We start from the raw sequence: 57,500 nt of genomic DNA, 5'->3' as shown, positions 1-57,500 counted from the left end.
GGAAGGTTTCTACAACGCGCAGGTCAGTTGCTGCCAGCAGTTCCTGCAGGGCGTCGGTGCCTTCGCTGCATGATGCGCGCATACCAACGAGCAGTACGGGGAAGCGGGCAGCCTTAATAGCAGCAGCAGCTTCTTCAATGGAGGCCTGAGGTGCCTGGCCCAGCTGGGGGTCGGTCAGCTTGGTGGTGATGGAACGAGTGGTCTCTTCGGTCAGCACATCGCTGGGGAAAACAACGGCAGTTGCACCGCGGGGCATCATTTCAGCGCGGCGGAAAGCGTTAACCATGGTGGAGGCAACGTTGTCAGCAGCGTTAACTTCACCGGCGAACTTGGTGACGGTGGAAAGGAAGGACGCTGCATCCAGGGACTGGTGGGTGAGCTTCAGGCGGTCTGCACGCTGCACAGCACCACAGATGGCGACCATGGGGTCACCCTCAGCAGTTGCGGTCAGCAGACCGGTGGCCAGGTTGGTGACGCCGGGGCCGGAAGTTACGATGGCAACACCGGGGGTGCCGGTCAGACGGCCAACAGCAGCAGCCATGAAAGCTGCGTTCTGCTCGTGGCGGCAGACAACCATGTCCATATCGCTATCTACAAGCGCGTCAAAAACGGGGTCAATCTTAGCGCCGGGAACACCGAAGATGGTCTTGACACCCTGGGCTTCGAGAACTTCTACAACGCGCTCGGCGCTACGACGAGAATCTGACTGAGTTGACAAGGTAAACATATCCTTCTGTTAGGGGAAAGGGCTCTGGAAACGAAAAGACTATACGAGACGATGAGTCATTTTCTTTACCAGAAATAACTGGACATGCAACGAAATGCTTTGAAGCTATGGCAGTCCGTGGTGGATAGTGCTCTTGCCGTGATGCCACTGTGAGTATGTAACCGAAAAAGGTTTACTCGCAATGACCCAGCTTGCTGCACTATCGGCCTCTCTGTCATGGGCGGTGCAGTTCTGCAATGTTCATGTTTCTAACTCTATTCGGTCAATCCTCAAGCGCATACACCATCCCCTGTGATTACACTAACCAAGGCATGTGACGCGGGACGGAAGAGGGTAGGGGCAGAGTCACAAAACCCTAGAAAAAGCACTGCACAAGAAGGACAAAGACAAAAAGAAGAGGAGACAAAGGCTTCCCTTGCCTTCCGCATTTATTCTGTTTTAGCCGCAACTAGTTGCGGGACTTTCAGAATAAATGCGGCGAGGACGGCGATGCGGGTGTGGCTTAGAATTTCTTTACTACGGACGTCCGCGGCCTCCACTAAGGCATTTCCTGACGCCGGGCACACAAAAAAGAAGGTAGGCCAGCGCTTTACGCATGCTGGCCTACCTTCTTTGTGTGTGCCCTCGAAAGGATTCGAACCTTCGACACCCAGCTCCGGAAACTGGTGCTCTATCCACTGAGCTACGAGGGCAACTCTGAAACGCTCACTTCACGGAGCGAAACTCAGACCTGATTACTCTACCAGAAACTCAGCCCCAGACCACAAACCCGTTACAGTAGAACAAACACCAGCGCACCGAAGGGCTGAATCAATGACCACACTCACCGGCAACTATGCGGGAAGCAGTCACCCCTCCCACACCTTTGACTTCTACCCGCCCAACGCCCCTACCGGTGAGAACCACCCCGCACCCCTTCTCATCTACGTCCACGGCGGAGCCTGGCGCTACGGCGACAAATCCTCCTTCCTGCTGGCCAATAACGGCCTACACCGTGTGCGCGAGCGATTCTCCCGCGCAGGTTTCGCCACAGCTTCCATCAACTACCGGCTCAGCCACGAAGCTCTCTTTCCTGCCCAAATCAACGACCTCAAAACAGCGATCCGCTACTTCAAAACCAAGGCCCAAGAATTTGGTATCGACCCGCAGCGCATCGTCCTTGCTGGCGGGTCAGCAGGCGGGCACCTGGTTCAACTCGCTGCGGCAACCGGTCATTTGAACGAGCCCTACCTTGAAGGGCTGACTGCCACCACGCTCGCTACCCGCGCTATGGCAGGGCAAGCAGACTCCTCCGTTTGCTGCGCTGTTTCTATCTACGGAGTGAGCGACCTGCGAACTATTTTTGAAGATCGCCTCACCTGGGGGTTCCCCTATGACCACCCCGAAGACGACGGGGCAGAATGGCGGTTGCTCGGCTCCACCTACCCGCCAGAGGCTGGTACCCCCGCAGAAATCAACTGGGCCAAGGCTCACCCCGTCGACTATGCCCGTGCCGCCCAGCGCACCGGGGAAAGAACCCACGCCCCGGTCTACTACCTTCACGGCACCGGTGATACCTGTGTGCCACCTAGCCAATCAATTGAGGTTCACCGCAGACTTTCAGCAGCCGGTGTAGCCACCGAACTGGCCCTCATCGGGGGAGCGGAGCACTCTGACCCAGCTATCTACGCCAGCGAGAGCACCTGGGAACACATCATCCGCTGGGTAGGTCTACAGCTGACCCTGTAGACTTGACCCTATGACTCCCGAAGAACTCTCAAGTGCAATTGACGGCGCGCTGACTGAAGCGTTTGAAGCCGGTGAACTGACCCTCAACGACGGCGAAACCGCCCCCGCTGTGCGCGTAGAGCGCCCCAAGAATCGCGACCACGGCGACTGGGCCACCAACATCGCCCTGCAGATTTCTAAAAAGGTGGGCAAGAACCCCCGCGAGGTAGCCCAAATCCTAGCTACCCGAATCAGCGACATTGCCGGTGTGGCAAGCATTGATATTGCAGGCCCCGGCTTCCTTAACATCACTCTAGATGCCGCAGCGGCAGGCGAACTTGCTAAGACCATCGTGGAGCAGGGTGCAGCTTTCGGTACCAGCCAGACCCTGGCTGGTCAGACCATCAATCTTGAGTTCGTCTCAGCTAACCCCACCGGCCCTATTCACCTGGGTGGCACCCGCTGGGCAGCTGTCGGTGACTCTCTGGCCCGTATCTTTATCTCCCAGGGCGCTCAGGTTGTGCGCGAGTACTACTTCAATGACCACGGCAACCAGATTGACCGTTTTGCCCGCTCCTTGCTGGCCCGTGCCAAGGGTGAAGAAGCCCCTGAGGATGGCTACGGTGGCGAGTACATCACCGATATTGCCAACCGTGTGCTAGAGGTTCGCCCTGATGCCCTGGAATCCGAAGACCCCCAGGAAGTCTTCCGCGCCACCGGTGTTGAGTTCATGTTCGAAGACATCAAGGCCTCCTTGCATGACTTCAAGGTAGATTTTGATGTCTACTTCCATGAGAATTCTCTCTTTGAAAACGGCAAGGTAGATGAACTTCTTGAGAAGCTCAAGGAGTCTGAGAACCTCTACTTTAAGGACGGCGCCTGGTGGCTTAAATCCACCGATTTTGGTGATGATAAGGACCGCGTTGTTATCAAGTCTGATGGCAATGCAGCCTACATCGCTGGGGACATCGCCTACTTCCAGGACAAGACCAAGCGTGCTGAGAACCCCGCTGACCTAGCTATCTACATGCTGGGTGCTGACCACCACGGCTATGTTGCCCGCCTCAAGGCTGCTGCTGCTGCCCTGGGTGATGACCCTGAGATGGTTGAGGTCATGATCGGCCAGATGGTCAACCTGGTTAAGGACGGCAAGCCTGTGCGTATGTCAAAGCGTGCCGGTACCGTCGTCACCCTTGAGGACCTGGTCGAGATTGTGGGTGTGGACGCAGCCCGCTACTCCCTGACCCGCTACTCGGTAGACTCCAACATCGATATTGACCTGGATCTGCTCACCAAGCAGTCCAACGAGAACCCGGTTTTCTACGTGCAGTACGCCCACGCCCGCACCTGCGCTATTGCCCGCAATGCTGAGGCTGCTGGCGTCACCACTGACTCTGTTGATACCTCCTTGCTGAACTCTGAGGCAGACTCAGCCCTACTAGCTTCCCTGGGCCAGTTCGTGGGAGCTGTCAAGGAGGCCGCTGACTTCCGTGAACCTCACCGCGTGGCCCGCTACCTCGAAACCCTAGCCGGTGCCTACCACCGCTGGTACGGTGTCTCCCATGTTGCCCCCAAGGGTGATGAGGAGGTTACCGATTTGCACCGCACCCGCCTGCTGTTGAACCAGGCAACCCGTCAGGTGTTGGCCAATGGCCTGGGCCTGCTGGGTGTTACCGCACCGGAGAAGATGTAAATGGGAGCAGAAGCCGCACTCTTTAAGCCTGACTGGCTGACCTACCCCTCCGCCCCGGCTGACCTTGACCCCACCATCTGGGCCCCTTCTTTCACCCGGGCACAATCTGGGGAACTAGAGGTCGATGGTATTCCCGTCAGCCGTTTGGTGGCTGATTTTGGTACTCCTGAGTACGTCTTTTCTGAGACGACTTTCCGCGCTCGTGCTGCTGAGTTCCGCTCAGCTTTTGAGACTGCTTTTGAGAAGCATGGGGCGCAGGTTTCGGTTTACTATGCAGGTAAGTCCTTTTTGGCGACTGCTGTAGCCAAGTGGGCTGAGGAAGAGGGCCTGTGCCTGGATACCGCTAGTGGCGGTGAGCTGGCGATTGCTATGCGCGCTGGTGTGCCCGGGGCCAAAATTGCCCTGCATGGAAATAACAAGTCGGCAGAGGAGATCGCCCGGGCTCTTTCTTACGGGGTAGGACGCCTGGTGGCTGACTCCGTGCCTGAGGTGCAGCTTATCGGGCAGGTAGCAGCTAAGCTGGGCGTGACTGCCCCGGTGATGCTACGTGTGACCCCCGGTGTGCACGCCTCTACCCACGACTATATTGCTACGGCCCATGAGGATCAGAAGTTTGGTCAGTCTCTGGCACCGGGGACCGCACCGCTAGCTGGCCTGCCTTTAGATGAGTTGGCTGAGCTGGGGATTACCGCTGATGATGCTTACGCTACTGTGGCAGCAGCCCTGGCTCTGGCTAGTGAGCACATTGATTTACGCGGTTTGCACTGCCATATTGGTTCTCAGATTTTTGAGGCTGATGGGTTTGGTAAGGCTGCGGAGAAGGTGCTGACCTACATGCAGCAGCTTAACGAGCGTTTTGGCGTGGTACTGCCCGAGATTGATTTGGGTGGCGGTTACGGTATTGGCTATACCGAGCAGGATGCCCCGCGTAGCTCAGCTGATATCGCAACTGAACTCGCTGATATGGTCTCTAAGACCTGCGCTAATGTTGGTATGGCTATTCCTCATCTTTCCTTTGAGCCGGGCCGTTCTATTTCTGGGCCCTCAGGTATCACCCTCTACACGGTGGGTACCATTAAGGATGTCGCTATTGAAGATGAACATGGTGATACCCGTGTACGCCGTTATGTCTCGGTAGATGGGGGTATGAGCGATAACCCCCGCCCGGTGCTCTATGAGTCAGACTATGCGGTCACCTTAGCTAACCGTGCCCCGGAAGGGGAGCAGGTACTTTCTCGTGTGGTGGGTAAGCACTGCGAATCTGGTGATATTGTGATTCGCTACTGCTACCTGCCTGCTGACCTAACAGCGGGGGATATTCTTGCTGTTCCGGCTACCGGTGCCTATAACCATGTGATGGCTTCCAACTATAATTACCTGACCCGCCCGCCGGTGATTGCTACGGCTCAGGGGCAGGTTGCGCGCGCTATTATTCGCCGCGAAACTGAAGAAGATATGCTGGCCCGCGACCTGGGTCTGGTGTAGGTTTCTTCGCGAGGACGCCGCCGCTCACTTTTCTTGCCGTCGGGCAGGGAGCGTGGTGGGTGGCGTCCTGTAATCAATCACTCCGTGAGAAAATAGAGTTCATACTCCGGGGTGTGCCGTTTTACCGGTTAGTATGGTGAGCGGAACGCTGAACAACATTCCTCATCTACGTCAGGAGACGCTCTTGGGCAAGACCACCATCAAAGTAGCACTATTGGGTGCCGGCAATGTCGGCTCACAGGTAGCTCGTATGCTCACCGAGGATGCCCAGTCCCTGCAGGATCGTATTGGCGCGCCGGTTGAGCTGATTGGTATTGCTGTTCGCAATACCTCAGCCAAGCGTCATTATGAGGCTGCACCCGAGCTGTACACCACCGATGCTCAGGCGCTGATTGAGCGCGCCGATGTGGTGATTGAGCTTACCGGTGGTATTGAGCCTGCCCGTACCCGTATCTTAGATGCCTTGAGCGCAGGTAAGTCGGTGGTGTCAGGTAATAAGGCTTTGTTGGCTAAGCATGGTGCTGAGTTGGCTGCTGCTGCTGCTAAGAGCGGTGCCCAGCTCTCTTATGAGGCCGCTGTGGCTGGTGCTATCCCTATTCTGCGCCCCTTGCGCGATTCCTTGGCTGGTGACCAGATTACCCGTGTGCTGGGTATTATGAACGGCACTACCAACTACATTCTGGATCAGATGGATACCACCGGTGCCCAGTTCGCTGATGCCCTGGCTGAGGCCCAGCGCCTGGGCTATGCTGAGGCTGACCCTACCGCTGATATTGAGGGCCATGATGCTGCCTCTAAGGCCGCTATTGTTGCTTCTTTGGCTTTCCATTCTGATTTCACTATTGATGATGTTCACTGTGAAGGTATTACTTCTGTCACCGCTGATGATGTAGCGGCAGCGGCTGCTGATGGTTACGTTATCAAGCTCTTGGCGGTCTGTGAGAAGGACGGGGCGGGTGTCAATATTCGTGTTAATCCCACTTTGGTTCCTCGTCAGCACCCGCTGGCTTCTGTGCACGGGGCTTTCAACGCTGTCTTTGTGCAGGCAGAAAATGCTGGTGAGCTCATGTTCTATGGCCCTGGTGCTGGTGGTGCCCCTACCGCTTCTGCTGTGCTCGGTGACTTTGTTTCTCTTGCCCGCCGCCTGGTGCTGGGTGGGCCCGGTGTGCCTGAGTCTTCTTTTGCCAAGCTGGCCGCTACCCCCATGAATGATGTGATTTCCCGGTATTCTGTGGGTCTTCTCGTGGAGGATAAGCTGGGTGTTCTGGCAAATATTGCCCGTATCTTTGCTGACCACGGTGTTTCTATCGACACCATGCGCCAGACTAAGGGCGCAGGCGATGGCACCAGCGCTTCGATCCGTATCGTCACCCACCGCACCACTGACGCTAACCTGCGTAAGACCATGGCCGTGGTGGGTGCCCTTGATACCCTCCGTGAGATCACCTCCGTTATCAGCGTAGAAGGCTAACACCGATTCTTATGTCACTTCCCATGATTGACGGCTCAAACGAGCCTCTTATCCAGCCCCATGACATTCCTGTAGGTGCGCGGGTGACCGTGAAGGTCCCCGCTTCCTCAGCCAACCTGGGCCCCGGTTATGATTCCTTGGGGCTGGCCCTGGCCTACTACGATGATTTGACGGTCACTCGTATACCCGGGGTGGGGGAGCTGACCTTTGATCTTACGGGGGAGGGTGCACACGAGGTCCCCCAGGATGCCAGCCACCTGGTGGTACGAGCGATGGTGGAGGCCTGGAAGGCTGCTGGTCTTCTAGAGCTACCTTCCTTGCATATTCAGGCCCACAACCGTATCCCGCATTCTCGCGGCATGGGCTCATCGGCCTCAGCTATTGTTGCGGGTGTCAGCGCAGCGAATGGCCTCTTGCCTGCTGCCCGCCAGCTCGATGCGAAGGCTGTGTTACAGGTGTGTTCAGGTTTGGAGGGGCACCCCGATAACGTGGCACCCTCTCTCTACGGGCAGGTAGTCATCTCTTATGGGGACGAATCTGGTTGGCATTCTCTGCCTGTACCTGCCCACCCGGAGGTCCTGCCGGTTATCGCTATTCCCGACTATGAGGTGCCCACTAAGGTGGCTCGTGAGCTTATCCCGCAGACTGTTTCTCACCGGGATGCTGCCGCTAACTCAGGGCGGGCTGCGCTGCTGACCCAAGCCCTGGCGTCCTACCCTGAATATTTGCTGCCTGCTACCAGCGACCTTTTGCACCAGCCCTACCGGGCAGTTGCTATGAAGCCCTCTGCCTCCCTGGTAGCTTATCTGCGCGACCAGGGTTTTGCCGCGGTCATTTCGGGGGCCGGGCCCACCGTCATGGCCCTAGCTAAGGGGGCGGACGAACGCGCCCGAGTTCGCCAGGCCATTGAGGCCTTCGCCACTGAAAGAGAACCTAATCAGCACGAGAACCGACCTGTCAGCTGGCGAGTGCTTGATATCGACATCGATACTAAAGGTGTTATGCTTACCTATGAGGAAACCGCCTAACCTTGCCTGGCATCTTGTGCCTGGGCTTGCTTGAGTCGGCCTCATCTCACGGTTTAACTGGTCTGTAGAAGCCTCAGGATGTTTAACCGTTCACTTTTCGCCTGGCCTAGGTGTGCTAAGGCGTCCCTAGCAAAGAGCACCACCTACCTATATGAAGGTGGGGCACTGGCACTGGCCACCCGCTTCTTTCGCCACACGGCGAACGGGGCACCTGGCCCCCTGAACCAATACTCGCCCGCTCTGGGCATGGCGCATCTGTTGCGCCAGAACAATCCGCGAAATCAACGATATTTCGAGAGAAGGAACCTTCGTGGCAGAAAAAACCGACCTGACCGCAGGTACGGAGGCCGCAGCAGCGGCTGAACAGAAGTCCCCTAGCCTGAGCAGCCTCAAACTTGCTCAGCTTCAATCCCTAGCCTCCCAGCTAGGTATCACCGGCGCCCGCCGTCTGCGCAAATCAGATTTGGTGGAAGCTATTTCAGCCCACCAACGCGGTTCTGCTGTAGCCGATCGTCCTGCTGAGACTGGTGAGCAGGCAGAGAAGCCCAAGCGCACCCGTACCCGTAAGACCGCAGCTGAGAAGGCTGCTGAATCAGAAGCCCCCACAGAGGCTCAGGCTGAGGCAGAGAAGCCTAAGCGCACTCGCACCCGTAAGACCGCAGCCGAGAAATCCGCTGAAGCTGAAGAAGCTAAGGGGCAGGAAGCTACTGAGGCTCAGTCTGAGACTGCACCTGAGAAGCCGGCGACCGAGCGCCGCGGTAACCGTCGCGCAAGCAGTGCAACTGTGGCTGCTGAACCCCAGGGTGAGAACAAGCCCGACACCTCAGCCCTTGAAGCAGTCGAAGCTGCCCTAGATGGTCTGGAGTCGCAGAAGGCTGCCCGCAGTGACCAGAATGAGGGCGAAGAGGGTAACAAGCGCACCCGTACTCGCACCCGCACCGACCGCCGCCGCAAGAACGAGGGCGAGAACACCGAGTCTGCTGAGCAGGGCGAGAACTCATCTGAAAACGGTGAGAAGAACGACCGCTTTGAGCGTAAGAACCGCCGTGACCGCAACGACCGCGATAACCGTCAGGACCGCGATAACCGTCAGGACCGCGGCGATAAGCAAGAACGCGATACCCGCGACCGCGGTGGCAAGAACGAGCGCGATAACCGTAGCGAGCGCAACGACCGCCAGCACAACAACGGCCCCGACGAGGACCGCCGCAATAACCGCAAGAACCGCCGCGACCGTCAGGCTGAGCGCCGCGAACGCCGTAACAACCGCCGTGACGACTACGAGCCTGAGATCAGCGAAGATGATGTGCTGATCCCTGTAGCTGGTGTGCTCGATGTGCTAGATAACTACGCTTTTGTGCGTACCTCTGGCTACCTGCCCGGCACCAACGATGTGTATGTTTCTCTGGCTCAGGTCAAGCGTTATGGTCTGCGGAAGGGCGATGCCATTGTTGGTACTATCCGCGCACCCCGCGAAGGCGATAACAACAACCGCCAGAAGTTCAACGCCCTGGTACAGCTCACTTCTATCAACGGTCTGACCTCTGAAGAGTCTAAGGGCCGCCGTGAGTTTAATAAGCTCACCCCGCTCTACCCCAAGGAGCGTCTGCGCCTGGAGACTGAGCCCAAGAAGCTGGGCACCCGCGTTATTGACTTGATTGCTCCTATCGGTAAGGGCCAGCGTGGCCTGATTGTGGCGCCTCCCAAGGCCGGTAAGACCCTGATGTTGCAGTCCATCGCTAACGCCATTACCACCAATAACCCTGAGGTTCACCTCATGATGGTCCTGGTTGATGAGCGCCCCGAAGAAGTGACCGATATGCAGCGCACCGTCAATGGTGAGGTAATTGCCTCTACCTTTGACCGTCCGGCAGATGATCACACCACTGTCGCTGAGCTTGCCATTGAGCGTGCTAAGCGTCTGGTGGAGCAGGGCCGTGACGTCGTTGTGCTGCTGGACTCCATGACCCGCCTGGGCCGTGCCTACAACCTGGCAGCACCTGCTTCAGGCCGTATTCTCTCCGGTGGTGTAGATGCAGCAGCCCTCTACCCGCCCAAGAAGTTCTTTGGTGCCGCCCGTAACATTGAAGAGGGTGGCTCACTGACCATTCTGGCTACTGCCCTGGTTGAGACTGGCTCCAAGATGGATGAGGTGATCTTTGAAGAGTTCAAGGGCACCGGCAACATGGAGCTGCGCCTTTCACGCCAGTTAGCTGATAAGCGCATCTTCCCCGCGATTGATCTCAACGCATCTTCTACCCGCCGTGAAGAGGCCCTGCTCTCACCTGATGAGGTCAAGATTATGTGGCGTCTGCGCCGCGTCCTAGCTGGTATGGATCAGGAGCAGTCCCTGTCTGTTCTGCTCTCTAAGCTGCGCGAGACCCAGTCCAACGTCGAATTCCTGCTCACCGTTGCTAAGAGCGGCTTGGGCCACGGCGAATAAGGAAAGGACATCACCATGATTGAATCTATCCAGGGTCTGCTCGATGAGCACGCAGACCTGCAAAAGCAGCTAGCTGACCCGGCCGTCCACGCTGACCAGGGCAAGGCCCGTAAGCTGGGCCGCCGCTACTCAGAGCTCAACGGTATCGTTGAGGCCTACAATCGTGTCAATACTCTGCGTGATGATATTGAAGCTGCTCGTGAGATGGCAGCTGAAGACCCTGACTTTGCTGAAGAGGTCAAGGAACTTGAGGCTCAGCTGCCTGCGGCTGAAGAGAAGCTACGTCGTCTGTTGATTCCTCGTGACCCGGACGATGGCCGCAACGTCATTCTTGAAGTCAAGGGTGGTGAAGGTGGCGATGAGGCTTCCCTCTTTGCTGCAGACCTGCTGCGTATGTACACCCGTTACGCTGAGTCTAAGGGCTGGAAGACTGAGATGATTTCCTCTCAGACGACCGATGTGGGCGGTTACAAGGACGCCCAGGTGGCTATCAAGGGCAACTCGAACGATCCCGCTGAGGGTGTTTGGGCCCACCTCAAGTACGAGGGTGGTGTGCACCGCGTCCAGCGTGTCCCGGCGACCGAGTCCCAGGGCCGTATCCACACTTCAGCAGCTGGTGTGCTGGTTTTCCCTGAGGTTGATGAGCCTGAGGAAATCGAGATTAACCAGAACGATTTGAAGATTGACGTCTACCGTTCGTCTGGTCCTGGCGGTCAGTCCGTGAACACCACTGACTCTGCTGTGCGTATTACCCACCTGCCCACCGGCATCGTGGTTGCTATGCAGAATGAGAAGTCTCAGATTCAGAACCGTGAAGCTGCGATGCGCGTGCTGCGTGCCCGTCTGTTGGCTTGGCAGCAGGAGCAGATTGATGCTGAGAACGCTGAGAAGCGTCACTCCCAGGTGCGCACCATGGACCGTTCTGAGCGTATCCGCACCTATAACTTCCCTGAAAACCGTATTGCCGATCACCGTACTGGCTATAAGGCCTACAACTTGGAGGCTGTGCTCAACGGTGACCTTGAGGCTGTGGTGCAGTCTGCTATTGAGATGGACGAGGCCGCCCGCCTTGAGAAGCTCGGTCAGGAAGACAAATAAGCGTGGCTGATTTTAGCCTGCAGCCCGGTGAAGAGCTCGATTCGGCCCTTCGCCGGGCTGCGCTCTATCTTGGTGCAGCCGGTATTGAGTCGGCTGCCGCTGACGCCCAGCTACTTGCCGCCTACTTGTTAGAGAAGGACGCCGGTGAGCCGGTCTCGCGGGGGCGGGTGCAGTCTTTGGCCTTGCTGGGTTACCCGGTACCGGAGGGCTTTGAGCAGCTGGTTAACCTGCGTGCTGAACGCCTTCCTCTACAGCATTTGACCGGTCAGGCCTTTTTCCGGGGCTTGACCTTGTCGGTGGGCCCTGGGGTTTTTGTACCCCGCCCAGAGACGGAGTTGTTGGTGGAGCATGCCCTGGCTGCTTACCGCAGGATGGGGCAGGTGCTGCCCGGCCGGCCGGTGGTGGTTGATTTGTGTACTGGCTCAGGTGCTATTGCAGCATCTTTGGCTACTGAACTTGCTGCTGATGGGCAGGTGCCAACCCCGCGCGTCCTTGCTGTTGAGCTTTCTACTGAGGCTGCTGCCTGGGCTGAGCGTAACCTGGGCCCGGCCGGGGTGGAGCTAGTAACCGGGGATGCCCGTACTGCCTTACCCGGCTATGAGGGTACTGTGAGTATGGTTGTTTCTAACCCGCCTTATATTCCTGCTGGTGCGATCCCTAAAGACCCCGAGGTGCGAGATCACGACCCTGACCTGGCCCTGTATGGTGGGGGAGAGGACGGCATGGAACTGCCCAGGGCAATTGCAGACCGGGCCTATGCCCTTTTGGCCCCCGGTGGTTATTTGATCATGGAACATGCTGAGACTCAGCGGGAGCTGATGCGCCAAGTGCTGGGGGCTGCTGGGTTTGAGCGTATTGACTCTATTGATGATTTTGCAGGTAAACCCCGTCACACCTCTGGCTTTAAACCGCTACCAGGTATCTAAGAATGTGAAAGAATGATGAGTGTGAAAGCAACCATTGTTAGTGCAACCGACTCCGCGACCCTTGGCGATGCGATTGAAACCGCCAACGCGGCAATCGGCGAGGCCAAAACTATCGTGATTCCTACCGATACTGTCTACGGTATCGCTACTGATGCCTTTTCGGTGGAGGGTGTGGGTAACCTGCTGGCAGCTAAGGGCCGCACCCGGCAGATGCCCCCGCCGGTGCTGATTTATGACCAGTCTGTTCTTCCGGGGCTGGCTGATGAGATTTCTGAGGATGCCCGCGCCCTGGCAACCGAATTCTGGCCGGGTGCTCTGACCCTGATTTTTTACTCTCAGCCCTCCTTGAACTGGGATTTGGGTCAGACCCAGGGCACTGTTGCTTTGCGCGTACCCAATGATCCGGTGGCTATCGAACTCTTGAAGAACCTGGGGCCTTTGGCTGTTTCTTCGGCTAATAAGACGGGTCGGCCGGCAGCTACGACCGCCCAGGAAGCCATGGCCCAGTTGGGTGATGAGGTGGCTCTTATTTTTGATGGTGGCCCGCGCCCTGAGAACCGCCCTGAGGGTTTTGAAGCTAAGGACGCCCTGCCCTCAACTATCGTGGACTGTACCTCTAACCGCCTGGTGGTGGTGCGTGAGGGGGCTATTTCTGTTGAGCGCCTGCGCGAGGTGGTGCCCGGTGTGCTGACCCGTGCTGAGTTTGAAGCCCAGGAACAGGCCCGCCGTGAGGCTGAAACCGCCCTGGCCGCTACTTCAGAGGCCATGGAAGATACCGAGGTTTCGCCCCGATCTGTAGCGGATTCTGAGCTAGATGAAACTGAGACTGGGCGTCAGGCTGCTGCTCCTGCTGCTGGCTCACTGGCAGCAGACCTCATCGCTGATGCTCGCCAAACGGTGGTAGCCGTTGACCAGCGCCGCACCGCAAACGCCCATACTCCGGCAATCCGCCTAGTGAAAGATAATACTAAGCCCTACTCGGTAGCTCATGCCCGTTCGCTGGTCTTCGGCACCCAGAGCAGTGCCCCCGCCGAACCGTTACTTGATACGGACGACGAGGGCACCAAGAACTAGGCAGTTTAGTTCTTAAAGCGACGATCTTTGGCCAATCCCAGTGCACTATGGGCGGTCCGTAGCACCTCACTGACCCGAGCCTGGGGCACGAGGCCATTCTCTCGTGCCCAGGAATCGTCAATATCCTGCCCAAACCACATCACCTCTACCCGGCGCACCGGCCCGGTGAGCCGGTCACCCAGTAGCTCAGAAACCTTATAACCGGTAGCAACCAGAGCGCGGCAAAGAGGGGCCGGTAAGTGCAGGGGGTAGCGGCGTCCTGCATCGATAAGAACAGACTCAGTCGTTGCCCCCTCCCAGGGCTGCATGACAATAGCCGGTAGAGAGCCTGTGAAGCTAGCAACCTGATAAACAAATTCTGCTAGGGCAAAGTTAGAGGAGACCGGGGTCCGGCGCGGGGTACGCCCTGCAACAGAGGCCAAGGCAGATGAAGCAATCTTTGCAAAAGCCTCAGTGGTGCGCCGTCCGCGGCCCTGCACACTGGTGGCTCGAATAATGCAGATTTCAACGGCATGATCCTGGGCAACCTCAACGGGGTTATGGGAGGGCGCTGCCGGGAACTCTGAATCTTCAGACCCCGGCGCCTGGCCCCGTGCCGCTGTTTCTTCAATGAAGGAGCGCAGCTTCAGGAGCACTTCTTCGCCCAGAGCTTTGGAGAAAGAATAGGCCGAGAAAGGCTGGGTCTCTTCGCTCGGCGTGAGCGTAGCAACCTGCCCTAGCACGGCAGCGGAGCTGAGGTGGATAACCCTACTGACGCCGGTACGCTGAGCTGCAATGGCGATAACAGCAGGAAGTAAGGCGTTGCCCCCCAGCAGGGGCACTAAATCTTCTTGGTCAGGTGCTGCCAAACCTGAAGCATTAATGACGACATCACACCCGGCAAAAGACTCAGCTAGGGAATCGATAATGCCTTCTAACTGCCGGGCTTCCTCAATGAGCTGGTTTGCCTCAGCGGTGCGTGTGAGTAAGCGGGGAGCTTCCACAGCATCGACCCGAATACCTTCAGCAGCTAGCCGGGCTACAATTGATGAGCCTACAAAACCGCTTGCCCCAATTACTTTCCACGTGGTCTTTACCATGCCTCTACTCCCTCTATGCGGTGGTGACTGGTGGGCCGTCTATGACCCTACCCCTAGGGTGTCATAGGCTGGGCAGAATTACACGTAGGCCATGCCACGATGAGCTAAGGTTTGGTGGTTGGGTAGCAGGTGATGGGCTAATCTCCAGGTGAGTTCGGTAAACTTGAGTAGAATTGTGTGCACTGCGCCCTGATAGCGGGGTAAATGCATGTATGCAGGTGGCCTCACCCACGAAAGGACCTGTCTGCCCATGGTATCTGTCCCAACGCCCCAGCCGCGCCCTCAGGAGCGCATTGTTGCTGTAGTGGTGACCTATAACCGCCGTGAACTTTTGGCGCAGACCCTGGCAGGAATAGAGGACGGGGCGCTAACACCCGATACGGTCATCATTGTCAATAATGCTTCTACTGACGGCACTGAAGAGTTTCTAAGAAACTATCAGAGCTCTCTGGCGACCGATATTGTGAACCTTCCCCAGAACGTCGGCGGGGCAGGGGGCTTTACTGTAGGTATCGACCGGGCCCTGAGCCGACACGCAGCAGACTTAGTCTGGGTCATGGACGATGACACCGAACCCACCGAAACAACCCTCTCAGAGGCCTACCGGGCCTGGGCCGATTACTCCCAGGTACGGGCAGAACGCCCCGCGGTGGTGGCCTCAAAAGTAGTGTGGACCAACGGCCAAGACCACCCCATGAACACTATGCGCACCATGTTCGCCGCCGGGCCTGAACGTACCGCCCGAGCCGCCGCAGTAGGTGCCCGGCCCATCCGCTCAGCCTCCTTTGTCTCCATCATGATGGACGCTGCGGCCATGCGAGCCACCGATTTGCCACTGGCAGATTTCTTCATCTGGAACGACGACTTCGAATACACCACCCGCCTGATTCACCACAGCAACGGTATCGCCACCGACCGCTCAGTCGCTTACCACCACACCAAGACCTTCGGCACCACCGATACCAAACCCGGCCCTCGTTTCTACAACGATGTGCGCAACAAACTCTGGGTTTTTTGCGCTCGCCGCACCCTCACTCCGCTTGAAAAGCTACTGTACGGTGGATCAACGGCGCGGCTGTGGCTGAACACCCTAGTGCATACTGATGAGAAGAAGACCTATGCCGGTTATTTCTTCCAGGGTGTTAAGGACGCGGCGGCTGGCTACCGCCCCAATAGTGAGGTACTCGATGGGGTGTACCAGCTTGAGACACCCCAGGTAGCGCACAAGGTACGGGCTAAGTACAGTACAGATACCGCCTTTTCCTTGCTGATGAGCGTCTATGCAAACGACCAGCCAGAGCATGTGCGCCTGGCACTAGCCTCTAATACCCAGGAACAGACCCTCAGCCCTCATCAGGTGGTCTTGGTAGAAGATGGGCCTTTGAGCCCTGCCCTTTCTCAGGTGATTGCTGACTTTAAAGAGCAGAGCAAGCTGCCGGTGACGGTGATATCCCTTGAACGGAATCATGGGTTAGCTGCTGCTTTGCGGGAGGGGCTACGCGCCTGCACCTACGATATTGTTGCCCGGGCCGATGCAGATGATATCTCCACCCCTGAGCGATTCGCCCAGCAGATACCTCTGGTTGCTAGCGGGCAGTATGACGTCTTGGGTAGCGCCATGTATGAGTTCACGGACGACCCCGCCCACCCCGAAACTGAACGGAAAGCAGTTACCGGTGAGCAGGCTATCTGCGATACCTTACCCAAACGCAACCCCATGTTGCACCCCACCGCGGTCTTCCGCAAGAGTGCTGTAGACGCTGTGGGTAGTTATGTGGAAGTTCCGGGGGCCGAAGACTACTGGCTCTGGGCGCGGATGAGCCGGGCCGGGTTCGTCCTGGGGAATCTGGCTCAGCCTCTGGTGAGCTACCGGGTAGCTAGCGCCTACACCCGCCGCGGTGGGGTAGCGGCCCTGCGCAAAGATTTACAGGTTCAGCGTAGGCTCTATACAGGGGAGGTTCTGAGCCCTCTCCGTTGCGTGCAGAACCTTGCCGTGCGTGCTCTTTACCGCCTGGCACCAGAAGCAGTGCGTACGAAGGCTTTTAGAGCTATGACCGGTCGCGCCCCGCAGGGGGAGAAAGAGAAGGGCAATAATGTCTAAAGAACCGTCCCTGCAGACCACCTCTATTCCTCTCTTGACCTCAAGCTCTGACCGGAAAGTCTGGTGGAAGTATGTGCAGATGGGTTTGGACTCATTTGCTTGGTTAGCGGCCCTCCCTGCGGCTTTCGTTCTGCGCTATGGCATGGATCTGAGCCAGATTGATACACGAGGGCTAGCTGCTGTTGTGCTAGTTATGGTGGCCCTTCACCTGGGCGGTGGCCTGATAATAGGCCTCTACCGTGGTGTTCATAGCTACGGCACCTTGCAAGAAGGCAGTAAGCTCTACCCTCTGCTGTTTACGAACCTCTGCATTATGCAGATACTGCTTCTGGCGTCCTCTCGAGCCTTTGGTGTTCCTCGTTCTGTGGTGCTGATTGCTTTCCCTATCGCTATTTTGCTGATGATGGGCTTTCGTTATAGCAAACGAATCTACGAGGAAAATACCAACCGGCCCAAGGGCGAGGACGTACAGAAGGTTATTGTCTATGGCGCCGGTTTCTTGGGGAGGAACGTGGTGTCTTCCCTGATGACAGACCCTAAGGCCAAGTATCTGCCGGTGGCGATTGTTGATGATGACCGCTCGGTACGCAATGCCCGCATTCACTCGGTCAAGGTTGAGGGCACTAGTGCTGACTTAGCTGCTTTGGTGAAGCATCACCAAGCCAGCAAGGTGCTGATTGCCATTGGCGAGGAAATCCCTGAACGGCGCCTGGTTCGCATAGCCCAGAGCATGAAAGAGCTGGACGTAGAAACCATACGTATCAACTCTGCGGTTCCTGATATGGGGCAGACCCGTAAGCGTAGCGATGAAAATAATGAACGTGAGCTTCTTGAGAAGATTCGCGGAAAGATAGATTACAAGATCGATCACGAGTTGATTCGTAGCTATGTGCAGGGCCGCCGTGTGCTGGTCACCGGTGCTGGCGGGTCGATTGGGTCAGAGCTGTGCCGCCAGATTTCAGCCTATAGCCCTGCTGAACTGATGATGCTAGATCACGATGAGTCCTTGCTCATGGATACCCGCTATTCGTTGACGGGTTTGTCGAGCCTGGATGATCCCAGTGTGATTCTGGCAGATGTGCGAGATGCGGAGGCTCTCGAGGCAGTTTTTGTTGAACGTAAACCTGAAGTTGTATTTCACGCGGCTGCTCTCAAGCATGTCTCTGCCCTAGAGGCCTACCCCAAGGAAGCCTACAAAACCAATACCCTGGGGACCGCTAACGTCCTCAAGGCTTCAGCTGAGGTTGATGTTCAAGTTTTTGTGAATATCTCTACCGATAAGGCAGCTGACCCCACCACCGCACTAGGCCAATCCAAGCGGAGCGCCGAAATGCTGACCAGCTGGTACGGCCAGCAGACCGGGCGTAGCTATGTTTCGGTACGATTTGGCAACGTCTTTGGTTCACGAGGGTCCATCAAACCCCTCTTTACCAAGCAGATTCTAGACGGCGGCCCCCTGACCGTCACCGACCGCAACGCAACCCGCTACTTCATGCTCATTCCCGACGCCTGCCTGCTAGTCATGCTAGCTGGAGCTATCGGCCACAGTGGTGAGGTGATGGTCCTTGATATGGGTGAACCCGTGAAGATTCTCAAGGTCGCTGAACACATGAGAAGTCTCTATGAGCGCTTTGACGTAGCGATTGAAGTGATTGGTTTACGCGCCGGTGAAAAGCGTGATGAAGTACTCTTTGGCCAGGACGAGGTGCACCAACGCTGCCACGAAAACGAAAATATTATGAGGGCTCAAGCCCCCACCTTTGACCCTGCTGAACTGAACTACGCTGGGTGGCTGGAGAACTACCGGAGCCACCGTGGCTATGACCGCACCGAACACCCTGGGCAGGAGGCCTAATGACTACCTCAGAACTGCTCACCCTCCTTGTGGTTCCTGCCACCCTTGCTTTTCTTGCAGGTCTGCTCTTACCCCTTGCTGTGCGTCCGCTGCTTCACCGCTGGAACTTAGTTGATATCCCCACGGCACGCTCTTCCCATAGTTCCCCGGTCTTCCGAGGCATGGGGCTGGCAACCGCACTGGCCGCCACGCTGGGGTATCTGGTGGCCCTGATCGACGGGCAGATTTTTACTGATCGTTCTATCGCCCTCTTCGTGCTCTTTGGCATGGTTACATCAGGTGCTTTGGGGTGGGCAGAGGACTACCGCGGGGTTTCCATTAAGGTTCGTTTTGCAACTCAGCTACTCATTGGTCTTATCGTCACCTTGGGCATGACTGCCATGCTAGGAACCTCCATCTTCTGGGTTCCCTTGGGTATCTTCGCGATTGTCGCCTATATCAACGTGGTGAACTTTATGGACGGCATCAACGGTATTTCTGGGTTGCACGGCCTTGCGGTGGGGGCCACCTACGCCTATGCAGGCTGGGTTAACCAGATGCCTTGGCTACTTGCTGGGGGAGCGGCTGTGGCAGCAGCCTACCTGGCCTTCTTACCTTGGAATGTGCGTACCGGCAAAAATGTTTTCCTGGGGGACGCCGGTTCCTACTTCCTGGGAGGTGCTATTGCTTCCATGGCGGTAGGGGCCTTCCTCTCCGGGGTCTATGTGGAGTACATTCTGGCCCCTCTGCTGGTTTATCTGGCAGATACTGGAACTACCCTCTTACGTCGTATCGTGCGCGGAGAGAAGTGGTATACCCCCCACCGGACCCATGTTTATCAGCGCCTGACAGACCAGGGTCTAAGCCACCTGGGCAGTGCAGTTCTGGTGACAGTGACGACAGGTACGGTAACGGTAGTGACCGTACTAACCCTACCCTTTGAAACCCAGAACGCTATCTGGTCCGCTGTGCTTGTTGCCTTGATGGTGGCTCTTTATCTTCTTTTGCCGACTCTGCTAGGGAAGGTGCGGCAGCGTGATGGGAAGTAAACCCATGGGCATCAATGAGATGCCTTGGCTCAAAATTTTCCAGCGCGTCTGCTGTGCTTTGGCTATTGTGGCCCTGGTCGGTACGATGGTGGGTGTACTTACCGTAGGTAAATCCGCTGCGGGTGGATTCCTGACCGGGCTTGCTCTGGTTTATCTCAGTTTCCTAGTCGGAATCATGGTTGTGATACTGGCTGAGAAGAGGTCGATGAAAAGCGCGGCAGTAGCTCTTTTGGCCATGTACCCCATCAAGATGATGATGTTTACCGGCCTTTTAGTGTTAGCTCCAATACCGCAAGATTTTCGTAACGGCTGGTTTCTGGCGGGAGCTTCTCTGGCGCTACTGGTTCAGCTCACTATCGAAACAAGAGTTATTTCCCAACAGAGGATTCTCTATTTCGATTCGGTAGGATGACATCAGGTGAAGGAGCATATGCCCTTGGGCAAGACAGACGATAAATGGTACAAGCAAGATAAGCAGTTACGTTCTGCTGGCGACCTAGTAGCTGGTGGCGGAACGGCTGGGGCCTTTATGACGCTTATCTATGTCATGATAGGCATTGGTATCTGGAGTTTGGTAGGCTATGGTCTAGACCACTTACTAGGTACAACCTGGATTGCTTGGGTAGGCGGATTCGTTGGCGCCTTTGGGGGTATCTACTTGGTATTTATCCATATGCAGCAGCGTAAATAAGACCAACTAGAACCGGTTGGCGCACATATAATTTTGATTCTTTAAACCTCTGAGGTTGCTGGAGCCAGCGGCCAATACGAAGCAATGAAAGGACTTGCCTTGATATCAAACGGGCTAGTTGTCGCAGCGGGAGAGCAACAAGGCTACGTTCCGCCCACTATCGATGAGATGCACCTACCTGCAATCTTCACGATCGGTGATTTTGAGTTCAGCAAGCAGATGCTGCTGGTTCTCCTATCGGTAGTTATCGTTGCTGGCTTCTTCCTCTTCGCTGCCCGCAAGCGGGCCGTGGTTCCCTCACGCACCCAGTTTGTTGGCGAAATGGGCTACGGGCTGGTCCGCAACAGCCTAGGTAAAGAGCTGATTGGCGCCCACCACTACAAGCCTTTTGTGCCCCTGCTCTTTACCGCTTTCTTCTTTATCCTGGTCAATAACCTCTATGGCTCAATCCCCGTTGTGCAGCTACCGACTATGTCTCACGTAGGTTCTGCCTATGCGCTAGCTGCCATTGCTTACCTGACCTGGGTTGGCGTAGGTATCAAGCGTAAGGGTCTAGGTAAGTTCTTCAAAGATATGACCATGCCCTCCGGTGTTCCCCCGCTGGTCTACGTCATTCTCATTCCCATTGAGTTCATATCTAACATGCTCATCCGCCCCGCCACTCACGCCCTGCGTCTTTTTGCGACCATGTTCGGTGGCCACCTGGCCATTATGGTTGCTGCCTCACTGACCCAGTACCTGATTATTGAAGCCGGTGGTATCGCCGCTGTCGCATCGCTTGGTTCAGGTGCCTTGGGTATCTTCCTCTACTTCCTGGAACTGATGATTCAGGTAATTCAGGCCTACGTCTTTACCCTGCTCCTTGCGGTCTACCTGCAAGGTTCGGTTTCTGAAGGCCACTAACACTATAGATTTTCTCCGTTGATACCTCAGCGGACGAGAAAAGCAACCCGCTTTAGCGGGGAGTGCCCACATCAAAACTCTGCCCCTTACACAAGACACAAACCGCAAGGGGCACTGTGAAAGGAAACAAACATTATGGAACTCACCGGTTCACTTACCGCAGTTGGTTACGGTCTGTCAGCTATCGGCGGTGGCATCGGCGTAGGTCTGATTTTCGCAGCCTACATGACCTCCGTTGCCCGTCAGCCTGAGTCACAGCGCACCCTGCAGCCCATGCTCTTCCTGGGCTTCGCACTGGTTGAAGCACTGGCAGTTCTCGGCCTGGTTCTTGCGTTTATCAAGTAATTTTTGGCCCCGCCGAAAGATTGACCAAACTATAGAACAGGAAAACCCCCTATGTCTCATTTAATGGCAGCAGCAGAGGGCGCGAACCCTCTGATCCCCAATGTCTGGGAAATCGCCATTACCGCCATCGGGTTCCTGCTCCTGCTCTTCATCGTCACTAAGTACGTTGTCCCGGCATTCGAAAAGATTTACCAGGACCGTAAAGAGGCAATTGAAGGTGGTCTAGCCAAGGCTGAGAAGGCTCAGGCAGAGGCCGCAGCAGCACGCGAAGAGTACGGCCAGCAGCTCGAAAGCGCTCGTCTGGAAGCTCAGAAGATTCGCGAGGAAGCACGCGCTGAAGGCGACGCCATCGTGGCAGAAGCTAAGGAGCGCGCAAACGCTGAGGCAGCTCGTATCACCGAAAACGCCCAGAAGACTATTGCAGCAGAACGTGCATCTGCCGCAGCATCACTTCGTGCCGAAGTTGGCGCTCTGGCAACCTCACTGGCTGGCAAGATTGTGGGCGAATCCCTCAATGACGATGAGCGATCCGCACGTGTTGTCGATCGTTTCCTCGCTGACCTTGACGCACAGCAGCAGGCAGGTGTAGCCCGCTAATGTCAGCAGTATCGACTGAATCACTGAACAAGGTGGAACAGGTTCTGGTGGCCCAGCCTACCGACAACCCGACCCACCTCGCAGAAGAACTCTTCGCTGTTGTCGATGCTATTGACAACAACGGCGGGTTCCGGCGAGGTCTAACCGATCCTTCCCGCGAAGCAGCGCAGCGAGCAGGTATCGCCCGCTCCGTTTTGGGCGGCAAGATTTCCGACGCCGCTCTGGCTATCGTTTCTGCAGCAGCAGAAGCCCGCTGGAGCGAAGAACGCGATCTAGCTGATGCCCTTGAAAAAACCGCTGTTACCTCAGTAGCGCTTTCTGCTGAACAGCGCGGAGGTGTCGACGCACTAGAGCAGACCGTCAACGAACTGCTGACCTTCATCAACACCGTTGATGCCTCAGCAGAAGCACAGGACGCTCTTGCCGATACCAGGGCAAGCAAGGAAGCACTCAAGAAGCTAGCTATCAGTCTCGGTGGCCATGTAGCCACCGCTGAAGGCAAGCTTCTGCTCGAACGAGTTGCCACTGCGGCCCGCGGAACCACCGCAGCCCAACTGGCCAACGAATTCGTAGAAATCATCGTCAAGCGTCAAAACCGTTGGATCGCACGAGTAACCTCAGCAACTGCGCTCACTGCAGAGCAGATTGCAAAGTTGCAAGGGTCACTCAACAAGACCTACGGCAAGGAGCTGAAGCTCGACATCACCGTAGACCCCGCCCTACTGGGAGGTCTGCGTGTGCAGGTAGGGGACGAAGTCATCGATGGCTCACTATCCACCCGACTATCAGAACTTAGCCGCGCTTTCGCATAGGCGATTTCCACAGTCGAGACCTCGACGGTGATTGAGAAGATACACAGGCGATAATGGGCCAGCCTCAGGGCATAACCCAAGCACGTCACATAAGTTTCGGTAGGCCTGTCGCACTCCGGCAGGCACACCAACAAATTAGGAGAGCAGGGACATAAGATGGCCGATTTGACCATCAACGCCGATGATGTCCGTAAGGCGCTGAATGAATTTGCAGCGTCTTACGAACCCGGCAATGTAGAGCGCGTAGAGGTGGGTCGAGTTGCATCAGCATCCGACGGCATCGCACGCGTTGAGGGTCTTCCCTCAGTAATGGCTAACGAGCTACTTCGCTTTGAAGATGGCACCCTTGGCCTGGCACAGAACCTCGATACCCGCGACATCGGTGTCATCGTCCTCGGTGACTTCACCGGCATCGAAGAAGGCCAGGAAGTACACCGTACCGGCGAGGTTCTCTCAGTACCGGTCGGTGACGCCTACCTAGGGCGAGTCGTTGACCCCTTGGGTAACCCCATTGACGACCTAGGAGATATTGAAGCTGAAGGCCGCCGCGCCCTCGAACTTCAGGCCCCCGGCGTCACCCAGCGTAAGTCCGTTCACGAGCCCCTCCAGACCGGTCTCAAGGCCATCGACGCCATGATTCCCATTGGTCGCGGCCAGCGTCAGCTCATCATTGGTGACCGTCAGACCGGTAAGACCGCTATCGCAGTCGATACCATCTTGAACCAGAAGGACAACTGGGCAAGCGGCGACCCCAACAAGCAGGTCCGCTGTGTCTACGTTGCTATCGGTCAGAAGGCCTCAACCATCGCCGCAGTACGCGAAACCCTCAAGCAGAAGGGCGCCCTGGAGTACACCACCATCGTGGCTTCTCCCGCCTCAGACGCAGCAGGCTTCAAGTACCTGGCACCCTACACCGGTAGCGCCATCGGCCAGCACTGGATGTACGGCGGCAAGCACGTTCTCATCATCTTCGATGACCTCTCCAAGCAGGCAGAAGCCTACCGTGCAGTATCACTGCTGCTCCGCCGTCCCCCGGGCCGCGAAGCATACCCCGGCGATGTCTTCTACCTCCACTCCCGCCTCCTAGAGCGCTGTGCAAAGCTCTCTGACGAGCTGGGCGCAGGTTCAATGACCGGCTTCCCCATCATTGAAACCAAAGCAAACGACGTTTCCGCCTTCATCCCCACCAACGTCATCTCCATCACCGACGGCCAGATTTTCTTGCAGTCCGACCTCTTCAACGCTAACCAGCGCCCCGCGGTCGATGTAGGTATCTCTGTCTCCCGTGTCGGTGGTGCAGCGCAGACCAAGGCTATGAAGAAGGTCTCCGGTACTCTCAAGCTCGACCTTGCCCAGTACCGTGCAATGGAAGCCTTCGCCATGTTCGCCTCTGACCTCGATGATGCTTCAAAGGCTCAGCTGACCCGTGGTGCTCGCCTAACCGAGCTGCTGCGTCAGCCCCAGTACACTCCTTACGCAGTTGAGGACCAGGTTGTTGCAATCTGGGCAGGTACTAACGGCTACCTCGATGACGTTGAAGTTTCAGACGTTCTACGTTTTGAAGCAGAGTTCCTCGACCACCTACGCCGCACCACCTCAGTACTGCAGGACATCGCAGCATCAGGCAAGCTCGAAGACGAAAACGTAGCAGCACTCAAGACTGCCATCGCCGACTTCAAGCAGGGCTTCCGCTCAGAGGGCACTAGCCACCTCGTTGACGCTGGCCACGAAGAGCACAAGCCCCTGTCAGACACCGAAGTATCCCAGGAAACCATCGGTTAGCGATTTTCCTAGTAGGTGAGAAGCCCCTCCAACAGAACCTGGGGGAGGGGCCCCCGCCCTAGGAGTGAAAGGAATCTCTATGGGAGCCCAAATCAGGGTTTACCGCCAAAAGATTACTTCAACATCGTCTATGAAGAAAATCTTCAAGGCGATGGAGATGATCGCAACCTCACGCATTAACAAGGCACGTAAAAGCGCAGAGGCAGCTAGCCCCTACGCAAATGCGCTGACTAAGGCCGTCACTGCCATTGCGACCCAGCACCACATTGAGCACCCCCTGCTCAATGCACGCTCAAAGGCAAAAACCGGTCGCTCTGCAGTTCTCGTCCTCACCAGTGACCGTGGCCTTGCGGGCTCATACTCCTCATCCATCCTCAAAAAAACCGAGGGTCTTATTGAGAAGCTCCGCGGTGAGGGGCGCGATGCCAAGCTCTATCTCATCGGTCGTAAAGCCAAGTCTTACTTTGACTTCCGTGAACGTGACTATGAGCAGGCTTGGGAAGGCAACACCGACAACCCCAACGTCGAGATGGCCGTTGAAGCACGAGACGCCATCCTGGCAGCCTACGAAAACGGCGAAGTAGATGACCTTTACATCATCTACACCGAATTCATTTCCATGGTCACCCAGGAAACCTGCGTTCTGCGCCTGCTACCGATTGAGGTAGCAGAAGCACGTGAACTCGGCGCAGACATCCTGCCCGGCGAACGTCTTGAAGATGACCAGTTCCAGCAGAACTCAGTCTTCGAATTTGAACCTAGCCCCAAGGAAGTTCTCGATGAGTTACTGCCCCGCTACATCGCTTCGCGTATCTATGCGTGCCTGCTTGAAGCAGCGGCCTCCGAGCTGGCCTCCCGCCAGCGCGCGATGAAGTCCGCAGGTGATAACGCTGACGAGCTCATCAAGAAGTACACCCGCCTGATGAACAATGCTCGCCAGGCAGAAATTACTCAGGAGCTCAGCGAAATTGTTGGCGGCGCCGACGCACTCGCCTCCTAATCCACCAGACAACTTTCCACTCTCTACATAGGTAAGTGAGAACAATGACTGCCACTCTGAACGAATCGGCTACCGCGCCGGCTCAGGGCGCAACTGGTCGTATTGCTCGCGTTATCGGCCCTGTCGTTGACGTTGAGTTCCCTGCCGGCCAGGTACCTGACATCTACAACGCGCTGACCGCTGATCTGACCCTCAACGGCACTACCCGCACAATCACCTTCGAGACTGCCCAGCACCTGGGCGACTCGCTGGTACGCGCGATCTCCCTACAGCAGACCGACGGCCTTGTCCGCGGCCAGGCTGTAGTAGATAGCGGCGCCCCCATTTCCGTGCCCGTCGGCGACGGCGTCAAGGGCCACATCTTCAACGTCCTGGGCGATGCACTGGACGTTCCCAATGACCAGATTAAGGCTGACACCTACTGGCCTATCCACCGCGCAGCCCCCGGCTTCGCAGACCTTGAAGGTTCGACCGAGATGCTGGAAACCGGCATCAAGTCCATCGACCTTCTCACCCCCTACATCAAGGGCGGTAAGATCGGTCTCTTCGGTGGTGCAGGTGTGGGTAAGACCGTTCTGATTCAGGAAATGATTACCCGTGTTGCCCGTAACTTCGGTGGTACCTCCGTATTCACCGGCGTTGGCGAGCGCACCCGTGAAGGTAACGACCTCTGGGTTGAAATGGAAGAAGCTGGCGTTCTCAAGGACACCGCCCTAGTGTTCGGCCAGATGGACGAACCGCCTGGAACCCGTCTGCGTGTTGCTCTGACCGGTCTGACCATGGCCGAATACTTCCGTGACGTTCAGAACCAGGACGTTCTGCTCTTCATCGATAACATCTTCCGCTTCACCCAGGCAGGTTCTGAGGTTTCAACCCTGCTTGGTCGTATGCCCTCTGCTGTGGGTTACCAGCCCAACCTGGCTGACGAAATGGGTCTCTTGCAGGAGCGCATCACCTCAACCCGTGGTCACTCCATCACCTCCATGCAGGCAATTTACGTTCCTGCGGACGACTACACCGACCCGGCGCCTGCCACCACCTTCGCCCACCTGGATGCAACCACCGAGCTTTCCCGTGAGATTGCTTCTCGTGGTCTGTACCCTGCGATTGATCCGCTGTCTTCTACCTCCCGAATTCTGGACCCCCAGTACATCGGTCAGGAGCACTACGACACCGCAATCCAGGTCAAGGCTATCTTGCAGGAAAACAAGGAACTTCAGGACATTATCGCCATTCTTGGTGTTGATGAGCTCTCTGAAGAGCAGAAGGTTGTTGTTTCTCGTGCTCGCCGTATTGAGCAGTTCCTGTCACAGAACACCTACACTGCTAAGCAGTTCACCGGTGTTGAGGGTTCAACCGTGTCTATCAAGGACACCATCGAGTCCTTCCAGATGATCTGCCGCGGCGATGTTGACCACATCCCCGAGCAGGCCTTCTACAACATTGGTGGTATGGACGACGTCATGCGCCGTTACGAGGAAATCAAGGCACAGTCTGGAGCCAAGTAATCATGGCACTGAAAGTTGAAGTCGTATCCCGCTCGCAGATTGTGTGGGTTGGTGAGGCCAAGTATGTGCGTGCTCGCACCGTGGAGGGCGATTTGGGTATTATGCCCGGTCACATTCCCACTATGGCCCTTCTGGCTGAAGATGGTGAGCTTCTGATTGAAGCTACCAACGGTGAGAAGAAGACCACCCGCCTGCACGAAGGTTTCTTGACCGTTTCGAACGATCGAGTCACTATTGCAGCTAAGCATGCCCAGGTATAGATTGGGCTAGCTGGTCAAAAGGACGCCGCCCTCCCCCTTTGCTGGGGGAGGGCGGCGTCCTTAACGTTTTAGAAGAGGCGTGATTCTACGTCATCGACTCCGCGCATGGCGTCGTAGTCAAGAGCCAGGCAGCGGATACCGCGGTCTTCAGCTAGGGTGCGGGCCTGAGGCTTAATACGCTGGGCGGCGAAGACTCCCTGAACGGGGGCCAGCAGGGGGTCGCGGTTGAGCAGTTCCAGGTAGCGGGTGAGTTGTTCTACCCCGTCGATATCGCCTACGCGTTTGAGTTCAACAGCAACGGAGAGACCTCCGGCGTCCTTGGCTAGGATGTCTACCGGGCCAATGGCGGTGGGGTATTCGCGGCGTACTAGGCGGTAGCCGGCACCTAGTAGTTCAATCTGTTCAGCAAGCAGGCGTTGCAGATCGGCTTCAACGCCGTCTTTGATCAGGCCTGGGTCGATGCCTAAGTCGTGGGTGAGTTCCCCGTGGGTGCTGAAGATACGGATCATGAGTTTGTCGTCGCTTTTGGCTGCTTGGACAGTCCATAGTTCGCTCACATCGGGGTCGAGGTCTTCTGCGATGGAGGTGCCCTCAAACTCTTGACGGGGGGAGATGTGGAGGCGGCAGGGAGGGCTCATCCAGTTCAGGGGCTTGTAGGAGCCACCGTCTGAGTGAATGAGTACTGAGCCGTCATTTTTGATCATGAGCAGGCGGGTGGCACGGGGTAGGTGGGCCTTGAGGCGGCCTACATAGTCTACGGAACAATCAGCTATAACTAAACGCACCGTACCACTCTAACAGGTGGCTTGGGCGGGCACACCTGTGCGTGAAAGAATGGGGGAATGCCTCGTCGTTCTTCCTCTAAGTCCCGCCGCCCTCGTTCTAATTCGGGGCCAGCCCCCAGTAAATGGCAGAAAAAGCGCCCGGTGGGGCGCGATATTTCTCGTATCCTTGACCCTGCTGCGCGGGTAGAGAGCGCTGCGGACGGTGACTGGTATGTGCAGTATATTCCTGCCATTAACGCCCTTAAAACCTATAAGTGCCCTGAATGTCTGTGTGCTATTCAACCGGGTGTGGCTCATCTGGTGGTCTGGCAGCATGATCACATGTTTGGTGCCCAGCGGGCTATTGAGGAGCGCCGTCATTGGCATGAGCGGTGCTGGAAAACCCGTAGATTCTGGTAGGGCGCTGCCAGGTTGTAGAATGCTCAGCCAGAAAACCCGGTAGCTGCCCCGCTGGGCGGGGGGGGCTACCGGGTAGGGTGTGGGGTTGTTCTTAGAGCTGGTCTTGCCGGGGTACCAGGACCTCGTTGACCAGGATCAGGAGGGCTGCTGCTACGGGGATACCGATGAGGGCTCCTAGAACTCCCCAGAGGGCTCCGCCGGCTGCTACCGCAATAATGGCTACAGCACCGGGGACTGCTACGGCCCTGCTCATGATGCGTGGGGAGATGAAGTATGCCTCGATTTGTAGGTAAATCAGGTAGGGGATCAGGAAGAAGAGGGCGGTCTGCCAACTATCGAGCAGGGAGACGATAGAGACGAGGGCCGCAGCCGTAACGCCACCGATCAGGGGGATAAAGGCTAGGATCAGCACAAAGAGCATGAGCAGCTGGGCGAAGGGCACCCCTACGATGAGCATGATGATAGCGGCGCAGGTGGCGTTGCAGATAGCTACGAGGGCTTGACCCATGACGTACTGGCCAACGGAGTCAGTAATTTTTTCGGTCAGGTAGCCTACGCGTTCACGCCGGGAGGCTGGGGCCAGGCGGATGAACCAGGCTTTGATAGTGGGCAGGGAGGCCAGCATGTAGATGGAGAGGAAGAGGACGATGATGGTGCCGCTGGTGATTTCTGCCAGGGCTGTACCAGCGTTCATGAGGGAATTTAAGAAGGTGCTGACCACAGAGGAATCTGAGGTGAGCTGATTAAAGAAATTTTCTACTTCTGCATCCACCGTTGAACGGATGTGGTATCGCTCATCTAGGCCTGAGAAGAAGTCAGAGTTGAGGAAATTCTCAAATTGTTGGGGGAAGCCAGTAATAAATGAGATTGCCTGGCTGGCAATCATGGGGATGACCCAGAAGATGAAGGCTGTTGCTAGACCGAGGAAGAAGAGGAATACTACAGCCACGCCTGCCCCGCGAGGCAGACCCAACTGTTCGAATTTGCGTACCGCTGGGTCTAGCCCTAGCCCGATGAAGAGGGCCCCTGTAATCCAGCCTGCCAGGGGTCCGACGTTGAGGAGAAGGTAGGAGGCCAGCCAGGCAAGGCCGACACCCAGGGCCAGCATGAAGCCAAAATGTACGGGGTTGCTGATATAGCACCCCTTGCCCGGTGCCATGGTGTGGGCTTCTGGGGGAGCGGGGGTAGCGCCGTCCTTTTTTTCTTTGAGGTGTGCCGGTTCCTCAGGTAGCTGGAAGCGGGGGCGGGGGCGGGCGCCAGGAATGGCAGGTAGGGTGAACCTGGTGGCTTGGCTACCGTTTGGTGCGGACGCTTTGGCGCCTTTGGTGCGTGAGACGAGAGAACGGATCAGTCGTGATTGTGAAGAAGATGAGGTCATGCTGGCTGTGTGGGTGGTAGGGGGTCTATTGTGTTCTACCTTATCTTGATTCTGCCCTGGGCTAGAACTGTGGCGTGCTGCCCTGTCTCAGGGGTTGCTTTTGGCACCATAGACAGTAGATGTATTTGTTGCTGTGAAAGGAAGACCCCATGGCTGGGATTGAGGATCAGAATCTACCTGCGTCGGTGCGAAACGCCCTGGATTTAGGGGCTGTGGGTAGAGAGGGTGTGGGTGAAGCTGCCGATTCCCCTGGCCTTAGTTCTGAGCGCACTGAGGCAAGTGCTACTGCTAGCTGGCGGCTAGATGTTACCGATGTTGCGCAGTTTCAGCAGCTACTGCAGGAATCTAACCGAGGGGCCGTGATTTTTGCCCTGTGGGCGCCTCACTCACCGGCCTCGGTTCAGATGCTAGAGCAGATAGAGGCTCTGGTGAATTCTGCTGAGGGTAATCTGCTCTTGGCGGCCGTTGATATTACCAAGACTCCTGAGATTGGTCAGGCCTTCCAGATTCAGGGGGTTCCTGCTGCTATTGCTGTGCTAGCTGGCCGCCCGGCCCCGCTCTTTACCGGCCCTGTTGAGCCTCAGGCCCTAACTGAGGTGCTGGGGCAGGTGGTGCAGCTTGCAGCCCAGCAGGGTCTACCTGGCGGGTTTGAGCCGGTGTTAGCAGAGAAGGAGAAGCCCCTACCTCCTTTGCACCAGGAGGCTATTGATGCTCTTGACCGGGGCGACTATCAGGGGGCTGAGGCGGCATATCAGAAGGCCCTGAATGAGAACCCGGGGGATAAGGACGCAAAAATTGGTCTGGCTCAGGTGCACCTGCTCCATCGGGTCTCTACCATGAACCTGGTGGATGAGCGCCAGAAAGCAGCAGCTGACCCCACCGATGTGCAGGCTCAAATGAATGTTGCTGACCTGGATGTAGCCGGTGGTCATGTGGAGGACGCCTTTAACCGTCTCATTGCCCTCTTTAAGGCTGTCGATGCAGAGACGAAAACGTCAGTCCGGGAGCGTCTGCTAGAACTTTTTGAGGTGGTCGGTGCCTCTGATCCGCGCGTTATTAAGGCCCGTTCAGCCCTGATGATGGCTCTTTTCTAAAGAATCATCCCAGTGGGGGAGGGAAAATGCCCATAACTGGTTACAGTGGAAGTATGGCACATGAAAACCTTCCCCCGCAGAACGATAGTTACGGCCAGACCCCGCAGCGGCCTGACCACGCCCCGCACCAGCCTGACCCAGCCCCCACTAGCACCTCTTCTGAGCCTCTTTCGGCCCCAGTGGAGGCTGAGGTGGCTGAAACCAGCCGAGCAAGCGCCGCCCTAGAAATCACCAACCTGGTAAAAGTCTTTGGCCAGCAGGCTGCAGTCGATGGGGTTAACTTGACTGTTCCCCGCGGCTCCTTCTACGGGCTGGTGGGGCGCAACGGTGCAGGTAAGACCACTACTCTCTCCATGGCAACCGGCCTGCTTAAGCCCACCGCCGGGCAGGTGCTAGTAGGTGGGGTAGATATCTGGGCTAACCCCCTGGAGGCTAAACGCCGGGTGGGTGTGCTGCCTGATGGCGTCCGCCTTTTTGATAAGCTCACTGGTGAGCAGCTCCTGACCTACGCCGGACGCCTGCACGGGCTTGATAAGGCAACGGTGGCTGAGCGAACCCGCGACCTACTGATTGCTATGGATCTGACCGGGGCAGCTGGGCGCCAGGTTGCCGACTATTCAGCCGGTATGACCAAGAAAATTGCCCTAGCCTGCGCCATGATTCATGCCCCCTCCCTGCTGGTGCTCGATGAGCCCTTTGAGGCGGTGGACCCGGTCTCTGCCTCCAACATTCAGGATATTCTCAAGGCCTATGTGGCAGGCGGGGGAACCGTCATCATCTCATCTCACGTGATGGACCTAGTGCAGCGTTTGTGCGACCACGTTGCCATTATGAACGCTGGCCGTCTTCTGGCCTCTGGCACCGTAGAACAGGTGCGCGGCGGCGTAACCCTAGAAGAGCGGTTTGTTGAGCTGGTGGGCGGACGCGTCGTATCGGAGGGAATCTCATGGTTGCAGTCCTCCTAAAACTCAAGCTTGACCATTTCTTGGCGATTTTCCGTAAGGGCAACGCCTGGTCCATTGTGGGCCTGGTCTTTGGTCTGCTCTACGGGCTGGGCCTGGTTGTGGGGCTTTTTGCTTTTGGTTTCGCTGTGCAGAACCCGGCAGACTCCCTGCTGATTCTGGGGGTGGGCGGTGCCCTGCTGACCCTGGCCTGGTGGCTCATTCCCCTGGTCGCGGCAGGAGCTGACCCCACCCTTGACCCGGAGCGCCTGGCACCCTACCCCATTACCGTCCGCCAGCTCATGGGCGGCCAAGCCCTGGGCGCTTTCATTGGCCTACCGGGCATCTTGACCCTCCTGTCATCTCTTGCCCTGATAACCTCAAACTTCTATTCTCTACCGGCTACCCTGGCCTTTATCCCCGCTTCTGCGCTGGGAGTAGCCCTTGCTATTCTGGGCGGACGCCTGATGGCAGTAGCCTCTATTCCCCTCCGATCCCGGCGGGCTGTGAGCAACACACTGACTATTCTTGCCTTCATAGCCCTAGTTTTTACCGGGCCACTGATCATGGCAGCTACTACCGCCCTTGCCCGTAACCTGGACCAGCTTCATCAGGTTCTCACCTACCTGCAATGGACCCCCTTAGCCTCAGCCTGGGCTATTGCCCCACAGGTAGGGGCAGGGAACTACGGGCTTGCCGCCACCCTGACAGTGCTCACCCTGGCCTACTGTGCCCTGACCTGGCTTATCTGGCAGTTCTTTGCCGCTAAAACCATGGCCAGTGTGGGAGATTCCACCGGGGTACATGATGAAGGTAAAACCGTGGCCCAAGGTGAGCTGGGGCTACTAGGGCGGTTCCCTGCCACCGTGCGCGGGGCTATCGCTGCCCGCACCCTCGCCATGATGTTCAAGGACTCCCGGGCCAACCTCAACGTGCTCATGGTGCCGCTCATGTATATCTTGATGATCATACTTTCAGGTTCATTCGCTTTCGCCCTCAACGGGGAGGCAGAGACGGTGGCCAACCCTATGCCGCTGATCGCGGTGGTCGCCTTCATACCGGCTATGGCAGGCTGCTCCCAGACCAATCTGGCCTCATTGGAAGGCTCTGCCTTCTCCCTGCACGCTACGGCACCCCTGCGCGGCATAGATGACAGGCTGGGGCGGGCCTACGGCATGATGCTGATCTACCTGCCCCAGATTGTACTAGGAACCCTGGCCTTCGCCTTCCTGACCGGCCACACCACCTGGGCCCTGCCCCTGCTGGTAAGCGCTCTGGGAACCTACTTCATCGCCAACGGCATGGCCAACTACCTGGACACCACCTTCAATGCACCGGTAGTACCACCGGGAACCAGCCCCTGGAAGACCCCGGAACAACCCGATGGTATGGCCAAGACCATGGCACGTGGCTTCCTGCTCTTGATCCCCATGGCTCTCTCACTACCGGCCCTGATTGGTATGGCTGCCACCTCCCTTGTCGGCGGTATGATCTGGTTCTGGCTGGGGGCTATCGTCACCGCCCTCATCGGGGCGCTGGCCTTCTATCTCGGCGTCCGTGCCGGGGCAAAAAACTACGAACGGCACGTAGCAGATATCTACCAGCGCGTAGCCCGCTACAGCTAAGCCATCTCTCGGCCTGCTAGAAGCAGGCAAGCCCCCACCGGCGTCCACCCCCTGCCTCATAGCAAGGGGTGGGCGCCGTCTTGACGGGGGCACTACACTGGTAGTCAAGACCACATGCCTTGAGATAAGGAGAAAACGGTATGTCATCGATTCCCGGCATTGAAGACCCCTTCCCCGAAACCGCCCACTCCGGTGGCACCGCCCTACTAGAACGCGAAGAAGTACAGAACGTCGAACCCGGCGACCACGAACGCTTCGCCCACTACGTGCGCAAAGAAAAAATCATGGAGTCAGCCCTCACCGGCAAGCCCGTGCGCGCCCTCTGCGGCAAAAAATGGACCCCCGGCCGCGACCCCGAAAAATTCCCCGTCTGCCCCGAATGCAAGGAAATCTACGAAGGCCTAGCCCCCGGCAACGATGAGAACTAGAGCTAGCTCATAGCCCCATTCCCCAAGGAATGGGGCTAAACTTTTGTGGTGCCCACAAAGCAGCAAGGGCACGCCAGCGGGAAGGGAAAACACACCATGAACGACAGCCAACTACCACTCTTCGGCGAAGGATCCAACCCGCCCCTGCCCCCAGCCTACCCCGATAGAGCAGCCTGGGGAACCGCCCCCAAACTCCGCGCCTGGCAGGCCGAAGCCATGACAAAATACTTTACCGAAAACCCCCGCGACTTCATGGCCGTGGCAACCCCCGGCGCAGGTAAAACCACCTTCGCCCTCACCGTCGCCAAAGAACTCTTCAACCGCGGCACCATCAACCGTATGACCGTCGTAGCTCCCACAGACCACCTCAAACGGCAGTGGGCCGATGCCGCCGCCCGCGTCGGCATCTCCATCGACCCCAACTTCAAAAACTCAGACGGCACCACAGGGCGCGGCTACCAAGGCGTTGCCCTCACCTACGCCCAGGTCGCCAACAAACCCATGCTGCACCGAGCCCGCACCGAAAACGGCCGCACCCTGGTCATCATGGACGAAATCCACCACGCCGGTGACGCCCTCTCCTGGGGCGATGGCCTACGCGAAGCCTTCGAACCAGCCACCCGCCGCCTCGCCCTCACCGGCACCCCCTTCCGCTCCGACACCGCAGCCATCCCCTTCGTCCACTACGAAGAGGACGCCGACGGAATCCGCCGCTCCCAATCTGACTACTCCTACGGCTACGGGCCCGCCCTCAAAGACCACGTCGTGCGCCCAGTCATCTTCATGGCCTACTCCGGGCAAATGCGCTGGCGCACCTCCGCCGGCGAAGAAATGGCCGCCAACCTAGGGGAAGGCTTCACCAAAGACGTCACCGCCCAAGCCTGGCGCACCGCCCTCAACCCCGACGGCGAATGGATCCCCACCGTACTCGCAGCAGCCGACAAACGCCTGACCGAAGTACGCCGCACCGTCCCCGACGCCGGTGGGCTAGTCATCGCCACCGACCACGCCGACGCCCGCGCCTACGCCAACCAGCTACAAAAAATCACCGGCGAAAAACCGGCCCTCATTCTCTCTGACGACAAAGAAGCCTCCAACAACATCGAAGAATTCTCCGCAGGCCTTGCTCGCTGGATGGTAGCAGTACGCATGGTCTCTGAAGGGGTGGACGTGCCCCGCCTAGCAGTGGGCGTCTACGCCACCTCAACCTCAACCCCCCTCTTCTTCGCCCAAGCCATCGGCCGTTTCGTGCGCTCACGCAAACGCGGAGAAACCGCCTCCGTCTTCCTCCCCTCCGTACCCCAGCTCATGCTACTAGCTAACGAAATGGAAGCTGAACGCGACCACGCCCTCGACCGCAAAGGAACCAGCGAAGAAAATATCGACCCCCTCAAGGAGGGGTTGGACGATCACCTCATCGAAGAAGCCAACAAAGAAGAAGTCGCCAGTGACCAGCTCACCCGCGGCAAATTTGAAGCCATCGGTTCCCAAGCCTCCTTCCACGGCGTCCTCTTTGACGGGGCCGAATTCTCCACCGGCGGCCTGGAAGTCGGCTCCGAAGAAGAACAAGACTTCCTAGGTATCCCCGGCCTACTAGACGCTGACCAGGTAGGCACCCTACTGCGGGCCCGCCAAAAAGACCACGCCTCCCGCCGGCCCGCGTCCGCCACCGCACAGGTTGTAGACCACCGTCAACTCAAAGACCTACGCAACAAACTCGCCAAGAATGTGGCGGCCTGGGCTGCCCGCACCGGCAAACCCCACGGCTCCATTCACAATGAGCTACGCCGTATCTGCGGTGGGCCCGCTGTTGCCCAAGCCTCAGCCGACCAGCTCCAAGCCCGCCTCGATAAGCTCCAAGACTGGTTCGTAGGCCGCAAGTAGGAACTCTTTGCCTACCCCCTTGCGGTTGTGGTGCCAGCAGGCACCCGTAAACGCCAGCAGGCACCCGTAAACGCCAGCCCCGAGTCAGCTTGCTGGCACCACAACCACCAGCCACTAGAACATCACATTCCCTGGGCTACAGCACCTCGGTGACCTCCACCCCAGCGTCCTCCAGTTCACCGCGCACATCATCAAGGGAACCCCCATCAACCGGGGCCGTCAAATCAAGCAGCACACGAGTCTCATAGCCAGCATCCACCGCGTCTAGGGCAGTAGCTTTCACGCAGTAGTCGGTAGCAATACCCACCACATCAACATCGCTGATTCCACGCTCAGCAAGCCAATCATCCAGAGAAACCTTAGGGGTATCAGGCTGCACCGGGGCCCCGGCCTCGCGCTCGCCGGTCATGACTGAATCTTCAGGCGCTAGTAGCCCCTCGAACCCGGAGTAAGCAGCCTCAAACTCGCCCTTGCGGAAATAGGCCTCGATGTAGTCGGTATCAAGGTTTTCGTGTAGGTCAGCGCCCCGGCTTTCAGCCTTACAGTGCACAGGCCAGGAGTCTTTAAAGTCGGGATTCTCAGAGAAATGTGTGCCGGGGTCAACATGCCAGTCTTGGGTGGCAACGATGGCCTCGTAGTCACCGTGGTGGTTCTCTACATATTCGCTAATGAGCGCGGCAACCTCTGCACCTTGCTCGGTAGCTAGTGAGCCGCCGTCGCAAAAATCGTTCTGAACATCAACAATAATGAGTGCTTTTGACATAGGGGTGTCCTTTACTGTGAGGAGACAAATTCTGTGGGGATGACCGGGTCGCCAGGGGAGAGACGGGCCGCTGACGCCGGTAGCTCGGCGAGGGAGAGGGCATGACGTTCAGTGGCGCGGTGTACGCCCTGCGCCCCGGTCAAGCCGGGCTGGGCCTGCCCGTCTACCACTAAATCAATCATGAGGGGCCGGTCATTAGAGTCGGCAGGTGCTTCAATATCGAGCCCTACCACTTCGGCTGTTGCAATACCGGAAGCATTGAGACGGCGCACCGCAGTTTTCTTACCGCCTACTGATGCCTTGCCGGAGGAGGCCTTAGCAACAGGTTCCATGACGCCCTGCGAGTTTTCTCGCAAGACCACCTTATAGACCATAGAAGAGGTGGGTACCCCGGAACCGGTAACCAGCTTGGTACCTACACCGTAGGCGTTGACAGGCGCGGCTGCCAAAGAAGCAATGGCGTATTCATCTAGGTCACTGGTGACGGTTATTTTAGTGGCGGTATTGCCCAAGGCATCGAGCTGTTCGCGCACCTTTTGGGCTTGGGCTACCAGGTCGCCAGAATCTAGGCGGACGGCTCCCAGATCTTTTCCTGCTAGCTCAACTGCCAGGTTCACGGCTTGTTCCACATCGTAGGTATCGACCAGCAAGGTGGTGTCTAGGCCTAGGGAGGCCAGTTGGGCTTGGAAGGCTTGGCGCTCTGAATCATGGAGTAAGGTGAAGGCGTGGGCGCTGGTGCCTAGGGTGTGCAGGCCGTAGCGGCGGCCAGCTTCAAGGTTAGAGGTGGCGGTGAAACCGGCAATGACCGCAGCGCGGGCCGCTGAGACGGCTGCCTGTTCGTGGGCCCGGCGAGAGCCCATTTCTAGGCAAGGACGTTTACCGGCGGCAACCGTCATGCGGGAGGCTGCGGTGGCAACGGCAGAATCAAAATTGAGGATGGAAAGAATGAAGGTTTCTAAGAGGCATGCTTCTGCGAAAGTGGCTTCAACCTGTAGGACGGGGGAGTGGGGGAAGAAAATCTCGCCCTCAGCGTAGCCGCGGATAGAGCCCGAAAAACGGAAGTTGGCCAGGTAGTCCAGGGTTTCTTGGTTGACCACCTGGCGGGAGGCTAAAAACTCTAGTTCTTCAGCGTCGAAACGGAAGTTTTCTAGCCCCTCAAGTAACCTGCCGGTGCCAGCTAATACCCCGTAGCGGCGTCCGCCTGAAAGTCTGCGGGTGAAGACTTCGAAGACGGTGCGGCGGTGGGCTGCTCCTGATGCGAGGGCAGCTTGCACCATGGTTAGCTCATAGTGGTCGGTGAGGAGGGAAGTATTTTGAGTCACGGGTATAACTTTAGCCTTTTGACTGCACCTAAGCCTAGCCCCTGGCAGTGAAGGGGTTAGAGCGCAAAGTCACGAAGAGTCCTATGATAGATAAGGTACAGCTGACCTAAGGAGTGCGCCCGATGCCTTCGGCTACCTTATCCACCAACACGCTGATGGACGCTGAGCTTGATATAGCTTTTAGCGACCAGATTCAGCCCAATCTGCCCTGGGTCGTCATCGTCTGGGATGACCCCGTTAACCTGATGAGCTTTGTGACCTATGTGCTGCGCACCCAGTTTGGTTACAGCACCGAAAAGGCCCACCAGCTGATGATGCAGGTTCACACTGAAGGTAAAGCCACCGTCTTTAGCGGCTCCAAAGAAGAGGCCGAACGGCACACCACTGCCCTGCACACCTGGGGCTTGTGGGCAACTATCGAGCAGGCAGGTGCATAAATCCTATGGCAGAACCCTTTACCCCTACCTCCCGGGGAATTACCGCCCGCTTTACCCCTGAAGAAGTGCAGGTACTGACCCGCCTCTTTGAGGACGTCGCCCTTGCCTTAGAGCCAGAAGAAGACCCTAACTCTGACCCTCTGGCGGCCCTGGTGGGTATTGCACCGACGGCACAGGTGCCGAGTGACCCGGCGGTGGCCCGTATGCTGCCGGTAGCTAGCGATGACCCTGAAGTTGCCGATGAATACCGCCGCTTCACCGACCTCTCCTTGCGCCGAGCCAAGATTGAGCACCTGACCCAGGCCTCTATGGATCTACAGGCTGGGGTGGTGCGCTTAGATACTGAAAGGGCCAATAGTTGGGCTGCTGCCCTTAACGATGTGCGCCTGACCTTGAGTACCCGTTTGGGTATTACCAGCGCAGAAGATGCTGAGCGTATTGGTCAGCACACTGACTGGGGTAGTGTTGAGAGCACTGAGGACTATATGGCCTTGCTCTATAACTTTGTGACCTGGTTGCAAGAAAGCCTCATGGAGAGCCTCATCTTAGGGTTGGAGGATTCTGGGGCGTGAGCCCTGGCCCTGCACCTTTCTTTCGTGACTGATTATGACGCCCGGGGCGGCAGCGGCGGCGTGATAGTCCACTCAAAAGCCGGTTGGTGCGACGGCCATCCTATAGTTTTCTACAACCTTTAGATAGGGTCAGTCTGTAATGAGCGAAATCAACCCGAAACTCGTCACCCCTTGGGGCAGTCAGGTGCTTGCCGAACCTACCGCAAGCGCCCCCATCGGTGTCTTCGATTCGGGGGTGGGCGGCCTCACCGTTGCCCGCGCCATCATGGATCAGCTACCGCACGAGTCAGTGATCTATGTGGGTGATACCGCCCACGGCCCTTACGGCCCCTTGACCATTGCCCAGGTGCGGGCTCACGCCCTACACATTATGGATGAGCTGGTGGATTCTGGGGTGAAACTGTTGGTCATTGCCTGCAATACTGCCTCGGCTGCGGTTCTTCGGGACGCCCGCGAACGCTACACCCGCAAGTACGGCATCCAGGTAGTAGAGGTTATTCAGCCCGCTGCCCGCAGGGCGGTGGCAGCAACCCGCAACCGCAAAATTGGTGTGATAGCCACTGAGGCCACCGTGACCTCCCGGGCCTATGAAGATACCTTCTCGGTCATGAGTGATCTTGAGATTTACTCGGTGCCCTGCCCCCGGTTCGTAGAATTCGTGGAAAAGGGTATTACCAGTGGCCCCGAACTGCTAGAAACCGCCGAAGAATACCTGGCCCCTCTCAAAAAGGCCGGGGTCGATACCCTGGTGCTGGGCTGCACCCACTACCCCCTGCTCACCGGCGTCATCTCCTACATTATGGGCGATAACGTCACCTTAGTATCTTCCTCTGAGGAATCAGCTAAGGACGTCTACAAGGCCCTGCTGAGGGGCGGGCTAGAACGCCCAGCCCTGCTAGCTCCCTCCCATGAGTTCCTGGCAACGGGTGAAACGGAAACCTTTGAGCACCTGGCCCGGCGTTTTCTAGGCCCGGAGGTGGCCCAGGTACGGCACACCAACTCTGTTGCAGAGCGATTCCCCACCGGTTCCTTAGCCATTGTTCCCCCTGAGCTGGTTGCCCCGCGCATTACCGTCACCACCCCCACCCCCTAATACAGATTTATAGAAGGAGGTAGACCCCCTTTATGCGATTGACCGTCATAGGCTGCACCGGCTCCTTCCCCGGGCCTAACGCGGCGGCCAGCTGCTACATGGTCTCGGCCATTGATGACCTGGGCAAGACCTGGCGCATAATCCTTGATATGGGTAATGGTGCGCTAGGTACCTTACAGACCCATATCAACCTTGAAGATATTGACGCTATTCTTATCTCTCACCTGCACCCTGATCACTGTATCGACCTTTCGGGCCTGCACGTGGCGGTTAAGTGGGACCCTAACGGCTGGTCTAAGGGGCCTATCCCTCTTTACGGGCCTAGCGATACTCACCAGTATTTGGTCAATACTCAGGGTCTGCCTATTGAGCCCGGTATGCACACTGAGTTTCAGTTCAATGTCTGGAGCAATCACGCCCCGGTCACCATCGGCCCCTTTACTGTCACCCCCCACACGGTGGTTCACCCCACCAAAGAACCTTATGCCCTGCGGATTGAGTGCCAGACCAGTGAGGGTAAGACGGTGCTGACCTATTCAGGGGATACTGATTCTTGCCCGGGTCTGGTTGAAGCAGCCCATCAGGCTGATTTGTTCCTCTGCGAGGCTGCCTACCAGGAAGGGCGCGATGATGCCCTGCGCGGTATCCATCTGACCGGTAAACGTGCCGGTGAAGCGGCTGCTGAGGCTGGCGTCCGCAACCTGCTACTGACTCATCTGCCTATCTGGAATGACCCCGCTATTGCCTTGGCTGAGGCCCAAACGGCCTTTGATGGGCCGATTTCAGTTGCTGAGGCTTCTGCAACCTACCGGGTTAACCCCCGTCGTAGCTCTCAAGAGTATGAGAGTAACCCGCAGACTACTACCTTGAAGGTTATTAGCCGCCAGCAAGGCTAACAGGAGTACAATCTGGGGCAGAGTATAGGGCTCAGTACACATAGAGCCCCAGAACGAACACCCCCTTATCTTTTAAGAGCACACACAACACGGGTGCAGAAAAAGGTGCCGGTTTTGTGCGCCCTGGGCTACAGGCGATAGGCTGAAAGCATGACAGAAAACATGGCAGCACCCACTGTACGCGGCGATGGCCGCACCCCCGATCAACTCCGCCCCATCACCGTCACCCGCGGCTGGTCAAAGAACGCTGAAGGTTCAGCCCTGATTGAATTCGGTAACACACGGGTGCTCTGCACCGCCTCCCTGACTGAGGGGGTGCCCCGCTGGCTCAAGGGCCAGGGCACCGGCTGGGTCACCGCAGAATACGCCATGCTACCGCGTGCCACCAACACTCGTAACTCCCGTGAATCAGTCAAGGGTAAGATTGGTGGTCGTACCCACGAGATTTCCCGGCTGATTGGCCGCTCCCTGCGCGCGGTCATTGATACCGCTGAGCTGGGGGAGAACACCATTGTGCTTGACTGCGACGTTTTACAGGCGGACGGCGGCACCCGCACCGCCGCTATCACTGGTGCTTACATTGCTCTTGCTGATGCTATTGGCTGGGCCCAGGCCCAGGGGATTATCCCGGCTAAAGCTAAGCCCCTGACTGGTTCTGTTGCCGCAATTTCTGTCGGTATTATTGATGGTGTGCCCATGCTGGATTTGCCTTATGAAGAGGACGTTCGCGCCGAGACCGACATGAATGTGGTAGTCACCGGTGAGGGGGCCTTCGTTGAGGTTCAGGGCACCGCTGAGGGTGCACCCTTTGACCGCGATGAGCTCAACTGCCTGCTCGATTTGGCCCTGCACGGTACCGCGCAGCTGGCCCAGATTCAGCGTGAGGCCCTGGAGGACTAATGCCTGCAAAGATTGTTCTTGCTACCCACAACCAGGGTAAACTGCGCGAGTTCCGTGAGATGCTTCGCGGCGCTATTGAGGGTTTGGACGTTGATACTGAGGTCATCGACGCAGGTGCCGCTGGTGCCCCTGATGTTCTTGAAGATGGAGTCACGTTTGCCCAGAATTCTCTGATTAAGGCCCGCGCGGTTGCCCAGGCTACCGGTCTCATTGCTATTGCCGATGATTCGGGGCTGTCTGTGGATGTGCTCGGTGGGGCTCCGGGTATTTTTAGTGCTCGCTGGGCTGGCCAGCATGGGGATGATGAAGCGAACCTTAACCTGCTCTTGGCTCAGCTGGCAGATATTGCTGATGAGCACCGTGGTGCCCGCTTTGTCTGCGCCGCTTCGATGGTGACCCCTGAGGGGCTAGAGGTTGTTGAAGAGGGGGAGCTGGCTGGAACTCTCTTGCGGGAGCCCCGTGGGGAGGGTGGCTTTGGCTATGACCCGATTCTGGTAGCTGACGGTTTTACCGGCCAGTACGCGGGTCTTTCCTGCGCCCAGGTGCCAGCAGAGGTCAAGAACGCTATTAGCCACCGCAGCCAGGCCCTCGCCCGGCTTCTTCCCCACCTGCAGGCTGCTCTGGCTCAGTAATAACCCGGGACGAGGTACCTTATGGTGGCGTACCTTACCGTCATCGAACAGATGAATGCTCTGCCTGTGGTCACAGCGGTGATGGACCAGGCTGGTGTGAATATTCCCCGCGACCGCTGGGATGTGCGGACGACCGGCTCTGCCCACGTCATTGTTAACATGGGGGCAGAGTTGAGTGTGCGTATCGCTAAAACTCCAAAGACCGGTCACCAGGTGGCCCGGCGTACGGAGATTTTGCGGCGGCTACCGCAGGACCTCCCTTTTGCTGTGCCCCGGCCCATTACCCGAGTGATTACCCGCAACGGCTTTACAGCTGTGGGGCTGACCTGGATTAAGGGTGAGCCTCGTTTGCAGGGATCAGCCCCGCCCAAGCAGCTTGCTACCCTCATTAAGGCGATTCATTCGGTAGATTTCAGGGGCTATGGGCCCTATATGGATATGGTCCATGAGCACTGGGGTGGGCGAGATAACTGGGAGGTCCTGTTACGGGAGCAGGTCGTCCCCCAGTTGCTCAGTGGCGCCCAGAAGATTGCCCATGCGGCTATCGACCGGGTTCTGGCCCTTGAACCTGCCCCGCCGGTGCTGGTGCACGGCGATCTTGCAGGGCATAACATTCTGTGGAAGGGCGATAAACTGGTGGGCGTTATCGACTGGGACCATGCCTCAGTGGGTGATGCCGCTATCGACCATGCGGCCTTAGGTAACTTCTACGGCTGGGATTCTCTGGCTAAAGTCCTCAACGATGCCCAGCTAGAACGGGCCAGAATAGTAGCCCGCCTGCTACCTCTCCAATCACTGGCCTATATTATGCATAACGGCATGGGCGGGGCTATCCAACGCTTAGCGGTAGAGCGGGCCGATGAGTGGTACCTTGATCACCGCGCCGAGGTGCTAGCAGCATAGGGGGGGCAGGCTGGTGCTCAGCGGAGCGTCACAGCTACGAGTGCTTTAGCTAGCGGCACCAAGCTGCTTAAACCAGGCTGCCTCTACGAGCTCAAGTGCTTCTGTAGCATCGCTTGCCCTGGCTAACTCTGCCGGGAAAGCCTTCTCACCCCAGAGTGCCCCCAGCAGGGAGCCAACCAAGGCCCCCAAGGAATCTGAGTCGCCGGTAACAGCTATCGCGGCCCCTAGAGCTTCTTTCACTGCCTGGTGTTGGCTAAGTGCCCCTGCTGCCATATCTGCCTCTGCCCGCAGGGCTAAGAAGAGAGCATAGCCGAGCACATCGGGAGCTAAGAGCAAGGTGCCAAAGTGGGGGCGGGCGTCCTCACCCCCTGCCGCCTGCTGGGCCAAGCGAACAGCGGTGCTCACAGCCGCGCCGGTAAGGGCAGCATCACCGGGAAGAACCTGGCTTTGGGGGACTGTATCTAGCCAGGCCAGCACCTGCTGGGTGCAGGCCAAAAGAATACCGGAGCGTGAACCCTGCCCACCTGGTGCGCTCTGACTCCCCAAGAGGTAGCGAATCAGCAGAGCATAGGCACTAGCTGAGATAACCGCCTCAGGGTGCCCATGAGTCAGCGCTGCCGCATGGGCTGAGAGCTTGATAACGGTGGCATCATCAGTTACCGGCAGGTAACCGAAAGGGGCAGAGCGCATGAGCGCCCCGGTACCCAATGCCTGGGGGTTAACATTCTTTGAGATAAACTGCATCTGCCCCTCCGCCAGGGCAGCTAAGGTAGCCTTGCCCGGGCCCCGCTGCTGGCGCATCACGTCTAGACTATCGAGCGGACGGGCAAGGGAGTAGGGGGCATTCTCGGGTACTGGGTGACCTGTGCCGGTGTACCAGCGAAGATAAGCTAGCCAGATACAGGCCAGCTCATCGGCTGCCTGCCCCTCATTATTCCACTCCAGCACCTCTATCAGGCCATCAAGAGTTGCCAAGGTCAGCTGAGTATCATCTGACACCAAGAGAGGGCCCTGTGCGATAGCAGCCACTAGGTCAGCTCCACCTAGCTGCCCCCAACGCTCCGTGATCTCTTCTACCGTGCTCAGCTCAAGGGGGAACCCCAGGGCATCCCCCAGCGCAGTGCCGAGCAAGGAACCGCGCACACCTAACCGGTAGGCGGGGGAGAGAGCATCAGGGGCAGGAAAAACAGAAATCATGTTCCCTATTCTAAAGCGGGGCATCAGCGCGGCTACTAAACTGGTGGATATGCGTATCTTGCACACCTCAGACTGGCACCTGGGCCGTACCTTCCACGGAACCTCCCTCCACTCCTATGCTGAGCAACTTCTCGATGAAATGCTTGCTCTGGTCACAGAAAAAAACATCGATGTAGTACTCATCAGCGGCGACGTCTACGACCAGGCTCAGCCCCGCACCGAGACCGTGCAACTCTTTGACCGCACCCTCACCCGCCTAGTGCAGGCCGGGGCACACGTCATAGTAACCAGCGGCAACCACGACTCCGCCATTCGCCTAGGGTTCGGCTCATCTCTGCTCAGCGCCGCCGGCGTACACCTAATCACCTCACAGACCCAGGTGGGGCAGCCCGTCCTCCTCTCTGCTGGAGGTGCAGAGGTAGCTTTTTACGGCATACCCTATTTAGAACCGCGCCCCATCGCCGCCCGCTGGGGCACCGAAGCCAGCCACACCGCCGTGCTCACTGAGGCCATGCGCCGCATCCAAGAGGACGCCGCCACCCGCCAGGTGAGCGCAAAAATAGTGCTAGCCCACTGCTTTGCCACCGGCTCAGAACCCTCAGAATCAGAACGTGACATCTCAGTTGGCGGGGTGCAACAGGTACCGGCCAGCGTCTTTAGCGCCGCACACTACACAGCCCTAGGGCACCTGCACGGGCGGCAAAAAGTAACCGAAACCGTCCGCTACTCCGGTTCCCTGCTGGCCTACTCCTTCAGCGAGCAAAACCACCGCAAGGGCGCCTGGATCCTTGATATAGCCCCCGACGGTGCCCTCGAAGTGAGCGAACACACCTGGGCTATCCACCTCACCCTCAAAATCCTCAAAGGCAGACTAGAAGAAATCCTCGCACCAGAAACCATCGCAGCCTACAGCCAGGCCTTCGTCAGCATCACCCTCACCGACCCCGAACGACCCGCCTCAGCCCTGGACCGCCTCAAAGCCCACTACGAGCACGTGCAAGAACTCTTCTTCACCCCCGACGGTGCCCAGAACCGCCAGGAACACAGCTACCGACGCACCCGCCAAAGCCACAGCACCCAAGCTATCTGCACCTCCTTCTACGAACACGTGCGCAACCGAGCCCTAACCGAAACCGAAACCACCTATCTCACCAGCGTCCTAGACCAAGCCCGCACCAGGGGAGCAAGCGAATAAATGCGAATCCACCGACTAGAACTCACCGCCTACGGCCCCTTCCCCGGCACCATCACCCTGAACTTTGATGACCTAAACCGCGAAGGCATCTTCTTGCTCAACGGCCCCACCGGCTCCGGCAAATCCACCATCCTCGACGCCATCTGCTACGCCCTCTACGGCACCACCTCATCAGGGCGCACCGACCTCAAATCCCGGTTCGCTCAGCCACAGACCCAGCCCAGAGTCGTCCTAGACTGCACCATCGGCACCAACCGCTACCGCATCGACCGCAGCCCAGCCTACGACCGCCCCAAAAAACGCGGCCACGGCACCCTAACCGAACCGGCTAAAACCCTGATTGAGAAGTTTGACACCGCCACCGGCACCTGGGAACCAGACCCAGCCATCACCCGCCACAAAGACGCCGGGGACTTCATGCTCTCGGTACTGGGCCTGAACGCCCAACAATTCAACCAGGTCATGCTGCTCCCGCAAGGAAAGTTCCAGCGATTCCTCACCGCCAGCTCAGGGGAACGAGAACAACTCCTCAAACAGCTCTTTGGCACCGAAGAGTTCGAAAAAGTCCAAGCCCTACTCCACGAGAAAGCCAAGGACGCCACCGCCGCAGCCGACGCCGCCCAACAAGAACTACAGGTGCTCCAGCAACGCGCAGAACGAGCCGAACACGCCGCCTGCATAGACCAGGCCCGCCAAGCCCTAGGCCAAGCGCCCACAGAAGAAACCCCCAACACCCCCACCCCCCAAGACACTACCGACAAGGGCACCCCCGAAAACACCAGAGACCTCACCGACCTCCCCCACCACCTAGAGCACCTTCTTCGCGAACTGCACACCCTCACCGAAAACCTAGAAGAAGAACGAGAAAAAAGCGCCCAAAACCTTGAAGCGCTCGCAACTGAACACCGCGCCGCTACCCAGCTCCACAAAGACTGGGCCACCTACCTCAACCTCACCAAGGAACAAGAAAACCTTGCCCACAAAGAACCCCAGATCGCTGCTAGCCGTACCCGCCTGCAAGAGCATCGCGTAGCTGCCGATATTCTGCCCCGAGTACAAGCAGCCGAACAGGCTAGCACCGCCTATCACCAGGCCCAAGGCCGGGCAGAAACCCAGCTCAACAGCACCCAGGTACTGCTTATTTCCGCCCAAGAAAAGCTGACCGAAACCGCCCTCGAACATAGCCTTCTCACCCGCGCCCACAGCCTGCTCAAGCAGGCCCTGAAGGAGACTGACAGCCAACAGCTGGGTGAAGAGATGAGCGCCCACATCGAAGGCCTGACCCGCTACCAGCAGGTAGAAAAAGACATGGCTGCCCTAGCCCGCCAAGAACAAGCCAGCGCCACCGTCTTAGCCAACCTCACCGACCGCCGTACCCACCTCACCCAAGACCTGGAGACAGCCCAGAAGAACCTCACCCAGCTACGCAAAGACTACGCCCAGACCGAAGAAGCCCCAGCTCAGGAAGAAGCAGCCCGCACCCGCCTCACCCAGGCCCGCGACAAGGTGACCTCAGCCCAACAGCTCATTACCGCCCGCGCCAGCCTGGCCACCGCCCGCCAGAAATCCCAGGCAGCCGAAGAAAACCGGCGGGCAGCGTCCGCCCAGGCTGAAAATCTTCAGCGCCAACGCTTTGATGCGGCTGCCCAGATTCTGGCCGAAAATCTCACTGACGGTCAGCCCTGTAGCGTCTGTGGTTCCACCACACACCCTGCCCCCGCCAGCTATGACCAGAACACCCCACCTGTCACCCAAGAAGCCCTCGCCCAGGCCAAAGACCAACGCGACCAGGCAGAAGCCGCAGCCCAAGAGGCTCTTGCAGCTCTCAGCGCAGCCCAGAGCACCCTGGACCAGCTAGTAAAACAGGGCACCCCCGAACCAGAGGAAGCCCACACCGCTCTTGCCGCTGCCCAAGAAAGCCTTAGCCAAGCTCAGGCGCAGGTAGCCCACCGCAAGGCCCTGGCCCGGCGCATCACCACAGCCGAGCAAGCCCTCGACGCTAGCCGTAACGAACTGGCTGAGGCTGAACGCCAACACACCAGCGAAGAAGCTAAAATACAGCAGCTCAGCAGCCAACGAGAGAACCTGAAAGCTGAGTTAGAACCCCACCAGCAAGGCCCTAGCCTGGCTGACCGTATTGCCACCCTCAATCAACTAGCCCGGCAGATTCCCGCCCTCGGTGCCGCCCAAGCTGAGCAGGAACGTCACCGGCAGGCCCAGGTACAGGCCCAAGAAGAGCTGGACCGTGCCCTGGAAGAAGCCCAGCTGACAGATGCCCAGCAGGTTAAAGCACAGCTCCTATCTAAGGCTCAGGTCAGCCAGCTAGAAGAGCAGGTTACCGCCCACCGCGACCGCACCCTGGCAGTCACAGCCCAGTTAGAGAGCCCCACCTTAGCTCATATCGCCCAGCTGCAAGCAGCCGGTAAGCAGCCACCAGCTCCTGAAGAAGTAGCCCAGCTTAAAGCGCACATCACCCAGCTTCGCGCCCACAACGAAGAGCTCATACGCCACACCACCCGCCTAACCGGTGCTAGCACCGAGCTGGGGGAGGTGCTGAACCTGCTTGAAGCTGCCCTTGCTCAGAGCCGCCTACTGCTAGAAGATGCCCATCTCAAAGGCGAACTTGCGGCCACAGCAACAGCAGCGCCCGGCAGCGACAACCGCCTACGCATGACCCTAACCACCTATGTGCTGGCCTACCAGCTCACCGAGGTAGCGGACGCCGCCAGCGAGCACCTAGAAAAAATGACCCACGGCCGTTACCGCCTCGAACACACCGACCGGGCCGAGGGGCGGGGTAAGAAATCAGGCCTGGCTCTAGATATTTTTGATGCCTGGCACAACGCCCGCCGATCCCCTGAAACTCTTTCAGGCGGTGAAACGTTCATGGCTTCCCTGGCCCTGGCCCTGGGCTTAGCTGATGTAGTGCAACAGGCTAATGGTGGCATCGACATCGATACCCTTTTCGTGGACGAGGGGTTCGGTTCCCTTGATGACCAGGCCCTAGAAGAGGTGATGACCACCATCGACTCCCTGCGTGAGCGTGGGCGCGTCATCGGCCTGATCTCTCATGTGGCTGAGATGAAGAACCGTATTAGCAAGCACATCGTCCTTACAAGCTCGCCCCAGGGTTCTTCCCTGGTCACAGAGGCAGGAGTAGCGTGAGCCCTCACCGTAACCCCAAGAAACGTAGCTCATCGCCTCGAACAGGTCTGGGCTACCAGCGTGACCACCAGCTGACCACTAGCCCTCAGCTGGGCAGTAACCTACGCCAGAGCGTTGAACGGCTGGGGGTATCTGCCCAGTATGCTCGTACCCGTATCAGCGATTTGTTGTTGGCGCACGGGTGGCGGTTTCTTTTCTTCTCGCTGCTGATGCGTCTGCCTGCTGCCATGGTCATGCTAGCTGTGATGATGATGCTGGCCGTCCAGAATAATGAGGCCACCCTTGGGGGGTATGCTGCCGGTACAGTGGGGTTAAGCGCAGCCCTGATGGTGCCGATCTACCGGTCAATTTCTGAGCGTTTAGGGCAGCGGAGAATCTTTTTTGCTCTGACGGTACTCAACATTTTGGCTTTGATTTGGCTGATGATTGAGTCTTTGCGGTTTGCTGAAACTAGTAGTGGCTCTATCAGTAGGTTTCTTACAGCCTGTGCAGTTACGGGGGTGACGACCGTGCCGCTGGGGGCCATGATGCGAAGCTACTGGAGCGCCCGGTACCTTACTACGCAAGACCGCCGTCAGCTTAATGCCTCTATTTCGCTAGAAACCATGTTTGATGTGATTGCTCTTCCTGCGGGGGCGGTTATTGCGGGTATGACTACGGTCTTCTTAACCGCCCAGTCGGCCCTCTTTGCTGTGATGGTGCTTGATATGTTGGGCCTGATCATGCTTTTGTGGCGGCCTGAGAACCTGCCGGTAGAGACTCGAGACGTGAGTGAGGGGAACCGGCGTAAGCCCTTGCGGGGGGTGAGCCGCTCCTTGCTGTGGATACCGCAGTTGGGCACTATTTGTTTAGGCCTGTCTTTGGGCTCGACCCAGGCCGCTATTGTGGCCTACGCTATTTCAACTGATCAGGTTGGTTTGACTGGTTTTTTGATTGCTCTCTTAGGTCTGTGTGCGGTCATTTCTGCTTTGTTTGTGCTCTTTGAGCGTCTGCCCATGTTTAGGTGGGGGGCTTGGTTGGTGAGTGGGTCTGGGCTGACCTTGACTGCTATGACCCTGTCTTTGCCGACGTCGGCTCTGGGTATGATCTTGCCTCTGGTGGGGGTGGGCCTTGCCTATGGTATTTGTTTGGTGACGATGGACTCGGTGGCTACCAGCCTGTCGGTGCGGAAGAACCTAGATCTTGCGCTTTCTACTTTGCAGGCTTGTTTCTTGGGCGGAGTTGCGGTGGGTTTCGTCTGGGCAGGTGATGTGAGTGGTTCCTATAGTTACCAGGCTGCTCTGATTATTCCTTTGGTGGCTGCTGCGGTTTATTTCTGTTTAGGTCACCTCTACGGTTTCTTATGGCGTCGCACCTACGAAGAGCGTCTGGCGCTCTTGCCCTAACCCTTATGAGGCTTGCACCGCCACTACCTGCTGGTTTTCAAGGAGCCGGGGTGAGGCGTGTGGATTGGCAGGCGGGGCATCATAAGTCTCGATTGAAAGGTAGGGCTTGCTCATACCTCTATGCATAAGACCCCGGCCCCTCACAGTGGAGGGGCCGGGGCGTAAATGTCTGAGAGGCTTACAGGCTCTTAGATGAGTTGGAGTCCTTTTCCTGATCTTTAGCTATCTGCTTAAAATCAACCCCACTGTGGGACAGGCGAATCTTGCGGCCCTCTTCAATCAGGTTTTCTTTCTTCTCCTGCTGTTTGATAGCCATGGTGTCATCGCGAGGGGGTAGCTGTAGTTCCTCTTCAGCTTTGATACCGGCCTGTAGCTCGCGCCCACGCTGGATTTCAGCGTCGATCTGGGCGCCGAGCAGCAGTACGTTGTTCATAATCCAGATGAAGAGCAGCATCACGATAACACCACCGATTAGGCCATAGGTAGCGTTGTAGGAGCCAAAGTTTGATACGTAGAAGCTGAAACCTAGAGCCGAAATAGCCATAACTACCAGGGCGATAGCGGCGCCGGGGGTGAGGAAACGGAACTTAGGCTGCTTGATGTTGGGTGTTGCGTAATAGAGCAAGCTGATGAGAATAACAGCCAGAATTACCATGATGGGGTAGCGCAGCCACATCCAGATAGTGATGAAGCTACCTAGCTCCACGCCGGGGATTGCATCTTGGACGGTGGTCAGTACGTCCTCTGAGGAGAGCAGAACCAGCATCATGGAGACGACAATCAGCACCATTGTTGCGGTGACCAACATGTTGAAGGGGCGTAGCTTCCAGATGGGGCGCCCTTCTACTACACCGTAAATCTTGTTCATGGAGCGGCCAAAGGCACCGACGTAGCCGGAGGCAGTCCACAGGGCACCGACCACACCGGTTACCAGGGCCAGCCCTGCAGTATTTGAGCTGGTGAGCTGGGTGATGGGGTCTTCGAGCAGAGAGAGCATCTCAGCCGGCGCGTAGTCCTGTAAGAAGTTCAGTATCGCGTTGGTGGTCTGTTGGCCCTGCCCAAAGACACCTAGTAGTGACACCACTGCTAGTAGGCCGGGGAAGATGGAGAGCACCGTGAAGTAGGTGAGGGATGCTGCCAGGTCGATGCAACCGTCATTGGTGAATTCGCTCAGGGCGCGTTTGAAAATGTACTTCCAGTTGGAGCCGCGCATATCTGAGAGCTTGCCTGGCTTAGGTGCTTTCTCGTGTGCGTCCTCTGTAGCGGACCGGCTGATAGTTTGTTCTTCGAGAGCCATGGGGTCGTCCTTTGGGCATGCGGTGATTAATCAGTAAACATCTTATCAGTAGCATGATGAGATTTTTGAGCTGGCTAGGCGCTGTCTTTGATGTGAAAAGAAGCTGCCCCAACACCAAGGTGCCAGGGCAACGTGGAAGATGATTGCCTGCTGAGCAGGCGGACGCCGGTGGGCTAGTTGTTCAGGCCTAGCACCTGGGCGGTGTGGGCAAAGAGTTCGTCGGCTAGCTGGTGGTTGTCATTGAGTTTGACGCCGTAGCCGGGCACGAGCTCCTTGATGCGGGTCTCCCACTGATTCATCTTGGAGGGGAAGCAGCGGGCCAGGAGGGTGAGCATAATGGGGGCGGCAGTTGATGCACCGGGGGAGGCACCTAAGAGGGCCGCAATGGAGCCGTCACCTGAGGCGATGAGTTCGGTGCCGAATTGGAGCACGCCGCCTTTCTTGGCGTCCTTTTTAATAACCTGTACGCGCTGCCCGGCGGTGATGAGCTCCCATTCATCTGCTACTGCGGTGGGGTAGTACTGGCGGAGGGCATCTACGCGCTTATCGATTTTCTGTACTACCTCACCGACCAGGTACTTGGTCAGGTCAAGGTTATCGAGGCCGGCCCGGACCATGGGGATGAGGTTATCTGGGCGCAGTGAGAGCGGCAGATCAAGGAGGGAACCATTCTTGAGGAAGTTGGTTCTAAACCCGGCGTAGGGGCCAAAGAGTAAGGAGCGTTGCCCGTTGACGTAGCGGGTGTCGAGGTGGGGCACAGACATGGGTGGGGCACCGACGGAGGCTTGGCCGTAGACTTTGGCATTGTGTTTGAGCGCGGTTTCTTCGTTGGTGTTGCGGAAGAAAAGGCCTGAGACGGGGAAGCCACCGAAGCCTTTACCTTCTTTGATACCTGACTTTTGAAGGAGGGGCAGGGCACCACCGCCGGCACCTAGGAAGACGAACTTGGCGCGAATCTTCTGGCCTTGTTTGGAGGCAAGGCGGTCTGTCACATCAATGAGCCAGCTTCCGTCACTTTGCTGCTTGAGGTTGGTGACTTGCTGGCCGTACTGGACTGTTACGCCCTGTTCTGCCAGGTAGTTGACCATCTGTTCGGTGAGGTTGCCGAAGTCTACGTCAGTTCCTTCGGGTGACCAGGTGGCGGCAATCTTCTGAGCGGGGTCACGACCTTCAACAGCTAGTGGCGCCCATTGGCGAATCTGGTCAAGGTCGGTAGAGAATTTCATGCGTTCAAAGAGCTTGTGGCTTTCAAGCGCTTCGAAGCGTTTGCCCAGGTAGTTGACGTGGTCTTCACCGAAGACCAGGGACATGTGGGGGACGGGGTTGATGAAGTTGGCGTCCTTGATTTTGCCTTCTTCAAGGAGGGAGGCCCAGAGCTGACGGGAGATTTGGAATTGTTCGTTGATGCTCAGGGCTTTTGTGGGGTCTACGTTGCCGTCGGGGCCAGCCGGTGCATAGTTGAGTTCGCAGAGTGCTGAGTGGCCGGTGCCTGCATTGTTCCAGGGGTTGGAGGCTTCTTGGCCTACCTGGCCTAGACGCTCTAGCAGGGTGATGTTCCAGGTGGGCTCTACTTCTTTGAGTAGTACGCCCAGGGTTGCGCTCATGATACCGCCGCCCACTAGGACGACATCGGTCTTGACTTCCTGTGCCATGTGCTTGACGCTCCCTCACTCTAAGGCTGCGGTGCCCGATAGCGGGCACCAGCTGGGTGGGGGCAGCTTGGCCCCCTTTTTCTTTTCTTTAGAGTAGTACAGATAGAGCGACCTACCTAACATGTGCAGCTCTTTGACCTACTTTTGCAGTGAGCTGTGTGCATGTGCATGTGCATGTGCATGTGCATGTGCGTGGGAGAGAGCTAGCTGTCGATGCGGATGGTGGAGAAATCGTCGATGCAGGTGGCGCTGACCGTATAGCTATCTACCCGCTGCCCTTGGGTAAGGCCGGAGACCGGGTAGGCCAGCGGAAGGGCAGAGAGCAGGTTAGCTATCTGTTGGTTGATGTTCTGGTAGGCCTCGCGCCACTGGTCGATGTCGGTGTGAGTATCGGCTTGGTTGATTGCTTGGTGGATGGTGGTGTAGGTGGCGGTAACTGTGGTGGGTTCTGGTACCACCGCTGAGGGGGTAGGTGAAGTAGTAGTGGCGCTAGGGCTAGTGCTTGGGCTGGGGGTGCTCTGGGGTGCTGGTGCGGACGCTGCTGGGGTCAGCACGTGCCCTAAGAATGCTGTGGGGTCGCGGAAGGCTCCGATATAACCGGTGAGTTCAAGGCCGTAGTTGGGGTGGATGGTGGGCACATCTTCACTGCCGGGTTCTGACCAGCGGTAGGGTTTGGGCACGATGTTGAAGCCAGCTTCTATGAGGTTGGCTGAGATGAGGGAGTAGATGCCTTCTGGGGAGGGCAGAGAGGGCAGGGAGAGGTTGATGGGGTAGTAGAAGTCAATGGCCTGGTTGGTGTAGGTGCTGGCTTTGAGGAGTTCTTTGGCCAGGGTGGGGTTGTAGGTGTAGGCCTGCCCTGTGTCGTCTTTTTTTATTTGGAAGAGGGCTGGAATAAAGTCTGGTGCGGTGTGGGTGCCTTGGGGGTAATAGGCCTCGATGAGGGCGTCGCGGTCGATGGCGTGGGCCAGGGCCTGGCGGGTTGCGATGTCGGTGAAGGCAGGGTGTGAGAGGTTGATGCCGATGTAAGTGATGGCGTAGGGGTCTCGTGATTGAACTGGGTAACCTTCAAGGGCTAGGGGTACGTAGTCTTTGAGGGCTACCTGGTCGTAGGCATCTATGGTGCCTTCAAGTAGATGGTAGTAGCGTTTTTCGGCATCGGGGATGGTGGTGAATTCGATACTGCCCAGGCTAGGGGGTGCGCCGCGGTAGGAGCTGTTGCGGGTCAGTGTGGCTGTGGTGCCGTCCCAGGAGGTGAGGGTGAAGGCTCCGGTGCCTACAGGCTGGCTGGTGAGGTAGCCGTCTGGCCCGATGCTGCTGGGGATGACTAGACCGTAGGCTGGTTGGGTGAGGGCTTTGAGAAAGCTGTGGGAGGGGCGGCTGAGTGTGAGGGTGAGGCTGGTTTCACTGGTTTCTGTCCAACTAGTAACGAGGGGCTCTTCGGGGCTTCCGTTTGCTGTGGTGATGCTGCCAAAGAGTTGGTGGAAGGGCTGGGTGATGCGGGTGAGGGGGGCTTTGCCCAGGCGGGACCAGCGCTCGATGTTGGCTTTTACGGCCTGTGCTGTTAGTTTGAGGCCGTCGCTGAAGGTGGTGTTTTCAGCGAGGTGAAAGGTGTAGGTGAGGCCGTCTTCACTGCTGTGCCAGCTTGTGGCTAGGCAGGGGGCTGGTTGGCCGGTGTTGATGTCAGCTCGTACCAGGGGCTCTAGTATTTGTGCGCTGATGCGGTGGCTTTCGAGGCGGTAGGTGGCTGCCGGGTCGAGGGTGAGCACCTGGGCGCCTTGGGCAAAGCGGAAGGTAGGGCCTGCCTCTTCGGTGGGGGAGGCGGACGCTGCTGGTTCAGTCTCGGTGGAGGAGCTACAGGCGGTGAGGGCTAAGCCTGCGGTGAGCAGGGAACCGTAGTGAAGCAGGGCGCGGCGGGTAAGGGCTGGTGTTGCCATGAGAGAATCCCCTTCCTTCTAAAGGCTCATTGACCATTGTGGTGAAGTGGTCAAGGCGTATAAGGGCTAGAATCTGGCTATCAAAAAACCCGTCCAGCCGTGGGATAACAGGGCTGAACGGGTCTTTCGTCAGTGTGCGCGAGGAGGGACTTGAACCCTCACGCCGTAAGGCACAGGAACCTAAATCCTGCGTGTCTGCCAATTTCACCACTCGCGCATTGCGGTGCTGTCAGCACAACAGTGTCTATAGTACAACACCTTGGGCGGTTTTGCTAAATGAGGGTTTCTTTTTAGGAATCAATGCCTAAATCTCGGCGGAGTTTGGCCACATGTCCCTTGGCGCGGACGTTGTACTGGGCTATCTCAATCATGCCTTTTTCATTGATGACAAAGGTTGAACGAATTAGCCCCACATAGGTTTTGCCGTAGTTTTTCTTTTCGCCCCAGGCCCCGTAGGCCTCTGCGACTGCGTGGTCTTGGTCAGAGAGTAGGGGGAAGGTGAGCTGCTGGTTTTGGGTGAAGGTATTGAGAGCCTTGACGCTATCGGGTGAGATACCTAGGACGGCATACCCCTGTGAGGTGAGTGAGGTTAGGTTGTCTCTAAAGTCACAGGCTTGGGTGGTGCAGCCGGGGGTAGAAGCCTTGGGGTAGAAGTAGACGATGACTTTTTGCCCTGCGTAGTCAGCTAAAGAGATGGTGTCTCCACCTGCGGCGGGCAGGGTGAATTCGGGGGCAGGGGTTCCGGGTGTAAGGCCTTCCACGGGCGTCCTTTCATGGGGGGTCGATAAGAGGGTGTGGCCGACTGGGGTGTGTGCTTCTTGTCAGCTTATCAGGGCTGGTAATGTCATCTACCTGTCATGTCTAGGCAGATAAGTGGTGAGTATGCTTATAATGTTGCCATGCCACAAATTCGTAATTGGTCGATTAATCGACTCCTCTCAACTGCAGCACGCATGCTGGAATACAGCTGGAATGACCAGCTCAAGTCACTTGGGCTTACTCATGCTGGTGTGACGGCGCTGGGTATCATTGCCCGTGAAGGAATGATTTCTCAGGTTAAGGTCGCTTCCCTGGTGGGCGTGCAGGCTCAGACCATGGGTAAAACTCTTGCTCGCCTGGAGTCCTATGGGTATGTTTTCCGTACCCGAAACACCATTGATCGCCGTAGCTACCTTCTGGGTATTACTGAAGAGGGTAGGCGAGTCCTTGCTGAGGCGGAGAATATTGACCGCAAACTTGGGTCTGCCGGTGAACTCTCTAACCCTGAATTCCGCGAAGCCCTTATCAACATCATTGAAAGCCTGAATGAGAACCACGCAGGCAGTAAAGTGCTAGATGATGTTACGGACGAACAGGCCGCCCAGATTGGTGTTATCTCTCAGTCGCTAGCAGAACCTCCTGCTGGTGAGGCTGAAGTTTCTGAAGCTAATGTCGCTACACCTGCTAGTGAGCGTGTTAACACTGCTGTTATGGACGTCATTACCCCCGAAATGATTGCCGAATACCGCAAGTAGTGCCTGGGCTCTTATCTGCTTGTGGGGTAGATGGGGTCTGTATTGGCAGACTAACAAGGCCCTTGTGTGAAGGTGCTTACAAAAGGCTGTTTTGGTTTGCGTGAGCCGCAAAAGGTGCGTATAGTAGAACCCGTTGCTGAGACAGGTTCTCAGTCTGACAAGTAAATATGCGCCTCTAGCTCAATTGGCAGAGCAATTGACTCTTAATCAATGGGTTCTGGGTTCAAGTCCCAGGGGGCGCACAATATAAGATGCCCGACCGGTTAGCCGGTCGGGCATTTTTGTGTACTGAGACTTTTTAGGCCTGCTGGAGCGGTCAAGGTATCTAAATATCTCTCCTTGTGTGAAGGTGCTTACAAAAGGCTGTTTTGGTTTGCGTGAGCCGCAAAAGGTGCGTATAGTAGAACCCGTTGCTGAGGCAGGTTCTCAGTCTGACAAGTAAATATGCGCCTCTAGCTCAATTGGCAGAGCAATTGACTCTTAATCAATGGGTTCT

Annotated in this window: 50 protein-coding genes and 3 tRNA genes (1 of these 53 running past the window's edge); 40 read left to right on the top strand and 13 right to left on the bottom strand. The window is 57.4% G+C overall.

Annotation, left to right across the window (positions count from 1 at the left end; translation table 11 throughout):
- Window positions 1–718 carry the 5' portion of an acetolactate synthase AlsS gene (gene alsS / locus ACED87_RS04035; RefSeq protein ID WP_449082520.1) on the bottom strand. 953 nt of this gene lie to the left of the window's left edge, so only the first 718 of its 1,671 coding nucleotides appear in the window; the start codon lies at window positions 716–718; its stop codon lies off the left edge, out of view.
- Window positions 719–1,346: 628 nt separating this feature from the next.
- Window positions 1,347–1,419, bottom strand: a tRNA-Arg gene (locus ACED87_RS04030).
- 121 nt (window positions 1,420–1,540) lie between these two features.
- Here ACED87_RS04030 and ACED87_RS04025 point away from each other — a divergent pair.
- From ACED87_RS04025 to ACED87_RS03985, 9 genes are all read left to right on the top strand, one after another.
- A complete protein-coding gene (locus tag ACED87_RS04025; protein WP_449082518.1) occupies window positions 1,541–2,455 on the top strand; it encodes an alpha/beta hydrolase fold domain-containing protein in 915 nt (304 codons plus the stop codon).
- A gap of 10 nt (window positions 2,456–2,465) precedes the next feature.
- The gene (argS, locus tag ACED87_RS04020) at window positions 2,466–4,127 is read left to right on the top strand and encodes an arginine--tRNA ligase (RefSeq protein ID WP_449082516.1); all 1,662 of its coding nucleotides are present in this window, start codon (window positions 2,466–2,468) and stop codon (window positions 4,125–4,127) included.
- Window positions 4,128–5,612: a diaminopimelate decarboxylase family protein gene (locus ACED87_RS04015; protein ID WP_449082514.1), complete on the top strand. Its 1,485-nt coding sequence runs from the start codon at window positions 4,128–4,130 to the stop codon at window positions 5,610–5,612.
- A gap of 133 nt (window positions 5,613–5,745) precedes the next feature.
- Window positions 5,746–7,083 carry a homoserine dehydrogenase gene (locus ACED87_RS04010; protein ID WP_449082512.1) on the top strand — a complete coding sequence of 446 codons (1,338 nt, stop codon included), beginning with the start codon at window positions 5,746–5,748 and terminating at the stop codon, window positions 7,081–7,083.
- Window positions 7,084–7,094: 11 nt separating this feature from the next.
- Window positions 7,095–8,111: a homoserine kinase gene (thrB, locus tag ACED87_RS04005; protein ID WP_449082510.1), complete on the top strand. Its 1,017-nt coding sequence runs from the start codon at window positions 7,095–7,097 to the stop codon at window positions 8,109–8,111.
- A gap of 310 nt (window positions 8,112–8,421) precedes the next feature.
- A complete protein-coding gene (gene rho / locus ACED87_RS04000; RefSeq protein ID WP_449082508.1) occupies window positions 8,422–10,554 on the top strand; it encodes a transcription termination factor Rho in 2,133 nt (710 codons plus the stop codon).
- 15 nt (window positions 10,555–10,569) lie between these two features.
- Window positions 10,570–11,652 (top strand): peptide chain release factor 1, encoded by a 1,083-nt coding sequence (gene prfA / locus ACED87_RS03995; RefSeq protein ID WP_449082507.1) that lies wholly within the window; start codon window positions 10,570–10,572, stop codon window positions 11,650–11,652.
- A gap of 2 nt (window positions 11,653–11,654) precedes the next feature.
- A complete protein-coding gene (gene prmC / locus ACED87_RS03990) occupies window positions 11,655–12,578 on the top strand; it encodes a peptide chain release factor N(5)-glutamine methyltransferase (protein WP_449082505.1) in 924 nt (307 codons plus the stop codon).
- 21 nt (window positions 12,579–12,599) lie between these two features.
- Entirely contained in the window at window positions 12,600–13,652 is a 1,053-nt protein-coding gene (locus ACED87_RS03985) for an L-threonylcarbamoyladenylate synthase (RefSeq protein ID WP_449082503.1), read from the top strand.
- A gap of 5 nt (window positions 13,653–13,657) precedes the next feature.
- Here ACED87_RS03985 and ACED87_RS03980 read toward each other — a convergent pair whose 3' ends face one another.
- Window positions 13,658–14,731, bottom strand: a complete 1,074-nt coding sequence (locus ACED87_RS03980; protein ID WP_449082501.1) for an NAD-dependent epimerase/dehydratase family protein — start codon at window positions 14,729–14,731, stop codon at window positions 13,658–13,660.
- Window positions 14,732–14,981: 250 nt separating this feature from the next.
- On the opposite strand from ACED87_RS03980, the gene ACED87_RS03975 reads away from it, so the two are divergent.
- The 13 genes from ACED87_RS03975 (at window position 14,982) to ACED87_RS03915 (ending at window position 27,613) form a co-directional block, all read left to right on the top strand.
- Window positions 14,982–16,832 carry a glycosyltransferase gene (locus ACED87_RS03975; RefSeq protein ID WP_449082499.1) on the top strand — a complete coding sequence of 617 codons (1,851 nt, stop codon included), beginning with the start codon at window positions 14,982–14,984 and terminating at the stop codon, window positions 16,830–16,832.
- A complete protein-coding gene (locus ACED87_RS03970; RefSeq protein ID WP_449082497.1) occupies window positions 16,825–18,687 on the top strand; it encodes a polysaccharide biosynthesis protein in 1,863 nt (620 codons plus the stop codon). The genes ACED87_RS03975 and ACED87_RS03970 overlap by 8 nt, the downstream gene beginning before the upstream one ends.
- Window positions 18,687–19,715, top strand: coding sequence for an MraY family glycosyltransferase (locus ACED87_RS03965; protein WP_449082496.1), 1,029 nt, complete (start codon window positions 18,687–18,689; stop codon window positions 19,713–19,715). The genes ACED87_RS03970 and ACED87_RS03965 overlap by 1 nt, the downstream gene beginning before the upstream one ends.
- Window positions 19,716–19,719: 4 nt before the next feature.
- On the top strand, window positions 19,720–20,127 hold the full coding sequence (locus ACED87_RS03960) for a hypothetical protein (RefSeq protein ID WP_449082494.1): 408 nt from the start codon (window positions 19,720–19,722) through the stop codon (window positions 20,125–20,127).
- Between the two features lie 6 nt (window positions 20,128–20,133).
- Window positions 20,134–20,406, top strand: a complete 273-nt coding sequence (locus ACED87_RS03955; RefSeq protein WP_449082492.1) for a hypothetical protein — start codon at window positions 20,134–20,136, stop codon at window positions 20,404–20,406.
- A 99-nt stretch (window positions 20,407–20,505) separates the two neighbouring features.
- Window positions 20,506–21,309: a F0F1 ATP synthase subunit A gene (gene atpB / locus ACED87_RS03950; RefSeq protein WP_449082491.1), complete on the top strand. Its 804-nt coding sequence runs from the start codon at window positions 20,506–20,508 to the stop codon at window positions 21,307–21,309.
- 135 nt (window positions 21,310–21,444) lie between these two features.
- On the top strand, window positions 21,445–21,654 hold the full coding sequence (gene atpE / locus ACED87_RS03945) for an ATP synthase F0 subunit C (RefSeq protein ID WP_135011536.1): 210 nt from the start codon (window positions 21,445–21,447) through the stop codon (window positions 21,652–21,654).
- Window positions 21,655–21,705: 51 nt separating this feature from the next.
- Complete coding sequence (locus ACED87_RS03940; protein ID WP_449082489.1) at window positions 21,706–22,251, top strand: F0F1 ATP synthase subunit B; 546 nt, start codon at window positions 21,706–21,708, stop codon at window positions 22,249–22,251.
- Entirely contained in the window at window positions 22,251–23,063 is an 813-nt protein-coding gene (locus ACED87_RS03935) for a F0F1 ATP synthase subunit delta (protein ID WP_449082487.1), read from the top strand. Before ACED87_RS03940 ends, ACED87_RS03935 begins: the two co-directional genes overlap by 1 nt.
- 156 nt (window positions 23,064–23,219) lie before the next feature.
- Window positions 23,220–24,845: a F0F1 ATP synthase subunit alpha gene (gene atpA, locus ACED87_RS03930; protein WP_449082485.1), complete on the top strand. Its 1,626-nt coding sequence runs from the start codon at window positions 23,220–23,222 to the stop codon at window positions 24,843–24,845.
- A gap of 79 nt (window positions 24,846–24,924) precedes the next feature.
- Complete coding sequence (locus ACED87_RS03925) at window positions 24,925–25,845, top strand: F0F1 ATP synthase subunit gamma (RefSeq protein WP_449082483.1); 921 nt, start codon at window positions 24,925–24,927, stop codon at window positions 25,843–25,845.
- A gap of 44 nt (window positions 25,846–25,889) precedes the next feature.
- Window positions 25,890–27,353, top strand: a complete 1,464-nt coding sequence (gene atpD / locus ACED87_RS03920; RefSeq protein ID WP_449082481.1) for a F0F1 ATP synthase subunit beta — start codon at window positions 25,890–25,892, stop codon at window positions 27,351–27,353.
- A 2-nt stretch (window positions 27,354–27,355) separates the two neighbouring features.
- On the top strand, window positions 27,356–27,613 hold the full coding sequence (locus tag ACED87_RS03915; RefSeq protein ID WP_449082480.1) for a F0F1 ATP synthase subunit epsilon: 258 nt from the start codon (window positions 27,356–27,358) through the stop codon (window positions 27,611–27,613).
- 68 nt (window positions 27,614–27,681) lie between these two features.
- Here ACED87_RS03915 and nucS read toward each other — a convergent pair whose 3' ends face one another.
- Window positions 27,682–28,398, bottom strand: coding sequence for an endonuclease NucS (gene nucS / locus ACED87_RS03910; RefSeq protein ID WP_449082478.1), 717 nt, complete (start codon window positions 28,396–28,398; stop codon window positions 27,682–27,684).
- 57 nt (window positions 28,399–28,455) lie between these two features.
- Between nucS and ACED87_RS03905 the strand changes: the two genes are divergently transcribed.
- Window positions 28,456–28,797 (top strand): ATP/GTP-binding protein, encoded by a 342-nt coding sequence (locus ACED87_RS03905; RefSeq protein ID WP_449082476.1) that lies wholly within the window; start codon window positions 28,456–28,458, stop codon window positions 28,795–28,797.
- Between the two features lie 91 nt (window positions 28,798–28,888).
- Here the strand turns inward: ACED87_RS03905 and ACED87_RS03900 are convergent, their stop codons facing one another.
- Entirely contained in the window at window positions 28,889–30,175 is a 1,287-nt protein-coding gene (locus ACED87_RS03900; protein WP_449089626.1) for an AI-2E family transporter, read from the bottom strand.
- Window positions 30,176–30,324: 149 nt separating this feature from the next.
- Here ACED87_RS03900 and ACED87_RS03895 point away from each other — a divergent pair, with 149 nt between their 5' ends.
- The 5 genes from ACED87_RS03895 (at window position 30,325) to ACED87_RS03875 (ending at window position 36,147) form a co-directional block, all read left to right on the top strand.
- Window positions 30,325–31,269 (top strand): co-chaperone YbbN, encoded by a 945-nt coding sequence (locus ACED87_RS03895; protein WP_449089625.1) that lies wholly within the window; start codon window positions 30,325–30,327, stop codon window positions 31,267–31,269.
- Window positions 31,270–31,322: 53 nt separating this feature from the next.
- Window positions 31,323–32,234 (top strand): ABC transporter ATP-binding protein, encoded by a 912-nt coding sequence (locus ACED87_RS03890; RefSeq protein WP_449089624.1) that lies wholly within the window; start codon window positions 31,323–31,325, stop codon window positions 32,232–32,234.
- Window positions 32,216–33,835, top strand: a complete 1,620-nt coding sequence (locus ACED87_RS03885) for a hypothetical protein (protein WP_449089623.1) — start codon at window positions 32,216–32,218, stop codon at window positions 33,833–33,835. The genes ACED87_RS03890 and ACED87_RS03885 overlap by 19 nt, the downstream gene beginning before the upstream one ends.
- Before the next feature lie 140 nt (window positions 33,836–33,975).
- Window positions 33,976–34,263 carry a DUF3039 domain-containing protein gene (locus tag ACED87_RS03880; protein WP_185174469.1) on the top strand — a complete coding sequence of 96 codons (288 nt, stop codon included), beginning with the start codon at window positions 33,976–33,978 and terminating at the stop codon, window positions 34,261–34,263.
- Window positions 34,264–34,359: 96 nt separating this feature from the next.
- Entirely contained in the window at window positions 34,360–36,147 is a 1,788-nt protein-coding gene (locus tag ACED87_RS03875; protein ID WP_449082466.1) for a DEAD/DEAH box helicase, read from the top strand.
- A gap of 136 nt (window positions 36,148–36,283) precedes the next feature.
- Here the strand turns inward: ACED87_RS03875 and ACED87_RS03870 are convergent, their stop codons facing one another.
- Both ACED87_RS03870 and ACED87_RS03865 read right to left on the bottom strand, forming a co-directional pair.
- The gene (locus tag ACED87_RS03870; RefSeq protein ID WP_449082464.1) at window positions 36,284–36,910 is read right to left on the bottom strand and encodes an isochorismatase family protein; all 627 of its coding nucleotides are present in this window, start codon (window positions 36,908–36,910) and stop codon (window positions 36,284–36,286) included.
- 11 nt (window positions 36,911–36,921) lie between these two features.
- On the bottom strand, window positions 36,922–38,232 hold the full coding sequence (locus tag ACED87_RS03865) for a nicotinate phosphoribosyltransferase (RefSeq protein ID WP_449082462.1): 1,311 nt from the start codon (window positions 38,230–38,232) through the stop codon (window positions 36,922–36,924).
- Between the two features lie 122 nt (window positions 38,233–38,354).
- Here ACED87_RS03865 and clpS point away from each other — a divergent pair, with 122 nt between their 5' ends.
- The 7 genes from clpS (at window position 38,355) to ACED87_RS03830 (ending at window position 43,665) form a co-directional block, all read left to right on the top strand.
- Window positions 38,355–38,669 carry an ATP-dependent Clp protease adapter ClpS gene (gene clpS, locus ACED87_RS03860; RefSeq protein WP_449082461.1) on the top strand — a complete coding sequence of 105 codons (315 nt, stop codon included), beginning with the start codon at window positions 38,355–38,357 and terminating at the stop codon, window positions 38,667–38,669.
- Between the two features lie 5 nt (window positions 38,670–38,674).
- Complete coding sequence (locus ACED87_RS03855) at window positions 38,675–39,241, top strand: DUF2017 domain-containing protein (RefSeq protein WP_449082459.1); 567 nt, start codon at window positions 38,675–38,677, stop codon at window positions 39,239–39,241.
- 139 nt (window positions 39,242–39,380) lie between these two features.
- A complete protein-coding gene (murI, locus tag ACED87_RS03850; RefSeq protein WP_449082457.1) occupies window positions 39,381–40,334 on the top strand; it encodes a glutamate racemase in 954 nt (317 codons plus the stop codon).
- 32 nt (window positions 40,335–40,366) lie between these two features.
- Entirely contained in the window at window positions 40,367–41,230 is an 864-nt protein-coding gene (locus tag ACED87_RS03845; protein WP_449082455.1) for an MBL fold metallo-hydrolase, read from the top strand.
- A 150-nt stretch (window positions 41,231–41,380) separates the two neighbouring features.
- Complete coding sequence (gene rph, locus ACED87_RS03840; protein ID WP_449082454.1) at window positions 41,381–42,130, top strand: ribonuclease PH; 750 nt, start codon at window positions 41,381–41,383, stop codon at window positions 42,128–42,130.
- Complete coding sequence (gene rdgB / locus ACED87_RS03835; protein ID WP_449082452.1) at window positions 42,130–42,762, top strand: RdgB/HAM1 family non-canonical purine NTP pyrophosphatase; 633 nt, start codon at window positions 42,130–42,132, stop codon at window positions 42,760–42,762. The genes rph and rdgB overlap by 1 nt, the downstream gene beginning before the upstream one ends.
- Before the next feature lie 21 nt (window positions 42,763–42,783).
- Window positions 42,784–43,665: a phosphotransferase gene (locus ACED87_RS03830; protein ID WP_449089621.1), complete on the top strand. Its 882-nt coding sequence runs from the start codon at window positions 42,784–42,786 to the stop codon at window positions 43,663–43,665.
- A gap of 45 nt (window positions 43,666–43,710) precedes the next feature.
- On the opposite strand, the gene ACED87_RS03825 is transcribed toward ACED87_RS03830, so the two are convergent.
- Entirely contained in the window at window positions 43,711–44,862 is a 1,152-nt protein-coding gene (locus ACED87_RS03825; protein ID WP_449089620.1) for an ADP-ribosylglycohydrolase family protein, read from the bottom strand.
- Between ACED87_RS03825 and ACED87_RS03820 the strand changes: the two genes are divergently transcribed.
- The 3 genes from ACED87_RS03820 to ACED87_RS03810 are packed head-to-tail and all read left to right on the top strand — an operon-like array spanning window position 44,861 to window position 50,607.
- Window positions 44,861–46,057, top strand: coding sequence for an exonuclease SbcCD subunit D (locus ACED87_RS03820; RefSeq protein ID WP_449089619.1), 1,197 nt, complete (start codon window positions 44,861–44,863; stop codon window positions 46,055–46,057). The two genes, ACED87_RS03825 and ACED87_RS03820, sit on opposite strands and share 2 nt — an antisense overlap.
- Window positions 46,058–49,222 carry an AAA family ATPase gene (locus ACED87_RS03815; protein ID WP_449082444.1) on the top strand — a complete coding sequence of 1,055 codons (3,165 nt, stop codon included), beginning with the start codon at window positions 46,058–46,060 and terminating at the stop codon, window positions 49,220–49,222. It begins immediately after the preceding gene.
- Window positions 49,219–50,607 carry an MFS transporter gene (locus tag ACED87_RS03810; RefSeq protein ID WP_449082442.1) on the top strand — a complete coding sequence of 463 codons (1,389 nt, stop codon included), beginning with the start codon at window positions 49,219–49,221 and terminating at the stop codon, window positions 50,605–50,607. The genes ACED87_RS03815 and ACED87_RS03810 overlap by 4 nt, the downstream gene beginning before the upstream one ends.
- 178 nt (window positions 50,608–50,785) lie before the next feature.
- Here the strand turns inward: ACED87_RS03810 and ACED87_RS03805 are convergent, their stop codons facing one another.
- From ACED87_RS03805 to bcp, 5 genes are all read right to left on the bottom strand, one after another.
- Complete coding sequence (locus tag ACED87_RS03805) at window positions 50,786–51,904, bottom strand: YihY/virulence factor BrkB family protein (RefSeq protein ID WP_449082440.1); 1,119 nt, start codon at window positions 51,902–51,904, stop codon at window positions 50,786–50,788.
- Window positions 51,905–52,077: 173 nt separating this feature from the next.
- A complete protein-coding gene (locus ACED87_RS03800) occupies window positions 52,078–53,556 on the bottom strand; it encodes a malate:quinone oxidoreductase (protein ID WP_449082438.1) in 1,479 nt (492 codons plus the stop codon).
- Window positions 53,557–53,759: 203 nt separating this feature from the next.
- Complete coding sequence (locus tag ACED87_RS03795; RefSeq protein ID WP_449089618.1) at window positions 53,760–55,490, bottom strand: ABC transporter substrate-binding protein; 1,731 nt, start codon at window positions 55,488–55,490, stop codon at window positions 53,760–53,762.
- Between the two features lie 135 nt (window positions 55,491–55,625).
- A tRNA-Leu gene (locus ACED87_RS03790) sits at window positions 55,626–55,707 on the bottom strand.
- Between the two features lie 73 nt (window positions 55,708–55,780).
- Window positions 55,781–56,251, bottom strand: coding sequence for a thioredoxin-dependent thiol peroxidase (gene bcp, locus ACED87_RS03785; protein WP_449082434.1), 471 nt, complete (start codon window positions 56,249–56,251; stop codon window positions 55,781–55,783).
- A gap of 138 nt (window positions 56,252–56,389) precedes the next feature.
- Between bcp and ACED87_RS03780 the strand changes: the two genes are divergently transcribed.
- Both ACED87_RS03780 and ACED87_RS03775 read left to right on the top strand, forming a co-directional pair.
- A complete protein-coding gene (locus ACED87_RS03780) occupies window positions 56,390–57,004 on the top strand; it encodes a MarR family winged helix-turn-helix transcriptional regulator (protein ID WP_449082432.1) in 615 nt (204 codons plus the stop codon).
- A gap of 169 nt (window positions 57,005–57,173) precedes the next feature.
- Window positions 57,174–57,246, top strand: a tRNA-Lys gene (locus tag ACED87_RS03775).
- Window positions 57,247–57,500: the final 254 nt, after the last annotated feature.

It is taken from the genome of Rothia sp. 32237D007AR, from assembly GCF_053544675.1.
This window is presented reverse-complemented; position numbering and strand designations above follow the sequence as displayed.

What these genes read in the sequence shown, in the direction of transcription:
- ACED87_RS03885 (WP_449089623.1), top strand. Translation starts at nt 32,216, where the DNA reads ATGGTTGCAGTCCTCCTAAAACTCAAGCTTGACCATTTCTTGGCGATT.
- ACED87_RS03980 (WP_449082501.1), bottom strand. Translation starts at nt 14,731, where the DNA reads ATGGTAAAGACCACGTGGAAAGTAATTGGGGCAAGCGGTTTTGTAGGC.
- ACED87_RS03795 (WP_449089618.1), bottom strand. Translation starts at nt 55,490, where the DNA reads ATGGCAACACCAGCCCTTACCCGCCGCGCCCTGCTTCACTACGGTTCC.
- ACED87_RS03970 (WP_449082497.1), top strand. Translation starts at nt 16,825, where the DNA reads ATGTCTAAAGAACCGTCCCTGCAGACCACCTCTATTCCTCTCTTGACC.
- ACED87_RS04015 (WP_449082514.1), top strand. Translation starts at nt 4,128, where the DNA reads ATGGGAGCAGAAGCCGCACTCTTTAAGCCTGACTGGCTGACCTACCCC.
- ACED87_RS03900 (WP_449089626.1), bottom strand. Translation starts at nt 30,175, where the DNA reads ATGACCTCATCTTCTTCACAATCACGACTGATCCGTTCTCTCGTCTCA.
- clpS (WP_449082461.1), top strand. Translation starts at nt 38,355, where the DNA reads ATGCCTTCGGCTACCTTATCCACCAACACGCTGATGGACGCTGAGCTT.
- ACED87_RS04025 (WP_449082518.1), top strand. Translation starts at nt 1,541, where the DNA reads ATGACCACACTCACCGGCAACTATGCGGGAAGCAGTCACCCCTCCCAC.
- ACED87_RS03965 (WP_449082496.1), top strand. Translation starts at nt 18,687, where the DNA reads ATGACTACCTCAGAACTGCTCACCCTCCTTGTGGTTCCTGCCACCCTT.
- ACED87_RS03880 (WP_185174469.1), top strand. Translation starts at nt 33,976, where the DNA reads ATGTCATCGATTCCCGGCATTGAAGACCCCTTCCCCGAAACCGCCCAC.
- ACED87_RS03855 (WP_449082459.1), top strand. Translation starts at nt 38,675, where the DNA reads ATGGCAGAACCCTTTACCCCTACCTCCCGGGGAATTACCGCCCGCTTT.
- ACED87_RS03895 (WP_449089625.1), top strand. Translation starts at nt 30,325, where the DNA reads ATGGCTGGGATTGAGGATCAGAATCTACCTGCGTCGGTGCGAAACGCC.
- thrB (WP_449082510.1), top strand. Translation starts at nt 7,095, where the DNA reads ATGTCACTTCCCATGATTGACGGCTCAAACGAGCCTCTTATCCAGCCC.
- prfA (WP_449082507.1), top strand. Translation starts at nt 10,570, where the DNA reads ATGATTGAATCTATCCAGGGTCTGCTCGATGAGCACGCAGACCTGCAA.
- ACED87_RS03815 (WP_449082444.1), top strand. Translation starts at nt 46,058, where the DNA reads ATGCGAATCCACCGACTAGAACTCACCGCCTACGGCCCCTTCCCCGGC.
- argS (WP_449082516.1), top strand. Translation starts at nt 2,466, where the DNA reads ATGACTCCCGAAGAACTCTCAAGTGCAATTGACGGCGCGCTGACTGAA.
- murI (WP_449082457.1), top strand. Translation starts at nt 39,381, where the DNA reads ATGAGCGAAATCAACCCGAAACTCGTCACCCCTTGGGGCAGTCAGGTG.
- ACED87_RS03780 (WP_449082432.1), top strand. Translation starts at nt 56,390, where the DNA reads ATGCCACAAATTCGTAATTGGTCGATTAATCGACTCCTCTCAACTGCA.
- rph (WP_449082454.1), top strand. Translation starts at nt 41,381, where the DNA reads ATGACAGAAAACATGGCAGCACCCACTGTACGCGGCGATGGCCGCACC.
- ACED87_RS03870 (WP_449082464.1), bottom strand. Translation starts at nt 36,910, where the DNA reads ATGTCAAAAGCACTCATTATTGTTGATGTTCAGAACGATTTTTGCGAC.
- ACED87_RS03800 (WP_449082438.1), bottom strand. Translation starts at nt 53,556, where the DNA reads ATGGCACAGGAAGTCAAGACCGATGTCGTCCTAGTGGGCGGCGGTATC.
- ACED87_RS03830 (WP_449089621.1), top strand. Translation starts at nt 42,784, where the DNA reads ATGGTGGCGTACCTTACCGTCATCGAACAGATGAATGCTCTGCCTGTG.
- ACED87_RS03925 (WP_449082483.1), top strand. Translation starts at nt 24,925, where the DNA reads ATGGGAGCCCAAATCAGGGTTTACCGCCAAAAGATTACTTCAACATCG.
- atpE (WP_135011536.1), top strand. Translation starts at nt 21,445, where the DNA reads ATGGAACTCACCGGTTCACTTACCGCAGTTGGTTACGGTCTGTCAGCT.
- ACED87_RS03820 (WP_449089619.1), top strand. Translation starts at nt 44,861, where the DNA reads ATGTTCCCTATTCTAAAGCGGGGCATCAGCGCGGCTACTAAACTGGTG.
- ACED87_RS03940 (WP_449082489.1), top strand. Translation starts at nt 21,706, where the DNA reads ATGTCTCATTTAATGGCAGCAGCAGAGGGCGCGAACCCTCTGATCCCC.
- ACED87_RS03935 (WP_449082487.1), top strand. Translation starts at nt 22,251, where the DNA reads ATGTCAGCAGTATCGACTGAATCACTGAACAAGGTGGAACAGGTTCTG.
- rdgB (WP_449082452.1), top strand. Translation starts at nt 42,130, where the DNA reads ATGCCTGCAAAGATTGTTCTTGCTACCCACAACCAGGGTAAACTGCGC.
- ACED87_RS03825 (WP_449089620.1), bottom strand. Translation starts at nt 44,862, where the DNA reads ATGATTTCTGTTTTTCCTGCCCCTGATGCTCTCTCCCCCGCCTACCGG.
- ACED87_RS04010 (WP_449082512.1), top strand. Translation starts at nt 5,746, where the DNA reads ATGGTGAGCGGAACGCTGAACAACATTCCTCATCTACGTCAGGAGACG.
- ACED87_RS03875 (WP_449082466.1), top strand. Translation starts at nt 34,360, where the DNA reads ATGAACGACAGCCAACTACCACTCTTCGGCGAAGGATCCAACCCGCCC.
- atpA (WP_449082485.1), top strand. Translation starts at nt 23,220, where the DNA reads ATGGCCGATTTGACCATCAACGCCGATGATGTCCGTAAGGCGCTGAAT.
- ACED87_RS03890 (WP_449089624.1), top strand. Translation starts at nt 31,323, where the DNA reads ATGGCACATGAAAACCTTCCCCCGCAGAACGATAGTTACGGCCAGACC.
- ACED87_RS03975 (WP_449082499.1), top strand. Translation starts at nt 14,982, where the DNA reads ATGGTATCTGTCCCAACGCCCCAGCCGCGCCCTCAGGAGCGCATTGTT.
- ACED87_RS03845 (WP_449082455.1), top strand. Translation starts at nt 40,367, where the DNA reads ATGCGATTGACCGTCATAGGCTGCACCGGCTCCTTCCCCGGGCCTAAC.
- atpD (WP_449082481.1), top strand. Translation starts at nt 25,890, where the DNA reads ATGACTGCCACTCTGAACGAATCGGCTACCGCGCCGGCTCAGGGCGCA.
- ACED87_RS03905 (WP_449082476.1), top strand. Translation starts at nt 28,456, where the DNA reads ATGCCTCGTCGTTCTTCCTCTAAGTCCCGCCGCCCTCGTTCTAATTCG.
- ACED87_RS03960 (WP_449082494.1), top strand. Translation starts at nt 19,720, where the DNA reads ATGGGCATCAATGAGATGCCTTGGCTCAAAATTTTCCAGCGCGTCTGC.
- ACED87_RS03805 (WP_449082440.1), bottom strand. Translation starts at nt 51,904, where the DNA reads ATGGCTCTCGAAGAACAAACTATCAGCCGGTCCGCTACAGAGGACGCA.
- ACED87_RS03915 (WP_449082480.1), top strand. Translation starts at nt 27,356, where the DNA reads ATGGCACTGAAAGTTGAAGTCGTATCCCGCTCGCAGATTGTGTGGGTT.